This window comes from Paraburkholderia sp. BGA-UO-ETr-F12 (genome assembly GCF_059567945.1).
On the sequence record NZ_JCAQOZ010000005.1, the window covers coordinates 115,004 to 171,950 of the forward strand.

Annotated in this window: 51 protein-coding genes, 1 tRNA gene and 1 pseudogene (1 of these 53 only partly in view); 34 read left to right on the forward strand and 19 right to left on the reverse strand. The window is 64.0% G+C overall.

Going from position 1 to position 56,947, the window contains the following annotated elements:
• On the reverse strand, positions 1-211 hold the 5' portion of the coding sequence (locus AC57B6_RS01290; RefSeq protein ID WP_046568173.1) for an RluA family pseudouridine synthase. It extends 824 nt beyond the left edge of the window; only the first 211 of its 1,035 coding nucleotides appear in the window; it begins with the start codon at positions 209-211; the stop codon falls past the left edge of the window.
• Positions 212-946: 735 nt separating this feature from the next.
• On the opposite strand from AC57B6_RS01290, the gene AC57B6_RS01295 reads away from it, so the two are divergent.
• The 6 genes from AC57B6_RS01295 to AC57B6_RS01320 all read left to right on the forward strand — a co-directional run bounded on the left by AC57B6_RS01295 (position 947) and on the right by AC57B6_RS01320 (position 8,425).
• Positions 947-4,237, forward strand: coding sequence for an Rne/Rng family ribonuclease (locus tag AC57B6_RS01295; protein WP_474632895.1), 3,291 nt, complete (start codon positions 947-949; stop codon positions 4,235-4,237).
• 230 nt (positions 4,238-4,467) lie between these two features.
• Positions 4,468-5,577 carry a GTP 3',8-cyclase MoaA gene (moaA, locus tag AC57B6_RS01300; protein WP_491563143.1) on the forward strand — a complete coding sequence of 370 codons (1,110 nt, stop codon included), beginning with the start codon at positions 4,468-4,470 and terminating at the stop codon, positions 5,575-5,577.
• A gap of 14 nt (positions 5,578-5,591) precedes the next feature.
• Positions 5,592-6,206, forward strand: coding sequence for a molybdenum cofactor guanylyltransferase MobA (gene mobA, locus AC57B6_RS01305; RefSeq protein ID WP_183796563.1), 615 nt, complete (start codon positions 5,592-5,594; stop codon positions 6,204-6,206).
• A 77-nt stretch (positions 6,207-6,283) separates the two neighbouring features.
• Positions 6,284-7,585, forward strand: a complete 1,302-nt coding sequence (gene moeA / locus AC57B6_RS01310) for a molybdopterin molybdotransferase MoeA (protein ID WP_183796562.1) — start codon at positions 6,284-6,286, stop codon at positions 7,583-7,585.
• 76 nt (positions 7,586-7,661) lie between these two features.
• On the forward strand, positions 7,662-7,937 hold the full coding sequence (locus AC57B6_RS01315) for a hypothetical protein (protein ID WP_028199219.1): 276 nt from the start codon (positions 7,662-7,664) through the stop codon (positions 7,935-7,937).
• On the forward strand, positions 7,937-8,425 hold the full coding sequence (locus AC57B6_RS01320; protein WP_106351606.1) for a GNAT family N-acetyltransferase: 489 nt from the start codon (positions 7,937-7,939) through the stop codon (positions 8,423-8,425). Before AC57B6_RS01315 ends, AC57B6_RS01320 begins: the two co-directional genes overlap by 1 nt.
• A gap of 75 nt (positions 8,426-8,500) precedes the next feature.
• On the opposite strand, the gene AC57B6_RS01325 is transcribed toward AC57B6_RS01320, so the two are convergent.
• The 5 genes from AC57B6_RS01325 to pncB form a co-directional block, all read right to left on the reverse strand.
• A complete protein-coding gene (locus AC57B6_RS01325) occupies positions 8,501-9,949 on the reverse strand; it encodes a DNA recombination protein RmuC (RefSeq protein ID WP_252888288.1) in 1,449 nt (482 codons plus the stop codon).
• The gene (locus AC57B6_RS01330) at positions 9,946-10,935 is read right to left on the reverse strand and encodes a 2-hydroxyacid dehydrogenase (protein WP_496420571.1); all 990 of its coding nucleotides are present in this window, start codon (positions 10,933-10,935) and stop codon (positions 9,946-9,948) included. Before AC57B6_RS01330 ends, AC57B6_RS01325 begins: the two co-directional genes overlap by 4 nt.
• Positions 10,936-11,001: 66 nt before the next feature.
• A complete protein-coding gene (locus AC57B6_RS01335) occupies positions 11,002-12,429 on the reverse strand; it encodes a sodium:proton antiporter (protein WP_496420572.1) in 1,428 nt (475 codons plus the stop codon).
• Positions 12,430-12,495: 66 nt separating this feature from the next.
• Complete coding sequence (locus AC57B6_RS01340) at positions 12,496-13,158, reverse strand: LutC/YkgG family protein (protein ID WP_496420573.1); 663 nt, start codon at positions 13,156-13,158, stop codon at positions 12,496-12,498.
• Between the two features lie 170 nt (positions 13,159-13,328).
• Positions 13,329-14,528 carry a nicotinate phosphoribosyltransferase gene (gene pncB, locus AC57B6_RS01345; RefSeq protein WP_028199225.1) on the reverse strand — a complete coding sequence of 400 codons (1,200 nt, stop codon included), beginning with the start codon at positions 14,526-14,528 and terminating at the stop codon, positions 13,329-13,331.
• 280 nt (positions 14,529-14,808) lie between these two features.
• Here pncB and fdxA point away from each other — a divergent pair, with 280 nt between their 5' ends.
• The 7 genes and pseudogenes from fdxA (at position 14,809) to AC57B6_RS01380 (ending at position 19,451) form a co-directional block, all read left to right on the forward strand.
• Entirely contained in the window at positions 14,809-15,132 is a 324-nt protein-coding gene (fdxA, locus tag AC57B6_RS01350; protein ID WP_028199226.1) for a ferredoxin FdxA, read from the forward strand.
• A gap of 117 nt (positions 15,133-15,249) precedes the next feature.
• Positions 15,250-15,325, forward strand: a tRNA-Asn gene (locus AC57B6_RS01355).
• A 256-nt stretch (positions 15,326-15,581) separates the two neighbouring features.
• A complete protein-coding gene (locus AC57B6_RS01360) occupies positions 15,582-16,058 on the forward strand; it encodes a CreA family protein (RefSeq protein ID WP_028199227.1) in 477 nt (158 codons plus the stop codon).
• Between the two features lie 193 nt (positions 16,059-16,251).
• The gene (locus AC57B6_RS01365) at positions 16,252-17,079 is read left to right on the forward strand and encodes a helix-turn-helix transcriptional regulator (protein WP_028199228.1); all 828 of its coding nucleotides are present in this window, start codon (positions 16,252-16,254) and stop codon (positions 17,077-17,079) included.
• Between the two features lie 185 nt (positions 17,080-17,264).
• A pseudogene (locus tag AC57B6_RS01370) lies at positions 17,265-18,017 on the forward strand (AzlC family ABC transporter permease); the annotation flags it as partial.
• A 95-nt stretch (positions 18,018-18,112) separates the two neighbouring features.
• Complete coding sequence (locus tag AC57B6_RS01375; protein ID WP_028199229.1) at positions 18,113-18,436, forward strand: AzlD domain-containing protein; 324 nt, start codon at positions 18,113-18,115, stop codon at positions 18,434-18,436.
• Positions 18,437-18,677: 241 nt separating this feature from the next.
• A complete protein-coding gene (locus AC57B6_RS01380) occupies positions 18,678-19,451 on the forward strand; it encodes a DUF4088 family protein (protein ID WP_028199230.1) in 774 nt (257 codons plus the stop codon).
• 17 nt (positions 19,452-19,468) lie between these two features.
• Here AC57B6_RS01380 and AC57B6_RS01385 read toward each other — a convergent pair whose 3' ends face one another.
• The 3 genes from AC57B6_RS01385 to AC57B6_RS01395 form a co-directional block, all read right to left on the reverse strand.
• The gene (locus AC57B6_RS01385) at positions 19,469-21,697 is read right to left on the reverse strand and encodes an ATP-dependent helicase (protein WP_496420574.1); all 2,229 of its coding nucleotides are present in this window, start codon (positions 21,695-21,697) and stop codon (positions 19,469-19,471) included.
• A gap of 195 nt (positions 21,698-21,892) precedes the next feature.
• On the reverse strand, positions 21,893-22,156 hold the full coding sequence (locus AC57B6_RS01390) for a hypothetical protein (RefSeq protein WP_028199232.1): 264 nt from the start codon (positions 22,154-22,156) through the stop codon (positions 21,893-21,895).
• Positions 22,157-22,268: 112 nt separating this feature from the next.
• Positions 22,269-22,724: a hypothetical protein gene (locus AC57B6_RS01395; RefSeq protein ID WP_030101288.1), complete on the reverse strand. Its 456-nt coding sequence runs from the start codon at positions 22,722-22,724 to the stop codon at positions 22,269-22,271.
• A gap of 313 nt (positions 22,725-23,037) precedes the next feature.
• On the opposite strand from AC57B6_RS01395, the gene AC57B6_RS01400 reads away from it, so the two are divergent.
• The 5 genes from AC57B6_RS01400 to fumC all read left to right on the forward strand — a co-directional run bounded on the left by AC57B6_RS01400 (position 23,038) and on the right by fumC (position 29,703).
• Positions 23,038-23,256, forward strand: coding sequence for an RNA-binding S4 domain-containing protein (locus AC57B6_RS01400; protein ID WP_011489423.1), 219 nt, complete (start codon positions 23,038-23,040; stop codon positions 23,254-23,256).
• A gap of 267 nt (positions 23,257-23,523) precedes the next feature.
• The gene (locus AC57B6_RS01405; RefSeq protein ID WP_178369398.1) at positions 23,524-24,936 is read left to right on the forward strand and encodes an MATE family efflux transporter; all 1,413 of its coding nucleotides are present in this window, start codon (positions 23,524-23,526) and stop codon (positions 24,934-24,936) included.
• Positions 24,937-25,262: 326 nt separating this feature from the next.
• Entirely contained in the window at positions 25,263-26,222 is a 960-nt protein-coding gene (gene panS / locus AC57B6_RS01410) for a ketopantoate/pantoate/pantothenate transporter PanS (RefSeq protein ID WP_028199235.1), read from the forward strand.
• Positions 26,223-26,721: 499 nt separating this feature from the next.
• Positions 26,722-28,272 carry a phospholipase D family protein gene (locus AC57B6_RS01415; protein WP_244207395.1) on the forward strand — a complete coding sequence of 517 codons (1,551 nt, stop codon included), beginning with the start codon at positions 26,722-26,724 and terminating at the stop codon, positions 28,270-28,272.
• 30 nt (positions 28,273-28,302) lie between these two features.
• Positions 28,303-29,703 (forward strand): class II fumarate hydratase, encoded by a 1,401-nt coding sequence (gene fumC / locus AC57B6_RS01420; RefSeq protein WP_496420575.1) that lies wholly within the window; start codon positions 28,303-28,305, stop codon positions 29,701-29,703.
• Positions 29,704-29,806: 103 nt separating this feature from the next.
• Here the strand turns inward: fumC and AC57B6_RS01425 are convergent, their stop codons facing one another.
• The 4 genes from AC57B6_RS01425 to AC57B6_RS01440 form a co-directional block, all read right to left on the reverse strand.
• Entirely contained in the window at positions 29,807-30,313 is a 507-nt protein-coding gene (locus tag AC57B6_RS01425; protein WP_028199238.1) for an acyl-CoA thioesterase, read from the reverse strand.
• A 129-nt stretch (positions 30,314-30,442) separates the two neighbouring features.
• Positions 30,443-31,498, reverse strand: coding sequence for a GlxA family transcriptional regulator (locus AC57B6_RS01430; RefSeq protein ID WP_496420576.1), 1,056 nt, complete (start codon positions 31,496-31,498; stop codon positions 30,443-30,445).
• On the reverse strand, positions 31,498-32,796 hold the full coding sequence (locus tag AC57B6_RS01435; RefSeq protein WP_496420577.1) for an MFS transporter: 1,299 nt from the start codon (positions 32,794-32,796) through the stop codon (positions 31,498-31,500). The genes AC57B6_RS01430 and AC57B6_RS01435 overlap by 1 nt, the downstream gene beginning before the upstream one ends.
• A gap of 136 nt (positions 32,797-32,932) precedes the next feature.
• Complete coding sequence (locus AC57B6_RS01440) at positions 32,933-33,076, reverse strand: hypothetical protein (RefSeq protein ID WP_167346786.1); 144 nt, start codon at positions 33,074-33,076, stop codon at positions 32,933-32,935.
• 236 nt (positions 33,077-33,312) lie between these two features.
• Here AC57B6_RS01440 and AC57B6_RS01445 point away from each other — a divergent pair, with 236 nt between their 5' ends.
• Positions 33,313-34,026, forward strand: a complete 714-nt coding sequence (locus tag AC57B6_RS01445; RefSeq protein WP_106351618.1) for an ArsR/SmtB family transcription factor — start codon at positions 33,313-33,315, stop codon at positions 34,024-34,026.
• A gap of 182 nt (positions 34,027-34,208) precedes the next feature.
• On the forward strand, positions 34,209-36,662 hold the full coding sequence (locus AC57B6_RS01450; protein ID WP_496420578.1) for a DUF6600 domain-containing protein: 2,454 nt from the start codon (positions 34,209-34,211) through the stop codon (positions 36,660-36,662).
• A gap of 125 nt (positions 36,663-36,787) precedes the next feature.
• On the opposite strand, the gene AC57B6_RS01455 is transcribed toward AC57B6_RS01450, so the two are convergent.
• Positions 36,788-37,759: a thymidylate synthase gene (locus AC57B6_RS01455; RefSeq protein WP_496420579.1), complete on the reverse strand. Its 972-nt coding sequence runs from the start codon at positions 37,757-37,759 to the stop codon at positions 36,788-36,790.
• A 140-nt stretch (positions 37,760-37,899) separates the two neighbouring features.
• Positions 37,900-39,294 (reverse strand): sigma-54 dependent transcriptional regulator, encoded by a 1,395-nt coding sequence (locus AC57B6_RS01460; RefSeq protein ID WP_030101279.1) that lies wholly within the window; start codon positions 39,292-39,294, stop codon positions 37,900-37,902.
• A gap of 535 nt (positions 39,295-39,829) precedes the next feature.
• Between AC57B6_RS01460 and AC57B6_RS01465 the strand changes: the two genes are divergently transcribed.
• From AC57B6_RS01465 to AC57B6_RS01505, 9 genes are all read left to right on the forward strand, one after another.
• The gene (locus AC57B6_RS01465) at positions 39,830-40,396 is read left to right on the forward strand and encodes a hypothetical protein (protein WP_496420580.1); all 567 of its coding nucleotides are present in this window, start codon (positions 39,830-39,832) and stop codon (positions 40,394-40,396) included.
• A gap of 62 nt (positions 40,397-40,458) precedes the next feature.
• Positions 40,459-40,950 carry a FapA family amyloid fibril periplasmic chaperone gene (locus AC57B6_RS01470; protein ID WP_496420581.1) on the forward strand — a complete coding sequence of 164 codons (492 nt, stop codon included), beginning with the start codon at positions 40,459-40,461 and terminating at the stop codon, positions 40,948-40,950.
• 62 nt (positions 40,951-41,012) lie between these two features.
• Positions 41,013-41,597 (forward strand): FapB/FapC family functional amyloid domain-containing protein, encoded by a 585-nt coding sequence (locus AC57B6_RS01475; protein WP_030101277.1) that lies wholly within the window; start codon positions 41,013-41,015, stop codon positions 41,595-41,597.
• Positions 41,598-41,626: 29 nt separating this feature from the next.
• The gene (locus AC57B6_RS01480; RefSeq protein WP_028199248.1) at positions 41,627-43,030 is read left to right on the forward strand and encodes a FapB/FapC family functional amyloid domain-containing protein; all 1,404 of its coding nucleotides are present in this window, start codon (positions 41,627-41,629) and stop codon (positions 43,028-43,030) included.
• A 94-nt stretch (positions 43,031-43,124) separates the two neighbouring features.
• Positions 43,125-43,835: a C39 family peptidase gene (locus AC57B6_RS01485; RefSeq protein ID WP_030101276.1), complete on the forward strand. Its 711-nt coding sequence runs from the start codon at positions 43,125-43,127 to the stop codon at positions 43,833-43,835.
• 6 nt (positions 43,836-43,841) lie between these two features.
• Positions 43,842-44,642, forward strand: coding sequence for a peptidase C39 (locus tag AC57B6_RS01490; RefSeq protein ID WP_496420582.1), 801 nt, complete (start codon positions 43,842-43,844; stop codon positions 44,640-44,642).
• 111 nt (positions 44,643-44,753) lie between these two features.
• Positions 44,754-46,193: a hypothetical protein gene (locus tag AC57B6_RS01495; protein WP_030101274.1), complete on the forward strand. Its 1,440-nt coding sequence runs from the start codon at positions 44,754-44,756 to the stop codon at positions 46,191-46,193.
• A gap of 186 nt (positions 46,194-46,379) precedes the next feature.
• Positions 46,380-47,828, forward strand: a complete 1,449-nt coding sequence (locus tag AC57B6_RS01500; protein WP_260324163.1) for a sigma-54-dependent transcriptional regulator — start codon at positions 46,380-46,382, stop codon at positions 47,826-47,828.
• A 101-nt stretch (positions 47,829-47,929) separates the two neighbouring features.
• Positions 47,930-48,430 carry a dihydrofolate reductase gene (locus AC57B6_RS01505; protein ID WP_028199253.1) on the forward strand — a complete coding sequence of 167 codons (501 nt, stop codon included), beginning with the start codon at positions 47,930-47,932 and terminating at the stop codon, positions 48,428-48,430.
• Positions 48,431-48,607: 177 nt separating this feature from the next.
• On the opposite strand, the gene pmbA is transcribed toward AC57B6_RS01505, so the two are convergent.
• Positions 48,608-49,978 carry a metalloprotease PmbA gene (gene pmbA, locus AC57B6_RS01510; RefSeq protein ID WP_029674218.1) on the reverse strand — a complete coding sequence of 457 codons (1,371 nt, stop codon included), beginning with the start codon at positions 49,976-49,978 and terminating at the stop codon, positions 48,608-48,610.
• 361 nt (positions 49,979-50,339) lie between these two features.
• Between pmbA and yjgA the strand changes: the two genes are divergently transcribed.
• Positions 50,340-50,942: a ribosome biogenesis factor YjgA gene (gene yjgA, locus AC57B6_RS01515; RefSeq protein WP_496420593.1), complete on the forward strand. Its 603-nt coding sequence runs from the start codon at positions 50,340-50,342 to the stop codon at positions 50,940-50,942.
• Positions 50,932-51,567: a molybdopterin adenylyltransferase gene (mog, locus tag AC57B6_RS01520; protein ID WP_496420583.1), complete on the forward strand. Its 636-nt coding sequence runs from the start codon at positions 50,932-50,934 to the stop codon at positions 51,565-51,567. The genes yjgA and mog overlap by 11 nt, the downstream gene beginning before the upstream one ends.
• 96 nt (positions 51,568-51,663) lie before the next feature.
• Here the strand turns inward: mog and orn are convergent, their stop codons facing one another.
• A complete protein-coding gene (gene orn, locus AC57B6_RS01525; RefSeq protein WP_183796545.1) occupies positions 51,664-52,272 on the reverse strand; it encodes an oligoribonuclease in 609 nt (202 codons plus the stop codon).
• Positions 52,273-52,451: 179 nt separating this feature from the next.
• Between orn and AC57B6_RS01530 the strand changes: the two genes are divergently transcribed.
• Genes AC57B6_RS01530 through AC57B6_RS01540 form a run of 3 tightly spaced genes read left to right on the forward strand, consistent with a single transcriptional unit; the run spans position 52,452 to position 55,002 of the window.
• Positions 52,452-53,711 (forward strand): M48 family metallopeptidase, encoded by a 1,260-nt coding sequence (locus AC57B6_RS01530; protein WP_496420584.1) that lies wholly within the window; start codon positions 52,452-52,454, stop codon positions 53,709-53,711.
• Entirely contained in the window at positions 53,708-54,649 is a 942-nt protein-coding gene (gene rsgA / locus AC57B6_RS01535) for a ribosome small subunit-dependent GTPase A (RefSeq protein WP_028199259.1), read from the forward strand. Before AC57B6_RS01530 ends, rsgA begins: the two co-directional genes overlap by 4 nt.
• A 32-nt stretch (positions 54,650-54,681) precedes the next feature.
• Complete coding sequence (locus AC57B6_RS01540; protein ID WP_046568119.1) at positions 54,682-55,002, forward strand: putative signal transducing protein; 321 nt, start codon at positions 54,682-54,684, stop codon at positions 55,000-55,002.
• A 105-nt stretch (positions 55,003-55,107) separates the two neighbouring features.
• On the opposite strand, the gene AC57B6_RS01545 is transcribed toward AC57B6_RS01540, so the two are convergent.
• Both AC57B6_RS01545 and AC57B6_RS01550 read right to left on the reverse strand, forming a co-directional pair.
• Positions 55,108-56,046, reverse strand: a complete 939-nt coding sequence (locus tag AC57B6_RS01545) for a CobD/CbiB family protein (protein WP_028199261.1) — start codon at positions 56,044-56,046, stop codon at positions 55,108-55,110.
• A gap of 114 nt (positions 56,047-56,160) precedes the next feature.
• Positions 56,161-56,877, reverse strand: coding sequence for a CoA pyrophosphatase (locus tag AC57B6_RS01550; protein ID WP_028199262.1), 717 nt, complete (start codon positions 56,875-56,877; stop codon positions 56,161-56,163).
• Positions 56,878-56,947: the final 70 nt, after the last annotated feature.

The window sequence follows — 56,947 nt, forward strand, 5'->3', positions numbered from 1 at the left end:
GTTCGAGGCGGTACTGCGCGTCTATCCGGCCCTTATTCACCCGCACTTCCCCGCTGCGCAGGATGCGGTAAATATGGCTCTTTGGCACGCCCTTACAGACGCGCAGGAGGAAGTTATCAATGCGCTGGCCGGCCGCACTGTCGTCGATCTCGATCATCGAGACCTGGTCGCTTGCGACCGATTTCTGGGATATTTTGCCTAACTCTTTCATTATGAATATAATTTGCCCAGCAGTCTGCGGCGGCCGGCGCAGTGTCCGGAATTCGGGCGGATTGCGCAGGCGCAAGCGATAAACCGTTATTTTACTTGCGCCGGGGTCTGGTTGCTCACCCTGAAAATGAGATGCAACATGTTGCACGCACGAGGTCAGTACCCGGCAGGGACGGCGCCCACAGGCGCGTTCGGTCAAGGTCAGCTTCGACGGTAACGGAATTTTGGTAAAAAAGAATTTAACTTTCAGCTTCGGTATCGGGCGGTCTGACGCCCTGCTGTAAGAAGCTGCGAGTTGCGAAAATACGGCGTGCGCCCGAGGCGTCTTGTAGAAAGTACAAGACATGGCGACGTCAAAATGAGGCGAGACACCCCCAGCGAGAAAAGACGCGCCGACTGCGCGAACTTCCCGCTGCGGCATGACCGCAGCCTTCGACCCTCCGGTCACGCGCCCAGTTGGCGCACCGGCGCGAGTGGACGCAAGGCTTATGAAGGTCTGCTGGCAGAACCCGCGGCGTGTCGGGTCGTTATTTGAAGCCGTGTTCGCATGTGCCCTGCGGCACCGTGCCCATTTTTTAATGGGGCCGGGCCCTCTCAGGCAATTCTCCCGCCATTTTTCCCGCTCCAGCGTGCTTGTGAAAACACAATAAGGCGCGGCATGCCGCTGCCCGCCTGGCTCTCGCGACTGACAACCGCGCAGCCAGGCGGTCTGGCTAAGCCGCTCTGGAGCCGTTCAATGAAACGAATGTTGTTCAACGCGACGCAGCAGGAAGAACTGCGCGTTGCCATCGTCGATGGGCAAAAACTCATCGATATCGACATCGAAACCGCCGGGCGCGAACAGCGCAAAGGCAATATTTACAAGGGCATCATCACCCGCATCGAGCCTTCGCTCGAAGCGTGTTTCGTCAACTACGGCGAAGACCGCCACGGCTTTTTGCCGTTCAAGGAAGTCGCCCGCCAGTACTTCCGCGACGGCGTCGACATGCGCTCCGCGCGCATCCAGGACGCCCTGAAAGAAGGTCAGGAACTGATCGTTCAGGTCGAAAAGGAAGAGCGCGGCAACAAGGGCGCGGCCCTCACCACCTTCATCTCGCTCGCCGGCCGGTATCTGGTTTTGATGCCGAACAACCCGCGCGGCGGCGGTGTGTCGCGCCGGATCGAAGGCGACGACCGTCAGGAACTGCGCGAAACCATGGCGCAGCTGCAATTGCCCGAAGGCATGAGCATCATCGCGCGCACGGCCGGGATTGGCCGCAGCGCCGAAGAGCTGCAGTGGGACCTGAACTACCTGATGCAACTGTGGCGCGCCATCGAGGCTGCGTCGCAAAGCGGTTCGAGCGGCCAGCCGATGCTGATCTATCTCGAATCGAGCCTTGTGATTCGCGCGATTCGCGATTATTTCCAGCCGGATATCGGCGAAATTCTGATCGACACCACCGAAATCCATGACCAGGCCCGCGCCTTCATGGATATCGTGATGCCGGACAATGTCAGCAAGGTGAAGCGGTACCACGACGACGTGCCGCTGTTCTCGCGCTTCCAGATCGAACACCAGATCGAAACCGCGTATTCGCGCACGGTGCCGCTGCCCTCGGGCGGCGCTATCGTGATCGACCACACGGAAGCACTGGTCGCGATCGACGTGAACTCGGCGCGCGCCACCAAGGGCGCGGACATCGAGGAAACCGCCGCGCGCACCAACCTCGAAGCCGCCGACGAAGTAGCCCGCCAGTTGCGTCTGCGCGACCTGGGCGGCCTGATCGTGATCGACTTCATCGACATGGAATCGGCCAAGAGCCAGCGCGAAGTCGAGCAACGCCTGAAAGACGCGTTGAAGCACGACCGTGCGCGCGTCCAGATGGGCAAGATCTCGCGTTTCGGCCTGATGGAACTGTCGCGTCAACGTCTGCGCCCGGCCTTGTCGGAAGGCAGCCACGTGACCTGCCCACGCTGTAACGGCACGGGGCACATCCGCGATACCGAATCGTCCGCGCTGCAAGTGCTGCGGATCATTCAGGAAGAAGCGATGAAGGAAAACACCGCGGCGATCCATTGCCAGGTGCCGGTCGAAGTAACCGCCTTCCTGTTGAATGAAAAGCGCGCGGAAATCAACAAGATCGAGTCGCGTTTCAAGGTCAACGTCGTTCTGATTCCGAACAAGCACCTCGACACGCCGCATTACAAGCTCGAGCGACTGCGTCACGACGACGCGCGCCTCGACGAGCCGCGCGCTTCGTGGAAGATGGCCGAAGAAGCGGCCCGCGAACTGGAATCGGAAACCGGTTACAGCAAGCGCGCTGAAGAAGTGAAGCCGAAGCAGGAAGCCGCGGTCAAGGGCATCACGCCCGAGAAGCCGGCCCCGAGCGCGCCGGTCCGCCCGGCAACCCCGGCCCCGGTCGCTGTTACTCCGGCCAGCGGCGGCTTTATCGGCTGGCTGAAGAATCTGTTCGGCATGCAGCCGGCCGCGCCGGCGCCTGTCGCACCGGCTCCGACCGAAAAGCAGGCGCGTCCGCAGCGCGGCGAACGCACGGAGCGCGGTGAGCGCACCGGCGAACGCGGCGGCGATCGCAACCGCAATCGCCGTGGCGGCGCAGGCGCACGCGATGCAGCGGGTCGTGGCGAAGGCGCAAGTGGCGGTCGTCAGGCTCAGGGCCAGCAGCCGTCGCAGCGTCGCGAGGAACGCGAACCGCGTGAAGGTCGTGAGACTCGCGAAGGGCGTGAACCGCGCGAGGCTCGTGAATCGCGTGAGCCGCGTGCCAACCGTGAGCAGCGCGAGCCGCGTGAGGCCCGTGAAGGCCGCGAACCGCGCGAGGCTCGTGAGCCGCGTGAAGGTCGTGAGCCGCGCGAAAATCGTGGCGCCGACCGTGCGGAAACTGTCGACGGTGCACCCCGTGCGGAACGCGGCGAGCGCCGTGAGCGCGGCGAACGTGCTGAACGTGGCGAACGGCGCAAACAGCAGCCCGAAGCAGCAGAGGCACTGACGCAAAACGACGCGCAAACAGCGGACGAGCTGGCGCAAAACCAGACCGCTTTGGGCGAGAACGGTGCGGCGGTCGATCAGGAAGCGGTGGCGCGCGAAGGTGAAGAGCGCCGTCGCCGCCGTCGCGGCCGCCGTGGTGGCCGTCGTGAGCGCGAAGAAGACGTGAACGGCAACCTGGCTGCGGACGTTGCGGAAGGCGAAAGCGATACCGCCAACGTGGCCGACGAAGCACCGGTACGCACCGCGCATCAGCCGGTCGAACACAAGGCTGAAGTCAACGAAGCAAACGACGTCAAGCCGGTGGAAGTGGTTGTCGCTGCTGTGGCGACGCAAACCGCTGTCGTCAGCGAACTGCATGCAGTAGCCGAAACGCCCGCTCTGGCGGTCGAGCAGGCGGCGAAGACGGAAACGGTTGTGCCGGTCGCGCAAGCGCCGGAAGTACCGGAAGCACCGGTGGCGCAAGCCGCTGCCGCGCCGGTCGAAGCCACGCAAGTTGCGCCGGCTGTCAGCGAGACGGTTTCGCTCGTCGAACCGGTCGCTCATGCCGAAACTGTGGCTGAACCCGCAGTCGAGACTCGCGTCGAAGCCCCCGCTGAGGCGCGGATCGAAACACCGGCAGTAGCCCCGGTTGTCGAAACGCAAGCCGCACCGGCTCCGGTAGAAACCGCAGCCCCCGTGGCCGTGGTCGAAGCACCGGCCGCCGAACCGGCGCCGCAAGCCGAGATCGTCGCAGCACAACCGGCCGCCGCGGCCGTTGCTCCGGCAGTTGAAGCGATCGCCGCGCCGGCGCCAGTCGAAGCAGCGCCCGCCGCAGCCGCACCGCAAGCAGCGCGCAGCGCCGCTGTGTCGGCGGAAACCCTGAAGCCGGTGCTGGAACAAGCCGGTCTCGTCTGGGTGAACACCGACGCCGACAAGCTGCGGGCCGCGCAGGAAGCGGCAGCGCAGGCAGCCAGGCCGGTTCGCGTAGGTCGCGAGCGTAAGGCATTGCCGCCGCTCGAAACCGCGCCGATGCAAATGGTGGAAACCGGTAAGCATCCGCAGTAAGCGAGCCGCCCCCACGCAAAAAGCCCGCCGTCACCGGCGGGCTTTTTGTTTTATGGCGTCGCGCGCCGTCCGGATTACAAGTTGCATGTCACTCCTCATATACCCGAACGGCATCCGGAGGCCGGGAGCGAGCAGGGACATTTCCGCTAGAATGAAGATCTGGGTGTCAATCGCAGCACTGGTTAAAGCCCCTTAGCAAGCCCAAAACGAAGCATCAAACGAAGCAATTCATGTCCCGACGCATCATCCCTGTTGCCGATCTCAGCGCGGTGCCGGTCATATCCGGCCCAGTGCAGGCGCCCAACGGCGTGCTGCACGACACGCTGGCGCGCCCGTTGCGCGATCTGCGCATCTCGGTAACGGATCGCTGCAACTTCCGCTGCGTCTACTGCATGCCACGCGCGGTGTTCGACAAGGACTATGCGTTTTTGCCGCACAGCGCCCTGCTCAGCTTCGAAGAAATCGAACGGTTGGCGCGGCTCTTCGTCGCACACGGCGTCGAGAAAATCCGCCTTACGGGTGGCGAGCCGCTTCTGCGCAAAAATCTGGAACACCTGATCGAACGGCTCGCGCAACTCACCACGCCGCAAGGCCGCCCCCTCGACTTGACGCTGACCACTAACGGCTCGCTGCTGGAGCGCAAGGCGCGCAGCCTGAAAGACGCCGGCCTGACCCGTGTGACAGTGAGCCTCGACGCGCTCGACGACACGCTGTTTCGCCGCATGAACGATGCCGACTTCGCGGTCGCCGACGTGCTGGACGGAATCGCCGCGGCCGACGCGGTGGGGCTCGCGCCGGTCAAGGTCAACATGGTCGTCAAACGCGGCACCAACGACGGCGAGATCGTGCCGATGGCGCGCCACTTCAAAGGCTCGGGTGCGGTACTGCGCTTTATCGAGTATATGGACGTGGGTACGTCGAACGGCTGGAACATGACCGAAGTGCTGCCTTCCGCCGATGTCGTCACGCGCATCGCCGAGCATTTCCCGCTCGCGCCGCTCGAGGCGCACAGCGCAGCAGAGACCGCCCAGCGCTGGGGCTATGTGGACGGCGGCGGCGAGATCGGTGTGATTTCGAGTGTGACACGCGCGTTTTGCGGCAGTTGCACGCGCGCACGTCTATCGACGGAGGGCAAGCTGTACCTGTGCCTGTTCGCGTCGTCGGGTCACGACCTGCGCGCATTGCTGCGCAGCGGGGCGAGCGACGCCGATATCGCCACCGCCGTCGCCGAGATCTGGCAAGACCGCCGCGACCGCTATTCGCAGTTACGTGGCAGCGGCGCCGCCGCATCGCGCGAGCAGGACGGCCGTCGGGTCGAAATGTCGTATATCGGCGGCTAAGACAGCCCGCATCCATGAGTCCGACCAGCAAACATATCACCGGCCTGGTCCTCGCGGGTGGGCGCGGCATGCGCATGGGGGGCGTCGACAAGGGGCTCCAGACGCTGCACGGCGAACCGCTTGCCGCCCATGTGCTGAAGCGGCTCGCGCCGCAGACCGGCGCCCTGCTGATCAGCGCCAATCGTCATCCCGATGTCTACAGCACGCTCGGTGCGCCGTTCGGCGCCAGGGTGCTGGCCGATACCCTGCCCGGTTTCCCCGGACCGCTGGCCGGGCTGCTCGCAGGCTTGCGCGCAGCCGGCACGGCCTACATGCTGAGCGCGCCCTGCGACACGCCCGGGCTGCCCGCGGAACTCGCCGAACGCCTCGCACAGGCACTCGCGTCGAATCACGCCGATATCGCCACCGTCACGACGACCGACGCCGCCGGCCAGGTCTCGCTCCACCCTGTCTTCGCGTTGCTGCGCACGGGTCTCGCAGACGATCTTGCGGCCTTTCTGGATGCCGGTGAGCGCAAGGTGCGCGCGTGGTACGCGCGCCACAAGACGGTCGAAGTCGCCTTTGCCGACGAGCGCGCGTTTTACAATATCAATTCGTTACAAGAACTCGCCGACCTCCAGCGCTGTTGAGGCCCCGGTTGAAATCCTGCTCCGGCCGCACGGCAACAGCCAGCCACACCCGCCCCGGTCGCGACGCTCAGCCCTCCATGACCACGCTTAACGAATTTTCCCGCTGCGTCGCGCAGTACGATCCTCACGCGCTACCTGTTTCGGCCGCCCAGGCGATCGTCCGTCAATGGGCCGCGCCCGTCACGGCGGTCGAACGCGTGCCCTTGCGCGATGCGCTCGACCGGGTACTCGCCGCCGACATCGTCTCGCCAATCGACGTCCCGTCGCACGACAATTCGGCAATGGACGGCTACGCGTTCAATCGCGCCGCATTGGCGACGGGCGACTCCATCGTCGCTTTGACGATCGTCGGCAAAGCACTGGCCGGCCATCCGTTCGCGGGCCGCGTCGGCGCGACACAATGCGTGCGCATCATGACGGGTGCCTGCATGCCGTCTGACTGCGACACCGTCGTGCCACAGGAGCTTGTCGAGCGCAGTGCCGATTCCCAGTCGGTCCGATTTGCGGCCAACGCCGTGCAGGCCGGCGCGAACCGGCGCCTGGCGGGCGAAGACGTCGCTCGCGGCCATGCCGCGCTGCGCGCCGGCCGCATCATGCGTGCGTCGGATCTCGGTTTGCTGGCGTCGCTCGGCATCGGCGAAATCTACGTGCGGCGGCGCTTGCGCGTCGCATTTTTCTCCACCGGCGACGAACTGCGTTCACTCGGCGAGCCGCTCGACCCGGGTTCGGTGTACGACAGCAATCGCTACACGCTATTTGCGATGCTGCGGCGCCTGAACATGGATACGCTCGATCTCGGTGTAGTGCGCGACGAACCCGCCGCGCTCGAAGCCGCGTTGCGCAGTGCCGCAGCCAGCGCCGACGTAGTATTGACCTCGGGCGGCGTCTCGGTCGGCGAGGCGGATTTCACGAGGCAATTGCTGCAGACGTTCGGCGACGTCGCATTCTGGAGTCTCGCGATGCGTCCGGGCCGGCCGCTCGCCTTCGGCCGCGTCTGGTCGGGCGACCATCCGGGTCTCGGGCTGCCCGCGCTGTTCTTTGGCTTGCCGGGCAATCCGGTGGCCGTGATGGTGACGTTCTACCAGATCGTGCGCGAAGCGCTGCTGCTGATGTCCGGCGCGACGCCGCCGGCACTGCCGCTGCTGCGGGCCGCCAGCCGCCAGCTCATCCGCAAGCGCGCCGGGCGCACCGAATACCAGCGCGGCGTCGCCGGACAGGACGCGCACGGCCAATGGCATGTCACGCCAACCGGCTCGCAAAGCTCAGGCGTGCTGAGTTCGATGAGCGAAGCCAATTGTTTCATCGTTCTCGGGCACGATGAATCCGACATTGCCGAGGGCGAGCATGTCGATATCATGCTGTTCGACGGTCTCATCTGATGCCTGAGGAAACGCCGCCGTGGCGGCTTCTTTGCAGCCCTACCCATTACCACTAAGACACACGGGTTTGACTTACATGAAAAAACAGATCTCGTTCATTGCACCGGGACAAACCGCCAAAGCGCTTATCCTCGTGTACCTGACATTCTCGGTGCCGATCGTGCTGCTTGGCGTGCTGGTGGCGTTCATCCGCTACGGCTCGGTCGAATTGAGCACGGTGTTCAGCGCGCTGCTGCTGAACGCGATTCTTGGCTTCGTTCTGCTGTGGATCGCCTGCCACGCGTACAACTGGGTGGCCTCGCGCTTCGGCGGCATCGAAATCCAGCTGACCGACGCGCCGGAAGAGGCGTAATGAGCGCGACGATCCGCGCCGCGACGCCTGAAGATACGGGCGCTATCTTCGCGTTGACGTACGAGTTGGCCGAATTCGAAAGCCTCACGCACGTATTCACCGCGACTGAAGACGGTTTGCGTGACGCCCTGTTCGGCGCGCGGCCCTCCATCGAAGCGCTGGTGGCGGAAAACGAAGGACGCATCGTCGGCTACGCGCTGTTCTTCCACAATTACTCGAGCTTCGCCGGCAAGCGCGGGCTGTATCTCGAAGATGTCTATGTTCAACCGGGTCAGCGCGGTAGCGGGCTAGGCGCCGCGATACTCGCGCGGCTGGCGGCGCTGGCAGTCGAGCGTAAATGCGCGCGCTTCGAATGGACCGTGCTCGACTGGAACAAGCAGGCCATTGGCTTCTACGAAAAACTGGGCGCCAAGGTCATGCCGGACTGGCGCGTTGTGCGCTTAACAGGCGAGGCACTGGAACGACTGGCCGCAGACGCTGCTTCCTGAGCTCGCGCTGGCTCGGCATCCGGGTCCGGCTCTCGTTTCGTGTCGAAAAAGGTCAGTCCCGAAAACGGTGCGGCTCTACTGCTCGTCCGGATCCACACCCGTTAGCGCGTCACCGAGCAACCCGCTCGCCTCTTCCCCGGGCAATGCCTCGACGTCACGCAGCTTGCGGCCCATCACGCGGGCGCGTGTTTCAGCGGCCTCGATCGAACGCGTGACAGTTTCAAGCTGCGCCTTGGTCCTCGCCAGCACGTCGCCGAATTTGCCGAACTCCGTCTTAACCGCGCCGAGCACCTGCCACACCTCGCTAGAACGCTTCTCGATAGCCAGCGTGCGGAATCCCATCTGCAAACTATTGAGCAGCGCAGTGAGCGTGGTCGGGCCGGCAATCGTCACGCGGTAGTCGCGTTGCAGCAGGTCCGTCAGACCGGGCCGGCGCAGGACTTCCGCGTACAGCCCTTCGGTCGGCAGGAACAGCAGTGCGAAATCCGTGGTGTGCGGCGGCGACACATACTTTTCCGCGATCGTGCGCGCCTCCGCCCGTATCCGCGCTTCGAGCGCGCGCGACGCCTCCTCCACGGCAACGGGGTCGGCGCGTTCCTGTGCTTCGATCAGCCGCTCGTAGTCTTCGCGCGGGAACTTGGCGTCGATCGGCAGCCAGACCGGCGTGGCAGGAGCACCCGTCTCGGCACGGCCCGGCAGTTTGATTGCGAACTCGACGCGATCGGCGCTCTTCGGCACCGTCACGACGTTCTTCGCATATTGATCAGCCGTGAGCAATTGTTCGAGCAATGCCTCAAGCTGCACTTCGCCCCAGGTGCCGCGCGTCTTGACGTTGGTGAGCACCTTCTTCAGATCGCCGACGCCCGCGGCCAGCGTCTGCATCTCGCCCAGACCGCGATGTACCTGTTCAAGCCGGTCCGACACCAGCTTGAACGATTCTCCCAGGCGTTGTTCGAGCGTGGCATGCAATTTTTCGTCGACCGTGCGGCGCATTTCTTCGAGCCTGGTCGAATTGTTCGCCTCGATGTCTTTCAGACGCTGCTCGATGGTCGCGCGCACCTCCGCGAAGCGGCGATCGTTCGCCTCGGTGAGTTGGCCCAGTTGCAAGGCCAGCGTTTCGCCGAACTGCTTGAGCGTGCGTCCCTGCTCATCGCGCGCCTGCTGCGCCTGCTGTTGCAAGCTATGACGCACTGCATCGAGTTGCTGCGCGAAGCCGTCGATCTTGCCGGCCTGCACCGTCGTCATGCTGCTGAATTGCGATGCCAGCGTTTGCTGAAACTGCGCGAAGCCACTGCTCTGCTCGGTACGGGAAACGCGCGCGGTTTCGGTGATGTCATTACGCAATTGCCGCTCGAGCCGCTCATAGGCATGCGACTGCGCATCCGCTGCCGCGTCGATACGCTCGCCGAGAATCTCGAACTGCTCGCTTGCGTCGGCGCGACTGCTGCCGCGCATCAGCAATGCCAACGCGATGACCAAGGCGACCGCCAGCACAGCAACGGCCACCACCAGAATCATTGTCATGAACGCGCCTTGCCGATGACCTCGGGGTTGATCGGATTCGGCGGCCTGCCGGCGCGCGGCCCCTCACCCAAGGCCGCGATCAGATTGTCCGCGGCGAGGTTCGCCATGGCGCGGCGCGTGGCTTCGGTTGCGCTGGCGATGTGCGGCGTCAACACGACGTTGGGCACGGTCAGCAAATCCGGATTCAGATTCGGCTCGCCTTCGTAGACATCGAGACCCGCTGCGGCGATCTGCTTTGAGCGCAGCGCTTCCACCAGTGCCGCATCGTCGACGATACCGCCGCGTGCGATGTTGGTCAGCGTTGCAGTCCGCTTCATCTGCGCGAGTTCGGCCGCGCCGATCGTGTGATGATTTTCCTTCGTGTACGGCAACACCAGCACCACGTGATCGGCGCGTTTCAGCAGGTCTTGCTTGGACACGTATTCGGCGTTCAACTCCGCCTCGATCTCTGCTGCGACGCGCGAACGGTTGTGATAGATCACCTGCATATTGAAGCCCTTCGCGCGGCGCGCCAGCGCCTGCCCGATCCGGCCCATGCCGATCACACCCAATGTGGAACCGTACAGATCCGTGCCGAGAAAGCCGTCATAGGCCCACTTCTGCCACTTGCCGGCGCGCAGCCAGTGCTCCGATTCGGCAATGCGGCGCGCCGCGGCCATCGTCAGCGCCCAGCCAAAATCCGCGGTCGATTCGTTCAGTACGTCCGGCGTATTGGTGCCGAGCACGTTGGCCGCATTAAAGGCGGCCATATCGAAGTTGTTATAGCCCACCGCCATGTTCGACACCACACGCAGGCGCGGCGCCGCGGCGAGCGCCGCCGCGCCGACCGGATCGCCTGCGGTCAGCGCGCCGTCTTTGTCCGCGAGACGGCGTGTCAGTTCCTCGGCGGACAACACCTCGCCCTGATTCCAGTCGACGTCGAAATACTGTTTGAGCCGTTCGATCACATCGGGAAAGATCGGACGGGCAACGAGGATCTTCTGCATTGCAATTCTCCGAATAGCGCGCCGGGCTCAATGGCCCCGGCGTCAAAATAAGCGGGAAACGAGGTGTCAAAAAAACAGCCAGCCGGTGACGAGAAACACGGGCACGAGCACCACGACCGACCAGCCGAGATACGCGAAAAAGCTCGGCATCCGAATGCCGCGCGACTCCGCGATCGCTTTCACCATGAAATTCGGCGCATTGCCGATATACGTGTTGGCGCCCATGAACACCGCCCCGGCCGAGATCGCCGCGAGCGTGGTGGCGCCGGTGGTCATCAGCGTCTGCGCGTCGCCGCCGGCCAGGTTGAAGAACACCAGGTAGGTCGGCGCATTGTCGAGAAACGACGATAGCAGGCCGGTCGCCCAGAAGTACATCAGGTCGTGCGGCTGCCCGGCCGGATTGACCAGATGGACGATGCCGGCAAACGCACCCGCTTCGCCGGCCCGCAGGATCGTGATGACCGGCGCGATCGTCACGAAAATACCGGCGAACAGCTTGGCGACTTCTTCGATCGGCGCCCAGTTGAAGTCATTGCCCGTGCGTGCGGCGCGCGGCGTCAACGCGAGCGAGAGCAGAGTGACGCCGATCAGCGCGACATCGCGCACGGCATTCTGCAAAGCGACATGCGTACCGAAGACATCGAACACGACCTCCGATTTCCACAGCCCGCTCATCAAAACCAGCACAATCACGGCAACAAGCAGCACGAAGTTGATCTTGCCGTCGATACCCAACGGCGGCGAATCCGGCGTCGGATCGAGAAAGCGCGAACGCTGTTCTTCATGCCGATGAAAATAGTACGAATCCAGTGCATAGAACGCGGTCAGCAGCACAACGCAGACGAACAGCATCGGCAACGCCAGATGCGTGGTGGTCCAGAAAAAACTGACACCCTGCAGAAAGCCGAGAAAGAGCGGCGGGTCGCCGAGTGGCGACAAGGAGCCACCCGCGTTCGCGACCAGAAAGATGAAGAACACCACGACGTGAACGACATGCTTGCGGTTGTCGTTGGCGCGCAGCAAAGGGCGAATCAGCAGCATCGCCGCGCCGGTCGTTCCCATGATGCTGGCCAGCAAGGTGCCCAGCGCGAGGATGGCGGTATTCAGCCGCGGCGTGCCATGCAGATTGCCGCGCACGCAGATGCCGCCCGCGACGGTGTAGAGCGCCGTCAGCAATACGATGAACGGAATGTATTCTTCGAGCAATGCATGGACCAGCGTGCCGAATGCAATGCCGGTGCCGAAGGTCAGCGCAAACGGCGCCAGGAACAGCAGCGCCCACGCTGCTGCGATCTTGCCGAAATGGTGATGCCAGAATGCCGGCGCGACCAGCGGGAACACCGCGATCGACAACAACACGCCCGCAAACGGCAAACCCCACAGCGCCGACAACGTCGCGCCGTCGAGCGTGGCTGCCGCGGCCAGTTGCGGCCACATTGCCAATGTCAGTGCAGCGGCAAGCACCATGCTCGCGCCTACGGCATGTCGTTTCATATCGTTGAAGTCCTTGTTATAACGGCGGCGGCTCGCGCCGTGAAGATACGCCGACGTGCACTACGCTCAGGCGCCGCGTACGACGATCGCATGGACCCGGTAAGGTCCATGCGCGCCAAGCACGATAGTCTGTTCGATATCGCCGGTACGCGAGGGCCCGGAGACGAAATTGACCGCACGCGGAAGTTCGCCGCGTTCGCTGCGGATCAGCGCGAAGGCCTCTTCATGCCCAGAGACGATGCGCGAAGCCGGCACGATCGCAATATGCGTTTGCGGCAGCAAGCCAGCCGATGCGTAGGTTTGCGGTCCGGACAGCAGCACAAGGGTGCCCGTCTCCGCGGTCGCGCAGAAGCAGCCGGTGAGCCCGACCACGTCGCCGTCCTCGGGCTTGCGGAATTCGACGCTGAGGCCGGCTTCGGCCCATTGCAAATCTTGTAGTGTTTGCCAGGCGATCGCCTGCAGCGGCAATGCGTGTTCGGTGAGGTAGCGATGCGCGGCTGAAGGCACCTCGCTCAGCGCTTCGACCGTATCGATCGTGGTCGCCATTTTTTGCGCTTCTTCAATGAAACGCGTGGCCAGATCGGCCGGCATCTCAGGGCGCGGACCTTGGGGATGGCGCGCCAGATAATCAGCGGCCGCCTCGCGCTCGGAAGCGGACGGCTCAGGCTCGCGCCCTTGCGCCGCGCGGATGCGCGCCAGGATGTTACGGCGGGCAATCGATGTATCCATATGCGAAATCCTCGTGTCGACAGCCGTGCGATATGGCGAGGATTATACCGGCCACCCTGCGCGCGAACACCCTGGCCGAACGGCCAGGCGCCGCGTATCAGGCCCGCCGCAAACGCGATCTCCGCGAGGTATCGGCCCATGAGTCGCCCATGGACCAGGCTGACGCAGCGTTACTTCGCAGCGCCATCTTCCTCGGGTTGCGCAATGCCGAACACCTGGCGCAGATACGCCAGATAAGCCTTGTCCTCGCACATGTTCTTGCCCGGCGAATCCGACAGCTTCGCCACCGGCTGGCCATTGCAGCGAACCATCTTGATGACGATCTGCAACGGGTTATAGCCGAGATCGTTGGTCAGATTGGTTCCTACACCGAATGCCAGCTTGCAGCGGCCACGGAAACGCTCGTACAGTTGCAGCACCTTCGGAATGTCGAGTGCGTCGGAAAACACCAGGATCTTGGTGCGCGGGTCGCAGCGGTTCGCCTCGTAGTGTTTGAGCAGGCGCTCGCCCCAGTCGAACGGGTCGCCGGAATCGTGGCGCGCGCCGTCGAACAGCTTGCAGAAGTACATGTCGAAGTCGCGCAGGAACGCCTCCATGCCGTACACGTCCGACAGGGCGATACCCAGGTCGCCGCGATATTCCTTTGCCCACATCTCGAAGCCGTAGATCTGCGAATCGCGCAGCCGCGGACCGAGCGCCTGGCACGCCTGCAGGTATTCATGCGCCATCGTGCCGAGCGGCGTGAGGCTGTGCTTCATTGCATAGAAGACGTTGCTGGTGCCGGCGAACTGCTCACCCAGGCCGTCTTTCAGCGTGAGGATCACTTCCTCGTGCCATTGTTTCGAGAAGCGGCGGCGTGTGCCGTAGTCGGCGATCTTGCAGTCGGCGAATTCCGGGCGCGCGCCCAGCAGTTTCATCTTCTCGACGAGACGGTCGCGCCCTTCGCTGTAGTCAGGCTTTTGCTGGGTGTTGCGGAAATAGACCTCGTTTACGATCGCCAGCATCGGGATCTCGAACAGGATCGTGTGCAGCCACGGCCCCTTGATCTCGATGTCGATTTCGCCATTGCCCTTCGGCGACGGCTCGATCGAAATGTATTTCTCGTTCAGATGGAACAGCGCGAGAAACTCGATGAAGTCGCCCTTGATGAAGCGCATGCGCCGCAGGTAATCGAGTTCGTCGTCGGCGAAGCGCAGATCGCACAGCTTGCGCACTTCTTCGCGAATCTCGCCGATGTACGGCACGAGGTCGACATTCGGCGTGCGGCAGCGAAACCGGTACTCGACATTCGCCGCGGGAAAGTGATGCAACACCACTTGCATCATCGTGAACTTGTACAGATCGGTGTCGAGCAGCGAAGTAATAATCATGATGGCGCGAACTGGACTGCAGGAAAAACGGAAGGCTTGGCTCGACCAGACACGTCAACCCATGCGCGTGCGGCGCGCCCCGTGCGCACCGGTCTGACGGCATGTTACCCGAATGCGCCCGGATTCAGCGTGCCGCCGGGCGGCTGTGCCGGACGCCATAAACTAATCACAAAAACGTATAAAAGCCGTTGTGCGATGCCATATGCGGCTCTTGACGTTACGTTACAATAGCGCTTTTGGCGTTTCGCCTCCCCTGATTCCGCATGCAGGAGCTGCCTGAATGACTCACGTTGTGACCGAAAGCTGCATCAAGTGCCGCTATACCGACTGCGTCGATGTGTGCCCGGTGGACTGCTTTCGCGAAGGTCCCAACTTCCTCGCGATCGACCCCGATGAATGCATCGACTGCGCCGTGTGCGTGGCCGAGTGCCCGGTGAATGCCATCTATGCCGAAGAAGACGTGCCGAGCGACCAGCAGAACTTCATCGAGCTGAATGCCGATCTGGCGAAGAACTGGCCGAGCATCACCAAGACCAAGGCACCGCTGCCGGAAGCTGATGAATTCAAGGACGTGAAGGAAAAGCTGGCACTGCTCGCACGCTGAGCGGCGCGGCCCGCCTGCCGCCTTGCCGGATTCGACCCGAATCGAGATGAACGCAAGGTATTGACAGGTGCCTAAGCTGCCCCTACAATTTCGCTTCTCTGCTGTTTGTTGTTCTGTTCCTCGATAGCTCAGTCGGTAGAGCGCCGGACTGTTAATCCGTAGGTCCCTGGTTCGAGCCCAGGTCGAGGAGCCAAAAAATTTAGAAGGCCCGCATTCGTGCGGGCCTTTTTGTTTTGGCTGCACGTTCTGACCACACCTCCCGGCGCTGCCTGCTTCAACCCCGGATCAGGTGGCTGAACTCGGGGGTCGGCCGTTTTTTTCCAGTTGGAAAATAGCGCACGATCCAGGGCATTTGCACCGGCCCTCTGAGACCCACGCCGTTATACGATGCTGCTTTGTCGGCGCAACGCCCTCTTGCGCTCAATCCCTCCATCTTTCCCGGCCAGCTCATGAAATCGACCTTGTTGCGCATCGCGCTTGCAGCCACCGCCGCCCTGCTGCTGTCCCCGGCACACAGCGAAGAAGTGGGCAGCGTCAATACCAACTTCCGTGTCACGGGCTCCGACCGCGTGGTCGTCGAAGCCTATGACGACCCGCTGGTCCAGGGCGTGACCTGTTACGTGTCGCGGGCGCGCACCGGTGGCGTCAAGGGTACGCTCGGCATCGCCGAAGATCCGACCGAAGCGTCGATCGCCTGCCGTCAGGTCAGCGAGATTCACTTCACGGGGCCGGTGAAAAAGCAGGCCGACGTGTTCTCCGTGAGCATGTCGCTGATCTTCAAATCGCTGCATGTGGTGCGCGTGGTCGACACGAAGCGCAACACGCTCGTGTACATGACCTATAGCGACCGCGTCGTCAGCGGCAGCGCGAAAAACAGCGTGACCGCCGTGGCGATGCCGGCCGGCACGACGATCCCGGTCAAGTAAGCCCCGGAGCCTACGGTAAAACTCACGGCGTAAAGGCCTGGGCCGCATGCGTGACGGCGCCCGCGGCGGCCATGCCGCGCTAAACTAAGGGGTCCAGCCGACCGGCCTGCCGGCCACCGGTATGCCGGCCACCGGTATGCCGGCCACCGGAACGCCGGCCGCCGGCAGGTTTGCCGGACCACGGACCTTCACCATGACCGCCCATCACTTCCAGGACTCCGCCCGCTACTGGCGCACGCCGCTTCTGCCCGGCGCGGATCTGCTCACGGCCGAATATCACGATCACGAGTTCACGCCGCATTGGCACGATGCGTACACGATTCCGGTGATTGTCGCGGGCGCGGAGTGCTATCGGTATCTGGGTTCGGACTATGTCGCCGAAGCGGGCAGCGTGCCGATCATCAATCCCGGCGAGTTGCATACAGGGTCAAAGGCTATCGAAGCAGGCTGGCGGTATCGCGTGATGTACGCGCCCGTGCCCTTCATCCACGACCTCGCCGGCCAGGTGGCCGGCAAACCGCAGGCCTTGCCCTGGTTTGCACCGGGCGTGATCCGCGACCCCGATCTGGCGCATCGGCTGGCGCGCGCGCACCGTTTGCTGGAGGCCGGCGACGACCCGCTCGCCGCCGAAGCCGCGATGCTCGACGCGCTGTCCACCTTGCTGGTCCGCTACGCCCAAACACGCCCGAGGCCGTCGCGCCCCGCCGCCGACGACGCCCGTGTTGCGACAATGCAGGAGCGCCTGACAGGCGACCTCGCCGAGCCGGTTACGCTCGCCGAAGTCGCACAGGCCGCGGGGCTGTCGTCCTTTCACGCGGCTCGTCTTTTCACGCAGACCACCGGCTTGCCGCCGCATGCATGGCGCAATCAGGTGCGCTTGCAACGCGCGCTCGCACCGCTACGGGCCGGCGTCTCCGTCACGGAGGTCGCCGCGGCCTCCGGTTTCACGGATCAGAGCCATTTCACGCGCCATTTCCGGCGCATGTTCGGCGTGCCGCCAGGACGCTGGCAAGGAAACTGATGCGACGCGCCCGTGGGCACCCGCCCCCCGCAGCGCCCCGGCATTCATGCCCCATCCGCGCAATTGCCGCCAACGCAGCCTGAGCGCCGCAAGCACACGATCCGCGCCGCCTCATCTCCCACCGCAAGAACGTACAAGCGCCAGCCGCCACCGCTCGCTATGCTTGCCCAATCAAGGAGGCAAGATTGACCCATTCCAACCCCGGCCGGCCCTCGGGCACAGGCCACCTGAAAGAATTCACCGCCGGCGCGCGCGACATTATCCCGATGATGGTCGGCGCGGCGCCCTTCGGCGTGATTTTTGGCACCCTCGTCGCATCCGGCCCGCTGCATCTATGGCACGGGCAACTGATGTCGCTCGTCGTATTCGCCGGCTCGGCGCAATTCATCGCGCTCGGCCTGATCGCCGGCCACGCCAGCTTTGCGGTGATCTGGGCGACCACGCTCGTCGTCAACCTGCGTCACGTGCTGTACAGCGCGACGCTCGCGCCGCACGTCGCGCATCTGTCCGCGCGCTGGCGCTGGGCGCTCGGCGCGCTGCTCACCGACGAAGTCTTCGCGGTCGCGTGGGAGCATTACCGGCATCGGGAGCCCGGCACCGTCGGCCCGCACTATTTCTTTGGCGCGGGTCTGGCCATGTACCTGAACTGGCAGATCTGGACCGTCGCCGGCCTGCTGTTCGGCGCGGCCTTTCCAGGACTGCAGTCGCTCGGGCTCGACTTCGCGATGGTCGCGACCTTCATTGCGATCGTCGTGCCGCAACTCGTCGCGCTGCGCTATATCGCGGCGGCGGCCACCGCGGGTACGCTGGCTTTCTTCTGGCAAGCCTGGCCGTACAAGCTCGGCCTGCTTGGCGCGGTGTTCGCGGGTGTGGCAATCGGTGTCCTGCTGTCGGCGCCACGATTTGGGCGAGGCGCGCAGGGCAATCGTGAATCGTCCGAGGACGCCTCACGCGATAACTCTCAGGCAGCTCGACGGGAAACCCCGCGGGAAACCCCACGCCAAACCTCGCAGGAAACCATGGAGGCGTCGCGATGAACTACGTCGTTCTGATCCTCGGCATGGCCGCGATTACGTGGGTGATCCGCGCCGCCGTCTTCGTGCTCGGCGACCGGCTGGTCTTTCCGCCGCTCATGCGCACCGCGCTCGGTTTCGTCCCCGTTACCGTGCTGACCGCGATCATCGTCCCGATGGCAGTCTCGCCGCACGGCACCCAGGCCGAATTGACCTGGCGCAATCCGCAACTGGTCGGAGCCCTGGCGGCCATTGCGGTGAGCGCGCTGACGCGGCGGCCACTGCTGACCATCGCGGTTGGCCTGACGGTCTTTTTTGTCTGGCAAGGCGTCGTGCTGAAATAGGCGTGCCCCGCGCGCTCTGGCGACGCTTCCCTCTAAAGCCGTCGCCAGAACGTCGCCTACCCTTAAGTTTCCCTTAATTCCGCCGATATGCAGTCGAGGTCCGCTCATCGGGATACCCCCGCTGGTTACGCGGCAATAGGCAGGAATCAACCGCGCCGGCATTCGGCGTCGCGTCTCACGGGGCCCGGATGCGTTCGGGCGATGCGACGAGGCCGCGCGGCAGGACCAAACGGGATAACACATGGGTCAAATCACCCTCACGCTCAAAGACGAGACCATTGCGACGCTGCGCAAGGATTTCGATGCGTTTCTGCGGGTTTCGCTGAAGCTCGATCCGCAGTTCGCGACGCCGTCGTTTGAGGATTTTTTGCGCGCCAAGCTACTCGACAACATGGTGCCGCTGACAGAACACGCAGTTCAGCGGATGTTGCAAGGCGGCCAGTACGCGTGGGCGAAACGCACGCTGGACAAGGAATTCCCGGACGTCGTGGCGATTCTGATGCGGCAGGCGGGGGAATTCGGTTTCGGCTTTGCAGCCCGCTCGGAATGGACGCCTGAAGAGCTCGCCAAGCACTGCCGCGACTGGGCCGCGGCCATCGTCAAGGAAGCGGAAGGCGACGCTGCGCTGATCGATCCGCTCGCGGCCCAGATCAAAAGCGCGGCGCAGGACATCCAGGCGCTCGAGGAAATCATGCAGACGCCGGCCTGGCGTCTGGTGGAATCGCTGCGTCAACGCGTCTATGAAGCCAAGGTGGCGTGCGAAACGAACGTGGGCAGCACGGCGCGCGAAAAGCTCGGTGAGTTGCGCGGACTACTGCGTCTGGGAATTTCGCACGGCTCGTTCCAGAAGCAGGAAGCGCAGCAGATCATGGAGTACCTGCGCCTGCTGAAGCCGGAGATTTTCATCGAAGAACCGTACGACGTGTTCTCACGCCTCGCCGCATGGTTGCGCAATTTCTTTGTGCCGCCGCGCCCGGTGCCGCAACAGCAGCAACAACAGCGGCAGTCGCGGTAATCGCAGTAAAAGCCGGCTCAGTCCCACATCTTCCTGAGCCTCGCGCCAATTTCGATCTTCGCCTGCGCCGCCGCGGCCAGCCCCGCTGCCGTCGGCGCGCTCGGCACCGGCACGCGCGGCCACGCATAGGCGTCGAATAAAGGCATCAGATGCGCCGGAATGAACCGGGTGCGCGACGCCCATACGTGACGGTCGCCCAGATGGGTCTGGTTGTGCACGTAAAAGCGCTGCGGCACGACGATATGCAGGTCCTCCTTCGCGCGCGTCATCGCCACGTATAGCAGGCGGCGCTCCTCGTCGATTTCCTCTTCGCTGCCGGTGCCGAGATCGGACGGAATGCAGCCATCCACGCCATTCAGGACGAACACGTTGCGCCACTCCTGCCCCTTCGCCGAATGAATCGTGGACAGGATCAGGTAGTCCTCGTCGATTAGCGGTACGCCGGATTCGTCGCTGGTGGCGTCGGGCGGATCGAGCGTCAACTCGGTCAGAAAACGCTCGCGCGACGGGTACGTGCCCGCGATGCTTTCCATCTGCAGCACGTCCGCATGACGGACCGCCGCGTCTTCGTGATTGCGTTCGAGATGCGGCTCGTACCAGCGCCGCACCATTTCGAACTCGGCCGGCCACGGCGTCTCACGCCCATACACGCTCGACATCAGCTTGACGAACGGATGCCAGTCTTCCCGCGCCCGGGCGGGCGGCGCAAAGGCAGCCAGCGCACCACCTGCGCTCCGGGTGAAATCGGCCGGATTGCCGGCGCCTGCCCGCGCCGCGACCTCGTCCAGCACCTTCGCGGCGGTCGTGGGACCGACGCCCGGCAGCAATTGCACGACCCGAAAACCCGCGACGCGGTCGCGTGGATTCTCCGCCCAGCGCAGCACGGCGAGCACATCCTTGACATGCACCGAGTCGAGAAACTTCAGGCCGCCGAACTTCACGAACGGAATGTTGCGACGGGTCAATTCGATCTCGAGCGCCGCGCTGTGATGAGCCGCGCGAAACAGCACCGCCTGGGACTTGAGCTTCATGCCTTGCTCGCGCGCTTCGAGCACCTGCTCGACGATGTAGCGCGCCTGATCTGCTTCGTCGGCGACCGTCACCAGACGCGGGCGCTGCGCCGAGGCCTTGTCGGTCCACAGATTCTTAGTGTAGCGCTCGCTGGCCAGCTCGATCACCGCATTCGACGCCGCCAGAATCGGCTCGGTCGAGCGGTAATTGCGCTCAAGCGTAATCTGCGTCGCGGGTGGATCGAAGTGCGCCGGAAAATCGAGAATATTGCGCACGGTCGCGCCGCGAAACGAATAGATCGACTGGGCGTCGTCGCCGACCACGGTCAGGCCACGGCCATCGGGTTTTAGCGCGAGCAGGATCGACGCCTGCAGGCGATTGGTGTCCTGATACTCGTCGACCAGCACGTGATCGAAGCGGGCCGACAGATCGGCCGCGATGGCCGGTTCGGCGGCCATATGCGACCAGTAGAGCAGCAGATCGTCATAGTCGAGCACGCTCTGCTTCTGCTTGGCTTCGGTGTACGAGGCGAACAGCCTGCGCAGATCGGCCTCCCATTCGCGGCACCAGGGGAAGGCGCTGTCGAGCACGTCGGCGAGCGACGCGCCGGTGTTCACCACGCGCGAGTAGATCGCGAAGCAGGTGCCCTTGGCCGGAAAGCGCCGCTCTTTCGCGGACAAACCGAGCTCGTGGCGCACCAGATTCATCAGGTCGGCGGAATCCTCACGGTCGTTGATCGTGAAGGCGGGCGCGAGGCCGATCAGGTCCGCGTATTCGCGCAAGAGCCGCGCGCCGACGCTATGGAAGGTTCCGGACCACGTCAGCCCTTGCGCCAACGCAGCCCGCGTGCCGAGCGCCGCGCCGGCGATGCGCGTGACGCGGCGGGTCATTTCGAGCGCAGCGCGGCGTGAGAAGGTCAGCAGCAGAATACGGCGCGGATCGGCGCCCTTCACCACCAGATTGGCGACCCGATGCGCCAGCGTATTGGTCTTGCCGGAACCCGCCCCCGCTATCACCAGCAGCGCGCCGGGCGGTGCGTTAGGACTGTCAGCGCCATATTCGACGGCTTCGCGTTGCGCGTCGTTGAGTTTGGCCAGCCAGTCCGCGGTATCAGAATGAGGATGAGGATGGGTACCGGAATCGGCATCGACCGGTGACGAAGATTCAGCAACGGAGAGCACGATGGATTCGGGCCTGAGAGGGAGTGGACGCGGCGACGCATACTGTATATCCATACAACCTGCTGAGACAAGCGACCCTTTTTTTACAACTCCGCCAGGCTCCGCGAGGTCTTGCGAAATGAGCGCCGCGCCCCGTCGGCCAAGCAAAGCAGACATAAAAAAAGGCCCGGGCGCACACACGCTCCGGGCCATTCTGGCGACGATACCGGGCAACGCGTTCGCGACGCGTTGCCTTCCATCGAAGTAGTCTTACTGCTTCTTCGCGTCCTTCAGACTGGCGTCGGCGTTCGCCTTGTCAGCGTCGGCCTGCGCATCGGTCTTTTGCTTGTCGGCCTTGGCTTGCGCCACCGAGGCCTTCTTGTCAGCCTTCGCCTGTTCCTTGGCCGCTTTCTTGTCGGCGTGGGTCACCGGCGCGGCGGCCGGGTCGCTCGCCTGCGCGAACGCGACTGACGACAGGCAACCGGCAATCAGCGCGGCGTAAATCCGGTTCTTCATCGGCTGGGTGATGTTCATGCGATACCTCCGTACAACGGGAATGCAGGTCAAGCAGGCAGCTTGCACAGCCCGCTTCACTCCGTGGAAAACCGGGTGAAGCGGGCCGGACAGGACGTGTCAGAACTCGGGCTTAGTGCTTCACGTCGGCGCCGTCGTCCTGAGCGGCAGCCTGGCCTTGCATGTTCATCTTCATTTCGTTGTTGGCGGCCTGCTTGTCAGCCTTCTGGTTGATCTTGGCGTCGCGCACCTGCTCCTTGTACTGCGACTTGGCAGCCTTTTCCTGCTGCTTCAACTCAGTCTTGGACGCCTTCTTCGACGCCTTGTATTCGGCATTGGCCTGCGCGTTTGCCTCACGCTTCTGGACCAGCGGATCGGTCGAGCCCGATGCCGTCAGACGCGTCGGCGCCGGCGTGACCGGCTGCACACCCTGCGCGGCCGGTGCGGCGGGCGCGTCAACGGCGCCCTGAGCCTGGACTTGTGCCTGGCCATTCATCCCCGCGGCCGGTTGCGCGGTCTGCGCGAAAGCAGCGGTAGCAGCAAAAGCAGTCAGGGCGGTACCGATCAGGAGCGTACGAATCTGAGTCATGGCGAAATCCTCTCTAAAATTGTTGTGACACGGGCGCCGTATTCGGTGCTACATACGGATGAGCGATTCATGTCTCTCGCCCGGTCTATTCGCTGCTGGAAAAATTCAGCAGGCTTTCCTACAGACACGCACTTTACGAGTGAAGTTCGTTATGTACGACCAGTGTTACGGAACGTTTCATTTTCTGACAAAAGTACAACATCACATAACAACTGCTTGCAATTGCCAGTGCGAGGTCCAAACCCACCGGACTTTCATTCAAGACCAGCTTCTGGCTTATGATGCGAACCCTTTGCTTCAACGCGCAAACGCCATGCCCAACCTCGATTTCACACTGACCGGCGACTACGTCGAACTGCACAATCTTCTGAAGATAACGGGGCTCGCCGACAGTGGCGGGTCCGCAAAAATGATGGTCGCGGACGGCGCGGTGACCGTCGACGGTCGGGTCGAAACGCGTAAAACCTGCAAAATCCGCGCGGGCCAGGTCGTGCTGCTGGGCGATACGCGAATTGCGGTGCATGAGGCCTGACGCCCCCGGAGTCTGAAAACCAGTCCGAGAACTCGGAAGACCGCACGCACCAAAATCGTGCTTCCTCCATCGACATCCCCGTGCTGAAGCAATAAGCTGTCGGTTTCGACAGACAAACAATCGGCTGACAGCCGCCCTACGCCCCGGTGAGCCGCCCACGCGCCACCCCGCCGGCGGCACGCAAGCCGCGGGAGTCGCAGCGCCGTGCGGCTCCGTGCGGCTTACACCGCCGCCACGCTGTCACCCCCTTCCGCCTCCAGGCGCTCCATGACTCAATCCGGCTTCACCCGGGTGGCCGCCCGGCCGCCGACCTTATCCCGCCACGCCGCCGATACCGCCCGGCTGGCGGCGCCGCTCGCCATCGCCCAACTGTCGCAGATGGCGATGGGCGTCACCGATACGATCCTGCTCGGCTCGCTCGGCCCCGACGCGCTGGCAGCCGGCGGTCTCGGCGCCAATCTGTTCTTCGTCGTGGTCACATTGCTGCAAGGCGTGCTGACCTCCGTCAGCGTGAGCGTGTCGCATGCGCGCGGCGCGCAGGACGAAGGCCGCGTGCCGCACATCTACTGGACCGGTTTCGTCTTATCCGTCCTGCTGTCGGTGCCGGCGTTCTTCCTGCTGTCGTTCGCCACGCCGATCCTGCTGGCGTTCGGCGAACCCGCACTGCTTGCCCACAACGTCGGCGAATACGCGGCGGTGCTGCGCTGGGGCTCGCTCGGCAGCCTGATCGGCGTCGGCCTGATGCGCTCGTTCCTGCCGGCCATCGGTGCGGCCAAACGGCTCCTGTGGGTGTCGCTCGTCAGTGTGTTCGTCAATGGTTTTCTCAATTACGGGCTGATTCACGGCGTCTACGGCTTGCCTCGCCTCGGCTTTCTCGGTTCGGCGGCGGCCACCTCGATCACCGTCTGGCTGAGCGCGCTCGTGCTGATGGCCTTGCTGCATCTGCGGCCCCGCTACAGACACTTTGTCGTCGCCACCCGGCCGAACGTGCCGTTGATGGGCGAGCTATTCGGCATCGGCTGGCCGGTCGCGATTACCTACGGCGTCGAGTCGACCCTGTTCCTCGCCACCGGCCTGATGGTCGGCCTGCTCGGCGAGTCGCAACTGGCCGCGCATCAGATCGCGTTGAACGTCGCGTCCGTCGCCTTCATGGTGCCGCTCGCGATCGGCCAGGCGGCCAATGTGCGGGTCGGCTACTGGTCCGGCGCGGGGCAGCCGCTCGCCGCGCGCCACGCGGGTTTCGTCGCGCTCGCGCTCGGCGTCGGTTTCATGACGCTGTCCGGCATCGTGCTGATCGCGGCGCCGCATTGGATCGTGGGCCTGTATCTGCATCTCGACGACCCGGCCAACGCGGCCACGGTCACGCTGGCGAGTTCGCTGCTCGGCGTGGCCGCGATCTTCCAGATCGTCGACGGCATGCAGACGGTCGGCTCAGGCTGCCTGCGCGGCCTGAAGGACACGCGCGTGCCGATGATCGCCGCGACGTTCGGGTACTGGGTGATCGGCTTTCCGACCGGCTATGTGCTGGCCTTTCACTTCGGGCTGGGCGCGCGCGGTTTGTGGTGGGGCCTCGCAGCCGGACTCGCCAGCGTGGCGCTGCTCATGACCTTGCGCTTTCACAAGCTGAGCTTGCGGCGCGTGCCGGTCGCGCCAGACGCGCCGCCGGCCACCTCGGCCTGAATTCGGCATGAATTCGGCATGAGGTCCGCCTGCGCCTCACGCGAGCGGCTCTGAACCACGCAACGCCCGGATGGTTGCGCCCGCAACCATCGTTTCCCGGAAAAACCGCCGTCAACGGTAAAATGCGTGCTCCGGCGACACTGCGCGCACCCGCGCAACGCCACTCGCGCGCCTCACGAAGGCCTGCGTCACCCGACGGCTCGACACCTGACGTCGGGGCATGCCGCTCCTTGCGAACAGCACCTCGAACATGCACCGCTTCTTGCGGCGTGCCGTTCGGCCGACCTTCAATACTCGCCATAAAACATAACCAGGGACCACCCGTCATGCTTGCCCGCGTCACCCGTTTATTTCCGCTTTGGGCCGTGCTCGTCTCGATCGCCGCGTACTCCTCGCCGGCCTCCTTCACCAGCATTGCGCCGCATGTCACCACGCTGCTGACGATCATCATGCTGGCCATGGGCGTCACGCTCTCGGTGGCCGATTTCCAGCGCGTCTTCACGCGCCCCGCGCCGGTGATCGCCGGCATCGTGCTGCATTACCTCGTGATGCCGCTCGCTGCATGGGTTATCGCCAAGGCACTGCGCATGCCGCCCGATCTGACCGCCGGCATGGTGCTGGTGGGTAGCGTGGCGAGCGGCACGGCGTCGAACGTCATGATCTATCTGGCACGCGGCGACGTGGCGCTGTCGGTAACGATCAGCGCATTGTCGACACTGGTCGGCGTATTCGCGACGCCGCTGCTCACGCGCCTTTATGTGGACGCGTCGATTGCCGTCGACGTGCACGGCATGCTGATGAGCATCCTGCAGATCGTCGCGTTGCCGATCGTGGTCGGACTCGTCGTCAACCAGTTGTTCAACAAGGCGGTGCGCAAGGTCGAACCGATCCTGCCGCTGATCTCGATGGTGGCGATTCTGCTGATCATCGGCGCGGTGGTTGGCGGCACGCAGAAGAGCATCGCGTCGGTGGGTCTCGTGGTGATGCTGGGCGTCGTGCTGCACAACGGCATCGGCTTGCTCGGCGGTTACTGGGGCGGCCGCTTGCTCGGCTTCGACGAAGCCGTCTGCCGCACGCTCGCTATCGAAGTGGGCATGCAGAATTCAGGGCTCGCGGCGACGCTCGGCAAGCTGTATTTCACGCCGATCGCGGCGTTGCCGGGCGCGTTGTTTTCCGTATGGCATAACCTCTCGGGCTCGCTGCTCGCGGGCTATTGGGCGGGACGTCCCGCGAAAGGCTCGACGCATCCGGATGGCCAGCGCGCGTTGAACGCCGAACGAGGATAAGCACCCGCACGCGACCGGCAAGTTACCACCCGGCGTCTGCCAGACGCCGCGGCGCTCGGGCCACTGGCCTTAGCCGGATTTATCTGGCCTTGGCTGGATTTGCCTGGCTTTAGCTGGCGGTATGTGTCCTCACGCTCACAGCGCGCCGACAAATACCGCCAGACGCCGTCAGGCGGGCAAACAGACCAAGGACCCGCTTTACGGTCAATTCCAGCAACGAAAGCCCGCCCGCCTGATTCCCCTTAGAATGCATTCCTCGGCAGCGCGATCAAGCCGCACGCGCTGCCGCCATGAGAGGCCTGCAAACGGGAGAAACAGCGTGTCGTGGCATCAAGACAAAAATCAGAACGCACTGCACCACAAGTCCGCTTTGAGCACGTCCCCGAGGACGTCCTCCGCCCTCAACGAAGCGCCGCGCCGGGCAGATAGTCCCGGTAGCGAATCGCGGGATGGGTGGACAACGATACGTTTCTTCCTGTTGTGCTGCGCGGCGGCATGTTTGACCGCTTGCGCCACCAAGCCTCCCGCCACCGCATTCGAGCGCCCCGTCACCCACGCACTGCCGGTCACCGAGCCAACACCGCTTCGCACGGCCCTCGCGCCGCTCGAAGCGGCGCATCCGAACGAGTCCGGTTTCCGGATCTTGCCGAGCGGCACCGACGCCTTGCAGATGCGCATTGCCCTCGCGCGCGCGGCGACGAAAACGCTCGACATGCAGTACTACATCGCCAATGAGGACACCACCGGCAAGCTGCTGCTCGGCGCCGCACTCTACGCGGCCGATCACGGCGTGCGGGTGCGCATGCTGGTCGACGATCTGAACTTCAAGGACATCGACCGCACGATGGCGGGTCTGAACTCGCATCCCAACATTGCGATCCGCGTCTTCAATCCGTTCGGCAGCGCGCAGGAGGGCGTGTTCCAACGCACCACCAACCTGTTCACGCAGATCGATCATTTCACGCGCCGCATGCACAACAAGTCGATGATCACCGACAACCAGCTGGCGATCGTCGGCGGCCGCAACCTCGGCGACGAATATTTCAGCGCCAGCGAAACGCTGCAGTTTCGCGACCTCGATGTACTCGCCGCCGGCCCGATTACCGCCGACGTCTCCGCGAGTTTCGACGACTACTGGAACAGCAGCGTCGCCTATCCGCTGCAGGTGTTGAACAAACAGAAGTTCAGCGCGCAAGAGCTCGACCAGACACGCGACGACTTACGTCAGCACTGGCGCACCAACGCCGACCCCTACAACGCGAAGCCGCTGAACGCCACACCGCTCGCCTCGCAGATTGCCCAGAATCAACTCGGCCTGACGTGGGCTCCCGCGGAATTCAAGGCGGACCTGCCGGAGAAAATCGAACATCCGTCGCCGGACTACGTCAGCCCGCCGATGCAGCGCCTCGCCGAACTGATGCGCGACGCGCAGAAAGACTTTCTGATCATTTCGCCCTACTTCGTACCGCACGAGAGCGGCGTCAAGGCGGCCGGCGAACTGACGCATCGTGGCGTGCGCATCGCCGTGCTGACCAACTCGCTCGCCGCAACCGACGCGGTGGCCGTGCAAGCGGGCTACAGTCCGTTTCGCGTGCCGCTGCTGCAACAGGGCGTGGAATTGTACGAATTCAAACCGCAGCAGAATACGCCTCGCGCCCGCTTCACCGGATCTCACTCGCGCGCCAGCCTGCATGCCAAGACCTACGTGATCGACCGCAAGATTCTGGTGATCGGCTCGATGAATCTCGATCCGCGCTCAGCCAATCTGAACACTGAGCAGACGCTGGTCATCCATAGCCCGGCGCTTGCCGAACAGGTCGCGCAAATCTTCGAGCGCGCCATCGCACCCGACGCGAGCTACCGCGTCACGCTCGCCGATCCGGCTCAGCTCGCCTATCTGCGCTCGATCGGCGCGCCCCTTTCGCCTCTGGTCTGGACCGACGTCGAAGACGGCACACGCCGTACCTATATCTTCGATCCGCAAGCGGGTTTTTACCGGAACGCGCTAACCGGTCTATTCTCCTTATTGCCGGTTAACGCACAACTTTGATCGCACCACTTTGAGAAGCGGAGTTGAACCATGACTGAAGACGTACGAATGGAGCGCGACACGTTCGGCGAAATCGCCGTACCGAACGCCCGTCTATGGGGTGCGCAGACCCAGCGCTCGCTGCAGAATTTCCGCATTTCGTCGGAGAAACAATCGCCCGAACTGATCACCGCGCTGGCCGTCATCAAACGCGCGGCCGCGGAAGTCAATCTGGGTCTGGGCGTGCTCGACGAGAGCAAGGCGAAGGCGATCATGCAAGCGGCCGACGAGATCATCGACGGCAAGCATCCGGAGGAATTTCCGCTCGCGGTCTGGCAAACCGGCTCCGGCACGCAGACCAACATGAACCTCAACGAGGTGATCGCGAATCGCGCGAGCGAACTGCTCGGCGGCGAGCGCGGCGAAGCGCGCAAAGTGCATCCGAACGACGACGTGAATCGTGGCCAGTCGTCGAACGACGTCTTTCCGACGGCGATGCACGTGGCCGCAGCCTACGCGATCGTCAAGCATCTGCTGCCCGCGCTGAAAACGCTGCGCGATACGCTCGACAGCAAGGCCAAAGCCTTCGCCGATGTCGTCAAGATCGGCCGCACGCACCTGCAGGACGCCACACCGCTGACGCTCGGCCAGGAGTTCTCCGGCTACGTCGCGCAACTCGATCATGGCATGCGCCACGTGGAGTCGGCGCTGCCGCATCTGTACGAACTCGCGCAGGGCGGCACGGCGGTCGGCACGGGCCTGAACGCGCATCCGCAATTCGCGGACAAAGTGGCCGCCGCGATCGGCAAGCTGACCGGTTTGCCGTTCGTCTCGGCGCCGAACAAATTCGAAGTCATGGCAGCGGCCGATGCGCTGGTGTTCGCGCATGGCGCTTTGAAGACGGTGGCGGCCAGCCTGAACAAGATCGCCAACGACATCCGCTGGCTCGCGAGCGGCCCGCGCTGCGGGCTCGGCGAACTGTCGATTCCGGAAAACGAACCCGGCAGCTCGATCATGCCGGGCAAGGTCAATCCGACCCAATCCGAAGCCCTGACAATGCTGTGCTCACAGGTGTTCGGCAACGACGTCGCGGTGAATATCGGCGGCGCGAGCGGCAACTTCGAGTTGAACGTGTTCCGGCCGATGATCGCGCACAACGTGCTGCAATCGATCCGTTTGCTCGCCGACGGCGCGCACAGCTTCAACGACAACTGCGCGGTGGGCATCGAGCCGAATCGCGAGCGTATCGATACGCTGCTCAACGAATCGCTGATGCTCGTGACGGCGCTCAATCCGCACATCGGCTACGACAAGGCCGCGCAGATCGCGAAGAAAGCGCATAAGGAAGGCACCACGCTGAAGTCGGCGGCGCTCGCGCTCGGCTATGTCACCGGGCAGCAGTTCGACGAATGGGTACGGCCGAAGGATATGGTCGGGCATTCGGCCAAATGACCGGCTACGTCACCGGGCAGCCTTGGGGCCTGGTGACCGCTTTGCCGACGCGGGTTGTACAGCAGGCCGCGAATGCAACGATCGCGCGGCCTGCAGACGCGGCTTAAACCTTTCCCTGCGCCACTTCTTCCGGCTTCAGCTCGACGATCGCGTCGAGCGCTTCCTTGACGTCCATCGCGTACTTGGCGAGGCGCTTCTGCTCATCCGTTTCCGGCACGAATGCCGGCACCGGCACCGGATGGCCGTTCTCGTTGACGGCCACCATCACCACCAGACAGTCCGTGGTTTGCAACAGCTCGCCGCCCTTCGGATCGCCCGCCTGCACCGACACGTGGATGTGCATGCTGGTGCGGCCCGTCGCCACGACCCGCGCGCGCAGCTCGACCAGGTTGCCGACCAGAATCGGCCGGCGAAAGCGGATATTGCCGACGCTGACCGTCACGCAGTAGCGCCCCGACCATACCGCCGAGCACGCATAGGCGGTTTCGTCGATCCACTTCATCAACGCGCCGCCATGCACCTTGCCGCCGAAGTTGACCGAACTGGGTTCGGCAAGAAAGCGGAAGGTGGTTTCGGAACGGTCCAGCGGCGCTAAGGCAGGGGTGCTCATCTTGACTCCGGTCAATCGGATGCATTAAAGGAGGCGATTATACGAGCGCAATATTGACTCCGTCGCGAGTCGGACCGGGTTATCTTGCGGAATTCGTACCGGGGTGGCCGCCATGCTTTCGTCGGGCTTTCATTCGCGCCGTGGCGCGACCGCCGATTCGAAACGCTCCCGATACTCGAGCGGCAGCACGCCGAAACGCCTCACAAATGCGCGCCGCAAGTTCTGCTCGCTGCCGAAGCCGCAATCGAGCGCAATCCGCTTGAGCGGCCGCTGCGATTCGGCGAGCACCCGTGCGGCTTCCTCGAGCCGCAGTGCCGCGACGGTTTTGGCCGGCGTGCGGCCGACCTCGTCGACGTAGCGCCGCGCGAAAGTCCGCGGGCTCATCCGCGCGCGCTCGGCGAGGCGCTCGACCGACAGATCGTCGCGTAAATTGGCCGCCATCCAGCTATGCAGCGCCTCGAATGGTCCGCGCGCCGACGCCTGGGCCGCCAACGCGGCGCTGAATTGCGATTGCCCGCCGGGCCGCTTCATGAACACCACCAACCGCCGCGCCGCCTGCATCGCGACTGCGTGGCCGACATCCTCTTCGATCAGCGCGAGCGCCAGATCGATACCCGCCGTGACGCCCGCCGATGTCCAGACCACGCTCTCACCTTCCCCGCGCCCCGCGTCGCGGATGAAAATCGGGTCGGCGTCGACCTGCACGTTCGGGAAACGGCGCGCCAGAAGCGGCGCGTCGCGCCAGTGAGTGGTCGCGCGACGGCCGTCGAGCAGGCCCGCGGCCGCCAGATAGAAAGCGCCCGTGCAGACCGAGCACACACGCCGCGCCTGCGGCGCACGGCGCTGGATCCACGCGACGAGTTCGGGCTGCAAGGCGCAGGCTTCGTCGATCGGCACGCCCGGGACGATCAGCGTGTCGATCGGCTGGTCGTCGAGCGAATCGAGCCGTTCCGTGACGACCGGCAGGCCCGGGAAGGTTTGCAGCACGCCACCGTCGATCGACGCCACGGTCGTGCGATAGGCAACCGGTCCGGCGGGCTTGCCGACTGAGTTCGCGGTGCCGCCCGCAGCGCCTGCCGCAGCCGCCATGGTCAACTCGGCACGCCAGAACGCTTCGAGCGGGCCGCAGGCATCGAGCAACACGAGTTCAGGCGCCACCGCGAAAACGATATGACGTGCAACCATCAGGAAACCCCTTTTGCGAGTTGCCGCTTGCTCGACCACGCATAGCCCAGCGTGGCCAACGCCGCGATTCCGAGCAACGGAAAAATCGCGGCGTTGATCGTCGCCCAGCCGAAGCGCGCCAGCAATTGCCCGGCGAACAGCGAGCCCAGCGCGGAAAACGCAAAGGTCGTGAACTCGCTGGTGGCCTGCGTCTTCGCGCGCTCGGACGGCCGGTACGATTGCGCGAGCAAGGTCGATCCGCCGACGAACATGAAATTCCAACCCACGCCGAGACACGCGAGCGCCGCATAGAAGTGCGGTAGATCGGTGGAGCGCAACGCCAGCACACCGCACATCGCCGACAGCACGATCCCCGCGCCGTTCACCGGCAGCACGCCGAAGCGCTGGATCAGCCGCGCGGAAAACAGCGATGGCGCGAACATGCCGACCAGATGCCATTGAATGATCCCGGCGCCGTCGCCGATCGTGTGGCCGCACGCGACCGCCGCAATCGGCGTCGCGGTCATCACGAACATCATCACGGCGTAGCCGAGCGCGTTGTTGGCGAGTGCCGCGGCAAAAATCGGTTGCCGGACGATTTCGCCGAGCGGCCGGGCCGCGTCTTGAGTCACGGCCGCGCTCGCGTGCGGTGCGGCGTCGCGATACAGCAGCGCCAGCATGGCGATCGATACGAGCCCGAAGCCCGTGACCAGCGCATAGGAGCCCGCAAATGCGACCGGCGCGAGCCAGTCCTTGCTCCACGCGGCGAGGAGCGGCCCGCAGACAGCGGCCACCACGCCGCCGGTGAGCACCGTTGAAATCGCCCGGCTCTTGCCTTCGATGCCGACGGCATCCGCGGCCGCCAGCCGGTAATACTGCGCGAACGCCTGAAACACACCGACTGTGGCCGTACCGGTACAGAACGCCCAGAAACTGTGGTGAAAGATCGCCCATACGGAGACGGCCCCGCCCAGTGCACCGACGCCCGCGCCGAGCACGAAGCCCGCGCGCCGGCCGATGCGCGCCATCAGGAACGAAGCAAAGATCGTGGTCAACGCGGCAGCGACGGTGATCAGCGAAAACGGCAGCGTCGCGAACGCCTTGTCGTCGGCAAGCGTGTAGCCGACCAGACCGGTCAAAGTCAGATCGATTGAGACAGACGAGGTATAGAGCGCCTGGCAGATCGCCAGCACGCGCGCCGCGCGCCGGCCGTTGGGGTCGGAATGGCCGGAGCCGGTTTGACTGGCGGTAAAGCGGGCAGTGGTGGAAGGGGCGGAAGAAGCAGTGGAAGAAGCAGTGGAAGAAGCAGCGGGCGGCATCGGTAAGCCTCGGGTCGGCGAAAATGGCGATGCCCAGATCGTCACATGGCTGGCGATGGCAGGAATGACAATGATGCATCAATTCCAGCCAGTCGCTGCACTCGTCCGTCCAAAAGCGGCCGCAGCCGCCTCCGGACTACTTGTGGACCGTAATGCCTTCGTCGATCGTGCCGTACATCGTGATGCTGCCGGTACCCGCGCCCGAGCTCGAACCCGATCCGCCCTGCGCACACGCGCTGAACAGTAAAACCGCCGCGGTGGCGGCAAGAAGAAATTTCATGACAGCGCGTTCCTGCAAGGACAGGCTTCGATTTTAGCCTGGCCGCCCGAGACGGTTCAGAAGCCGCCTTGAAGCAACCTTGAAGCAGCCGTGCACACGCTGCCTGGCCTTGATCGACGCCAGGTTTTCGTAGCCACTACATTCGACAATTCACGCTAAGCTGAAACACCGAATGCAGCAACCCTATAGAGTGAACTGCATGGCGCCCTCCCCGCGCCGCCAACCGGAGACGCCCGATGCCCGCGAACCTCGCAGACGAGCAAAACCATTTTCCAGGCTTGAGCCGTATCGGCGCGCTGCTCGCCGACCCCGGCCGCGCCGCAATGCTGTGGGCGCTGATGGACGGCAGCGCCCGCCCGGCCGGCGAACTGACGATGATCGCCGGGCTCTCGCCGTCGGCGGCCAGCGCTCATCTGGCGCGCCTGACTGACGGCGGCCTGCTCGCGCTCGAAGTGCGCGGCCGGCATCGTTACTTCCGGATCGCCTCGCCGGATATCGCCGCGTCGATAGAAGCACTCGCCAACGTCGCACAGGTTAGCGCGCCGCAACGGGCGGCGCCGCGTCCGGCGCGCACCGTGCCGGTCGACATGCGCTACGCCCGCACCTGCTACGACCACATGGCGGGAGAACTGTCGGTGCGGGTGTTCGAGCGGATGGTCGAGGGCGGTCTGCTGACACTGCACGGTTCGTCGCTTGAAGCCACCGCTGACGGCGCCGCCCGCTTCGCCGATTGGGGCATCGACCTGTCCGCCCAGAAGAGCCGCCGGCGGCGCTTCGCCTGTACCTGTCCTGACTGGAGCGAACGGCGTCCCCACCTGGGTGGCGCGCTCGGCGCGGCACTGCTCGATTCATGGTCGACGCATGGCTGGGTCGAGCGCACGGAGCGCCCGAGAATCCTGCGAATCACACCCGCGGGCCGCCGTCATTTCGACGCGTTCCTCGCCACCTGAGTCGCGCCTAACCGATTGATGTAATTACAAAATTTGTTCTATCAGCTTACGAAATGCCTTATCGAGACCTTTTGTTACACGCTCGCGAAAGAGCCTTACAAAACTGGGGGCCTTGAAACAATCCGTACGGGTAGAGTGGTTCTCACGGTTACGGCACAATGCCGCGTCCGTCGGAGAAAACCATGAGAACAGTCACCACACCTCAACACTCGAAACGCCGGACGACCGGCTACACGCTGATCGCTGCCGCGGCATTTCTGTTCGCCGCGCAGGCCACCTTCGCACAGGAAGCCGAACAGGCACCGCCGGGCGCCGCAACGCAAAATACCGATCCGCCGGGGCGCGTGGCGCGTCTGAACTACACGGCCGGCGCCGTGACCACCGAGCCGGCCGGCGCAAGCGACTGGTCGTACGCGCAAATCAACCGCCCGCTCACCACGGGCGACCAATTGTGGAACGACCAGAACGCGCGCTCCGAACTGCATATTGGCTCGACCGCGGTGCGCCTCGACCAGTCCACCAGCCTCGACATCCTCAATCTCGACGACAACAGCGCCCAGTTGAAAGTCGCGCAGGGCACGTTATCGGCGCGGGTGCGCGAACTCGCGCCCGGCTCCTCGTATGAAATCGACACGCCGAATCTGGCGCTCGGCCTGAACGGCCCTGGCGACTATCGCGTCGACGTCGCACCGGACGGCAGCAGCACCACCGTCACCGTACGCAGCGGCAGCGCGACGGTGTATGGCGACAGCGGCCAGGTGCCGGTCGCGGCGGGCCAGCAGGTCCGCTTTGCCGGCACCAACCTGCAACAGGTCGCCGACAACGGCGCGCCCGGTCTCGACCCGTTCGACCAATGGGCGGCAAGCCGCGACGCAGCGGAAGACCGCTCGGTGTCGGCGCGCTACGTCTCGCGCGACATCCCCGGTTATCAGGATCTCGACGCCAACGGCACGTGGCAGAGCAGCCCGCAGTACGGTGAAGTGTGGGTGCCGCGCGCCACGCCGGCCGGCTGGGCGCCGTATCACGACGGCCATTGGGTATGGCAGGCACCGTGGGGCTGGACCTGGGTAGACGACGCGCCTTGGGGTTTCGCACCCTATCACTATGGCCGCTGGGCCTATGTCGACAACTCGTGGGCGTGGGTGCCCGGGCCGATGGTAGTCAGCGCGCCGCCGGTCTACGCACCGGCACTGGTCGCGTTCGTGGGCGGCGGTGGCGGTGGCGGCGGAGTCAACTGGGGAGTCAGTCTGGCGATCGGCGGCGCTGTCGCGGCCGGTGTCGCGTGGTTCCCGCTCGGCCCCGGCGAGCCGTGGCACCCGAACTGGGGTGGCCACGACCACTGGAGCCCGGGTTACTACAACCGCGTCAACAACACGACGGTCGTCAACAACTACAACCGCAACATCAACGTGACGAATGTGAATGTGACCAACATTCACAACACGTACATCAACTATCGCGCGCCGGGTGGCGTGACCGCGGTACCGGCGACGGCTTTCGTGCACGGTCAGCCGGTTGGCCGCTTCGCGCAGAAGGTCGATCCGCAACAGTGGCGCAACGCGCAGATCAATCCGGGCGGTCCGGGGATCGCGCCGGTGAAGCAAAGCTTCGGGCCGGGCCTGCGTAACGCGAACTATCGTCCGCCGGCCGCCGTGACGGCGCGGCCGGTCGTCGCCACGCGCAGCCCGGCCGTACCGGCCGCGTACCACGACACGCTCGCGCAGCGCTTTGCGCAGAGCGGCGGACGGGTGCCGGGCGCGGGTGAGCCGATCGTGCGAACCTCGGTGCCGGCGCACATGGTGGGCGCTCCAGGAGCCGTGCCGGTGCAAAACGTGCGGGTCGTGCAATCGCACATGGCCGGGCGGACACCGGGTGCAGCGCCGGGTGCGCCTAATGGCATGCAACAGGGCATGCAACAGGCCGGCCAGCGGGCCGGCGCAGCGCCGAACGCTCAACCGCAGCGTGGCGGCGAACCACAAGCCCGGCCGGGCACGCCGCCGCAAATGGCCAATCTGCACGAGCAACCCGGCGAAGCAGCACGTCCGTCGAATGGCGTGCCGCGGCCGCCGCAAGCTAACAGCGCCAACCCGAACGCCTACGCTCAGCAGCACGGTGCGCCGGGGCAAGCGGGTCAGCAACCGGGTGCGGAGGCACGGCGCGAGCCGGCCTGGACGCAGCCGCATGCGCCAATGGCCCAGCAGGCGCAGCAACATGGCGCCCCGCAGGAGCAGGCACGTCAGCCGGAGGGCCGTCCTGAGCCGCAGCAACAGGCCCAGCGTCAGCCGGAAGCGCAACCGCCGCGTGCGCCCGAAGTGCACGCCCAGCCGCAGCAGCAACCGCGTGAGGAATATCGTCCGCAGCCGCAACAGGCACAGCAGCCGCGTCCCGAGCCACGTCCGCAACAGGTGCAGCAGCCGCGCCCTGAACCTCGTCCGCAACAGGTGCAGCAACCACGTCCTGAGCCACGTCCGCAGCAGGTGCAGCAGCCGCGCCCGGAGCCGCATCCCCAGCAGGTGCAGCAGCCACGCCCGGAGCCGCGTCCGCAGCAGGTGCAGCAGCCGCGCCCGGAGCCGCATCCCCAGCATGAGGAGCAGCATTCGAGCGGCGCTAATCGCGACGAGCATCACAAAGGCTAAAGATGACGCGCGCGGCTAGATGCGCGCGCAACGCGACCGTCAGAAGGCGGTAATAAAAAACCCCAGCGACTTACCTCGCAGGGGTTTTTCTTTGAGCAGACTGCAAGCCGGCGCTCGGGCCGTACTCAAACCGCCATGGGCGCCGTAAGCGGCTCGTGATGGCGGTAGCCGACCAGCGAGAAATCCGACGGTTCGATTTTCTCGAGCCACTCCGGCTCGTACACGCCGGTTTTCGCATAGTCCGGAACGCGGTCCGAGATCGCGAAGGCCGGGCTTTCGTACGGCTCGCGCGTGAGCTGTTGTTGCAGCATATCGAGCTGGTTCTCGTAGATATGCGCGTCGCCGATGAAGTAGGTGAACCAGCGCGGCGTGTAGCCCGTCAGGCGGCCAACCAGATGCAGCAAAGCCGCGCCTTCGGTCAGATTGAACGGCGTGCCGAGCCCGACATCGTTGCTGCGAATGTACAGGCACAGCGAAATTTCACGGCGCGCGACATTCGGCACGAACTGATAAAGCAGGTGGCAAGCCGGCAGCGCGATCTGATCCAGCACGGCGGGGTTCCAGGCATGAAACAGAATTCGCCGGTCGGCGGGATTCTGCATGATCGTGTCGAGACACTGCCGCAACTGATCGATTGCTTTGTACAGCAGCACCTTGCGGCCGCCGTCCTCGTCGAACTCCGTCACCACCCGGAAGCCACGCGCGGTGGCATCGGCCAGTTGCGCGTCGGCGCCGGCGTCCAGCACCTTGTAAGCCGGCCATTGGCGCCACTGCACGCCGTACACATCGCCGAGGTCGTCCGGGCCCTGACGATACGGATTAGCGAGCCATTGCGGATTCTGGTTGGCATTCGCGTCCCACACCTTGCAGCCCAGATCGCGAAAATCCGCGGCGCTGCGCGACGCGCGCAGGAACCCGACCAGTTCGCCAACTGCCGATTTGAACGCCAGCTTCTTCGTGGTGACGGCGGGAAAGCCCTGCTGGAGGTCGAAGCGCAACATGGCACCCGGCATGCTGATCGTGCGAATGCCGGTGCGGTTCTCCTGCCACGTACCGGTGTCGAGAATCGTGCGGACGAGGTCGAGATATTGTTTCATGCGGGTTCCTTCGACGCAGCGCGCCCTTCGGTCGGGAACATGCGCCACGGAGAGTGAGCGGAAAACCCGATTTTAACAAGCGCAGCCGCACGGCGCCCGATTGGGGCGCGCGGCGAAGAAAATATCGGCGGGAAAGCCTGCTAGAGATGCGGCACCGAGGCCGGCAACTCGCCATGCGGGGCAGCCAGCGGTTCGCCTTCCATATGGCGCATGCCGTGAGAGCACAACAGACGATACAGCGTCACGCGCGAAATGCCGAGTTCCTGGGCGGCGTCGCCGAGACGGCCGCGATGGCGCAGGAGCGCAAGCTCGATTGCCTGACGCTCGGCCGCCTCGCGCGCCTGGGCGAGCGACACCGGCACGATCTCCACGTATTCGGCCAACTCGAGATCGCGTGCCGTGATCGCGCGCCCTTCCGACATCACGATCGCGCGCCGCACGCGATTGATCAACTCGCGTACGTTGCCGGGCCAGCCGTAGTTATGCAGCGCCGCGATGGCGTCGGGCGCGAAACCGCGCAGACGGCGGCTTGCATCTTTCTTGAAACGTTCCAGCATGTGCCGCGCAAGCAGTTCGATATCCTTACCACGCGCGCGCAACGGCGGTTCGTCGATTTGCAGCACGCACAGGCGGTGATACAGATCGGAGCGGAACCGCCCCTCGATCATCGCCGCCGTCATATCCACGTGCGTGGCCGAGATGATGCGCACGTCGACGTCGATCGAACCGTGACCGCCCAGCCGCTCCACTTTGCGTTCCTGCAGAAAACGCAGCAGGCTCGCCTGGCTTTCGAGCGGGAGATCGCCGATTTCATCGAGGAACAGCGTGCCGCCGTTGGCCGCTTCCACCCGGCCGATCTTGCGCTGACTGGCGCCCGTGAACGCGCCGCGTTCATAACCGAATAATTCGGATTGCAACAGATGTGGCGGAATCGCGCCGCAGTTGATCGGCACAAAAGGCGCATTGCGGCGCGCCGAGCGTTCATGGATCGCGACCGCGGTCAGCTCCTTGCCCGTGCCAGATTCGCCCGAGATAAATACCGGCGCGTCGGTCATCGCCACCTTGCGAATCGAACGGAACAGCGCGAGCATCGCGTCGCACGAACCGACCATTTCGCCTTCCGCGCCTTGCGAGCCGTCGTTCGATGCCGGCTCTCCGAGCGAGATCATGCCGTACGCATGCCCCACCGAATCGACGATCCTGTCGCCCGAGTAAGGCACCGTTACATAGTCGAAACAGTAGTCCCGCACAAGCCGGCGCAAGGCCGCATCCTGCAGTTGCCCGGGTGTGGTGGCCGCAACCCAGCCAACATTAGGAATGGTCAGACAGGACTCGAAAGCGGCGATTTCGTGGGGCTGAAATTCGCTGGACAGGTCGAGCAGGCCGCCCGCCGCCATGCCGGCGCGAACCGCACGGCGCACGTCGCGCGCCGATCCCACGACTTCGACATGCCAGCCGCGCTGATTGAAGCGTGTATTCAGTTCCGCGCTCGGATCGCGTGAAACGTAAATCAGTTGCCGCGTTGCGGGTTCCATTATTCAGATCCTCTCGTCAACGAACGTTAAGGATGACGTACGCACCTGAACCGCGGTTCAGACACGCTGACTCATTCGGGATTCGCGAAATAGCAAAACCCGAACGGTCATTCCATTCCGTGCGGACAGCTGATCCCCAAGAAAGCGGCGTGTGTGTTTGAGACGGCCCGTTAGCGGGCTTTTTTAAATCTGAAGCTGTTTTCGAGAGCTTACTATACACGCGCCGCTTGGAAAACAATTATGCGAATTTAATCGGGGACTCCTTTCTCAGCAAGGCCGGGCGGGCGATCCAATCTTATTCAACTTACGAATAAAAGCATTGTGGAAGCGCTTTTCCTGGCGTTCACCCAAGGTAGTTCATACCGTCCGATTTAACGAATTGCAGGTATTTTCTGCCTGCCGTTTCAGCACTGAAACGTTTTTGTCCGATTTCCCGGTTCTTTCTCCGCGGTATGCGGGCCGCCTCCAGACGCATCAATGGATTGCGACTCATGGCACACGTTTCGCTAAATGCTGTGCACCAAGGAGACACATCATGCGACTCGCTTTCCGCATCGACCTGAACAGCATGGCACCTTGCGCCGCACTGTGCGCCGCCGCGATGGTCCTGATCGTGCTGCCCGCCGGTGTCGACGCACAGGAATTCACCCTGCCTCAATCCGCCACGGTGGCCGAAACCGCCGATACCGGTTCCGCCACCCTCGCGAGCACGACGCTCGCAGCGGTGGCAACGCCGGATATGGCGGCCATCCACACGGCGAGCGCCGCTTCGATGGACAACGCGGTGGCGGACCACAAGGCAGCCGACATGATCGACAGCGCCACGTCGCGCAGCGATCTGGCCGGCAACGCGCTGAGCATTACCGCCGACACCGCGTCCGTGAGCGATCTCGTGCTGGACGACCAGGCGCTATCCAGTCAGCGCGGCGGCTTCAGCGGCATGTTGATGGTCGCGGCGACCCCGCAAATGATGCGCAGCTTCAACAGCGGCGGCAACCGCGTGACGCTGTGGGACGAAATTGCTCCGCCGTCCCAGTTGCCGGTGCCCGTCGACGTCGCCCGTTCTGCGCAAGGCAACGTCACAAGCTATCAGAGAAATTAGCGCGGCGATCCATTCGCTGCCCAAGACCGCACCGGCCGATCGTCCGCCAGCAAGGAGCTGACATGAACGCCTCAACCCAGATGCCGAGCAGCAGCCGCCCACATGCGGCCCTGCTGTCCGCGCTGCTCGGCGTGCTCGCCGCGGGTGCCGTCACGAGTGCCGCCGCGCAGCAGGCGACCGAGCCAGGCAACCTGATCATCGAGCGTGACATCACCCCGCGCGATGCGTTCGTGCCGGTGCCGAAGAGCCAGGATCCGATTTCGGTACAGGTTCAAACCTTCCCGCGCGCGGCGTTCGACGGCGCGATCGGCGCGATGGCGAGCGACCTCGACCTGAACGGCGCGCACGGCACCAGCGGCGTCGCCAGCAACGGCTTCATGCCGGCGCTTGTCGGCGCCAACGGCATCCAGCACATGCTCGCGGGGGCCGGCAATACCGTCCCGGTTGGCGCGGGCGCCAGCTTCGGCGGCGCCGGCGGAATCGGCAGCTCGATCGCCCAGTCGGTCAACGGTGCCCTCGCACCCCTCGGCGCTGCGTTGGGAGCCATGAAATGAAAACCACATACGCACCGGCAGCGAAGCCCTTTGCGTCACGCAAGCAGCCGCGCTGGCCCTTGATGGTCTGCGCTCTCCTCGGCCTTGCGAGCGTAGCGGCATACGCTCAAACGCCGTCCGCGCTCGTCGACGTGCAGTCGGTGATCGGCAACGGTGCGCTCAACGGTGCGACTGGGGTCGTCGCCATCAACGAGGCGGCGGGTCTGGACAACGTGCAGGCAAATCAGGGCGTGCTCGCCAACGGGCAAACCCCTTTCAATCTGATCGGCAGTTCGCAGAGCGCGTCCACCAACGCCAAAACAACGGCCGCGAAAAGCACGATCAGCAATAACGCTTTTTCAAACACCTCTGGCCTTATCGAAGTGAATCAGTCGGCGGGTGTAGGGAATCTTCAGCGGAACAGCGCCATGATCGGCACTGGGCCGGTTGAAGCGGAGATCGTAGCGGATGGGGTGCTATCCGCTACGACCGCCAAGGGAGGCGGGCTGGGAAAGTCCGGCAATAACCACGACGCGCGCGAGGTGTCCATCGGTGCGGACGCGTTCAAGAACGTCAGTGGAATCGTCCAGATCAACCAGACTGCCGGCTCAGGTAACGTCAGTTCAAACAGTTTTGTGCTCCGTCCCCCGGCGGGCACCTTTTTCTAACGAGCCACACTCTTTATCGGAGCGTCATCATGAAGCGCACACTCATTGCAGCGGCTGTCCTGTCGACGATGGCAGCAAGCTCGGCTTACGCCGAATGCACGGCCGGCTGCGACCCGGCTGAGCTCTTTACGGCAACCAACGTCTATACCGACATCGGTGAATTCGGCTTCATCACGCTGCGTGGCAAGGTCAACGTGAACAGCAGTTCCGGCGCCACGGTCAACAACACGCAAAACGTGAACGTCGGCGGCGTGGACATGAAGACGCCGCCGCAGAGCTATGTCTCCGGCCACGTGACCACGACCGTCAACACGACGGATAGCTGGGACCACGCAAGCGGCGGCGGCAGCGGCTGGGGCGTGAGCCAGTCGTATAGCAACAACGCCTGGGCTTACAACAAGAGCAACACGCAAACCAACACGGCCTCGTCGAGCGCTGCGTTCATTGCGGGCGGCGGCTTCGCAACCGGTTTCGAAACATCGGTCAGAGGGTACAACTATGCGAACACGCACGCTTCCGCCAATGGTTTCCTCGCGGCGGGCTTCATCGCCGGTCTCGGCGGCGGCCCCGGCGTGATCTTCGGCGGTCTCGCGGCAGGCTTTGCCGGCGCGCTGAACACCCACGAGTCGAGCAATTTCGGCGCGGGGCTCCAGGCACAGGCAGCCGGCTACGGCGTCGCGTACGGCGGCTATGCGGCAGCCAGCCAGAGCACGGCGACGCAAACCCGCAGCGGCTATGGCGACGAAGTACATGCCAGCTTCTCCGAAGGCAGCCACGCCTATGGATGGACCCATAACTACGATGACAACCGGGGCTCCGTCACGGTCACGGGCAGCATCACCCAGCACATCAACACCGAAACGCCGACCACGATGTCCGCCGGCATCGGCAACAATGCGCTGGATACGGCAAGCGGCAACATTGGCGTCAACATCGCCACCGGCATCGACAACGCGCAGTCCAACGACGCCGCGCTGTCGAACATGGATGTCGGCCCCGTGTTCGGCACCGCGCAGATCTACTCGACTCAATCGTCGAGCGGCTCGGCCAAAGTGGGTGACTTCAACTTCGTCGCTTCCGTCGGCGCGGGCGCGCTGGCCAATGCAACCGGCAACATCGGCGTGAACGTGGCCTCGGGTGTGGGCAACGTGCAAAACAATAGCCTGGCAGCTTCGGCTACGACCGACAGCAGCAGCAGCGGGATGGGCGGCTGGAATCATCATCGCGGCAGCATGCAAGGTGGCGAAGTCATCGCCAGCGACCAGAACTGCCAGACCGCGGACGCAGCCGTTAATGGCCAGTTCACCGGCTCGTCGATGCTCGGCGCAGGCGCACTGGCCAACGCGACCGGCAACATCGGTGTGAATATCGCGTCGGGTGTAGGCAACCTGCAACACAACGGCCTTGCAGTCGCCAGCGTGTCGCATCAGTAATCAGCAGTCCGTAATCAGTAGTTAAAGCTGTATAGCAGGAAGACAACCGGTCAGCCTTCGGGCTGACCGGTGTCTCCCCTGGGGGGGATAGACCATGTTCGGGGTGAGCAGGGCAACGCATGGCTTTTTTGCGGCGCTCTTCGCAGGACTCGTGCTGTCACAGGCGGCTCATGCGCAGAGTGCCCTTTCCATGAACGCCGCAGCCGGTGTGCCGTTCGACGTGAACGTGCGCTCGATTCGCGAGCTGCGCTACAACCATATCGTTTCGCAGCGTTACGACTACAGCTGCGGCTCGGCCGCTCTGGCCACGTTGCTGAAGTACGGCTACGGCATCGACATTCCCGAAACCGAAATGATCCGCCGCATGATGGTGTTTTCGACACCGGAGGTGGTGGTCAAGAACGGCTTCTCGATGCTCGACATGAAGAAGTTCGTCGAAACGATCGGCCTGCGCGGCCGAGGTTTCCGTGTCACCGCCGAAGCGCTCTATCACCTGCAGATTCCCGTGCTCGTCCTGATGAACAGCGACGGCTACGAGCACTTCGTGATCGTCAAGCACGCCGAAGACCGTCGCGTTTTCATTGCCGACCCCGCCCTCGGCAACCGCATCGTCATGGAAGACGACTTCGTCAAGAAGTGGAACGGCCTCGTGTTCGCGGTCGTCGGCAAGCCATTCAAGGAGGATTCTCCGCTCTTGCAAGGCAACGAGTCGCTCGCGCTCAAACTGCGCGAACGCGCGCTGGAAAACGGCACGGCTGCGACTCCCTTTGTTGAATACGGTTTGATCAAGGCAGAGTTGTTCTGACCCATCATGGACCGAAACTTAATCGCTATTGGCTGCGCGTTGTGTTTCACGACGTGCGGCCTTACACCAGTCGCGCAGGCCGCCGAGCAGGCGCCGACGGTGTTTGAAGACGTCGGCGCCCTCAAGCTGCAAGCCGTCGACGACACCGTCCTCGCCAGCCAGACCGGCAAAGGCATTGTCGGGGACATCATCTCGGGCGTCGTCATCAACCTGCTGTCGCAATGGCAGCTGCCGAACGGCGCCACCGCTGTCGCCTCAGGCGCGCTCTCCATCGTCACCAACGCCCTCAACACGCCGAACGTGCAGTTCAATTCATCGGCCTCCGTGACCAGCCCGAACGGGCCATCGGGTAGCGGAGCCAACCACAACGCCAGCGCGAGCGGCGGGCAGAACGTCAGCGTCAACGGCGTCTCGCAGATCGCTCAGGTGGCCGGCAACGGCAACCTCGGCACCAACCAGGCGCTGATCGATTTCGACGCCTCGCCGGCCAGTCTGAGCGGCGGTACCTATAACAACGCAAGCTCGGCAACCGCCAGCAATGCGAACGGCTCGATAAAGGCCTCCGTCAGTCTCGCCAACGGCGGAATTTCGATCGCGCTGCAAACGCCGGCCGGTATCGCCACTCAAAGCATCTCGCCGAGCAACGCGCAACAAGCAGGGATGATCGCCCAACTCTTGCAGATCGCAGGCAATAACCAGCAAGTCGCCAACCAGTTGCAACTGCATTTGCAGACACAACAGATGTCGGCCTCGATGCTGCGCCAGTTGGGTGTCCTACAAGCCCTGCAAAACACCGTAAGGAGATAACGCGGGCCGCCACCCGCCGAGGACCAAGACCAAGTATCACAGCAGCACCAAAACGGCCGCGCGAAGCATAGGAGACATGCGACGCACGGTCAGAATACCGGGGGAACAAAAATGATCAGATTCTCAAGGACCGGCACGCCACGCATGGCGTTAGCGGCCATACCGGCCGCAGTCATGCTGTTCGCGTTATCGCAGGGGGCCAGCGCGCAGGCGCTCGCCGATCAATCGGTTGAAGACCGGCTGAACACGCTCATGCGCGTCGTCAGCGAGCAGCAAAAGCAGATCATCTCACTCGAACGGCAGGTCACGAATCTCGAGATGGCGCAGCGCGGCCGCGGCGCACCGGGCTACGGCACGCCGACCGGCGACGCCGCGGTCGCCGAGCAACCCGGCGCGGACGGCCTGCCTGTGCCGCTGCCGCCGCTGGCCCAGATAAACCCCGGCACACCCGCACCCGGCAGCGCGACGGGCACCGCGACAGGCGTGCCGGTCAATCCGCCGGTGCCGGACAACAGCGGCGGAGGCAGCCTGCCTGCCGCGACCGACGGCAGCGGCGCGGTCGGCCAGACCCAGAAAGCCGCGCAACCGGTGCGCACGCAAGCCGAAGACGCGGTGGTGCAGAACCAGCAGCACACGCCGCTGTTCGAGCACAAGCTCACCATGGACTGGGGCATCAGCGATACCTACTACGACCGCCGCCAGTTGCAACTGTCCGGCTTCCTCGCGCTCGATGCGATTTTCCTCGGCAACATCAACCTCGGCGAAACCAAGTCGCACCAGGTGATGGCCGACCTCGACACGCGCTACGGTCTGACCGACCGCATCAGCGTCGACGTCGACGTGCCCTACGTCTACCGGCACAGCAATTTCATCGTCGGCGGGGCCGGCGGGGCCGCCAATACGGTCTCGGACGCCTCGGCGAATTCGAGCAACATCGGCGACGTCAACCTCGGGATCTACTACCAGATCCTGAAGGAAACCAACAGCCTGCCGGACCTGGTCGGCAGCCTGCGCATCAAGGCGCCGACCGGTACGTCGCCGTTTGGCATCAAGCTGCAACAGGTCGATGCCAACAACACCAACCTCGTCGCGCCCACCAAGCTGCCCACCGGCACCGGCTTCTGGAACATCACGGCGGGCCTCTCGGTGTTGAAGACCTACGATCCGGTCGTGCTGTTCGGCAGCGTTTCGTACACCTACAACATTGCCCGCTCGTTCTCGGACATCTCGTCGGTGATCGGTCAGACCGAACCGGCGACGGTCAAGATCGGCGACGTCGTGCAGTTCGGCGGCGGCGTCGCGCTCGCGTTCTCGGACAAGGATTCGGCCAGCATCTCGTACACGATGGCGCTGGAACCCGAATCGCAAACCAAGGCGCCAGGCGGAACCTATTCGAAGGTGCCGGGCAGCGAAACCACGGCGGCCGCCCTGACCTTCGGCCTGAATCACGTAGTGAACAAGCACTTGACGATCAACGGTTCGGTGTCGGTGGGCCTCACGCCCGACACGCCGAACTTCGTGATCGGTGTGCGCTTTCCCTACACTTTTTGACGTGCCAACGATACGAGGCTGATCGTGCGCGAATCACCCCATCTGAGCAGCGTTACACCGCCCTCCGGCGCTCATCTGTCGATTGCCCGGGCGCCGGAAGGTCCTGTGACACGAACAGCGGGCGTCCTCGGGGGGCGCCCATCGGAAGTCTCTTTGGTGCGTCCTCAGGAGGCTGTCGTGGAGCGCTTGCATGAGCCCTCTTCCGCCGCAAAAGGAGGCGGTCTGCCGCACGCGCAGATCGAGCGGACCCTGCTCTATGTCGCGCGCACGCCGGACGAGACGCTGAGCGCCCATCTGCAGAGCCGCGGCTGGCACGTGCTGGTGGCCCGCTCGGCTCACGAGGTTACGCGCCTGCTCAAGCCCGACGTGCTGTGCGCCGGCATCGCCGACCTCGCAAGCTTTGCGCCGCGCGACCTGGGCGGCCTCGAGGCGAGCCTGCGTCAACAGCAGATTGGCTGGATTGCGCTCGTCACGCCGGAGCGCCTCGCCGACCCGGGCGTGCGCCGCTTGATCCGCCACTACTGCTTCGACTACGTCAAGACGCCGGTAGCCAACGCCACGATCGACTATCTCGTCAGTCACGCATTCGGCATGGTGACCTTGTGCGATGCCGATGAGATCCCGCCTGCCGCGCCCACTGCGGCCGACGACGAAGACGAAATGGTCGGCACCTGCGAAGCGATGCAGCAACTGTTCCGCACCATTCGCAAAGTCGCCAATACCGACGCCAGCGTGTTTATCTCGGGTGAATCCGGCACCGGCAAGGAACTCACCGCGCTGGCGATCCACGAACGCTCGCCGCGCCGCAAGGCGCCGTTCATCGCCATCAACTGCGGGGCGATTCCGCATCATCTGCTGCAGTCCGAACTATTCGGCTACGAACGTGGTGCGTTCACCGGCGCGAACCAGCGCAAGATCGGCCGGGTCGAGGCCGCGGACGGCGGCACCTTGCTGCTCGACGAAATCGGCGATCTGCCGATGGAAAGTCAGGCCAGCCTGCTGCGCTTTCTGCAGGAAGGTAAGATCGAGCGGCTCGGCGGCCGCGAATCGATCCAGGTGGACGTGCGCATTATCTCGGCAACCCATGTGGACCTCGAAATCGCGATGCGCGAAGGACGGTTCCGCGCCGACCTGTTTCACCGTCTGTGCGTGCTGCGGGTCGACGAGCCGCCGCTGCGCGCTCGCGGCAAGGACATCGAGATTCTTGCGCATCACATCATGCACAAGTTCAAGACCGACAGCGCGCGCAAGATCCGCGGCTTTACGCCGTCTGCGATCGAGGCGATGTACAACTACAGTTGGCCTGGCAACGTGCGCGAACTGATCAACCGGGTGCGCCGCGCGATCGTGATGGCGGAAAACAAGCTGATTTCCGCCGACGACCTCGACCTCGCGCAATTCACCGGACAACAGACCATGAGCCTCTCGCAGGCACGCGAAGCCGCCGAGAAGCGCGCGATCGAAGCAGCGCTGCTGCGGCATCGCCACCGGCTGAACGAGGCGGCGATCGATCTGAACATTTCGCGCGTCACGCTATATCGGCTGATGGGTCAGCACGGCTTGCGGGATCCCAGCGCGGCCGACGAGAAAGCGGCGCTTGAGGCGCTCGGCGCCGATGAGCCCGCGCACGAATGAGCGGGACGCGTAGCAGGGAGCGCCTGGCCGGGGGCACCCGACCGGGGCGCGCCCTTTCACCTCAGGTAGAATCATCCTGGTTACGTTCCCCTTTCCATTCGATGACGACGCTCACCCTGATCGTCGCTCGCGCCAATAACGGCGTGATCGGCCGCGACAACCAGTTGCCCTGGCGACTTCCCGAAGACCTCGCGTTCTTCAAGCGCACCACGATGGGCGCGCCCATCATCATGGGCCGCAAGACGCATGAATCGATCGGCCGGCCGTTGCCGGGACGCCGCAACATTGTCGTGACACGGGACGCCACGCGGCGCTTTCAGGGCTGCGACGCAGCCACCACGCTCGCAGACGCGCTCAAGCTCGCCGCCCAGGACCAGGCGCCGGAAGCGTTTCTGATCGGCGGCGCGCAACTGTATGCGGAAGGCTTGCGTCAGGCGGACAAGCTGATCGTCACCGAAATCTCCGCGGATTTCGAAGGCGACGCCACCTTCCCGGAGCTCGATGAAAACGAATGGGAAGAGGTCGCGCATGAAACCCATCGCGCGGATGCACCGAACGACTTCGATTACGCCTTCGTGACCTATAAGCGTAAGGGCGCGTGAAGGCCACGCGCCGCGCCTGATTGACTGACTGACTAACTGACGGTTCTTGCATCTGACGCCGGGATTCGCGCATTCATCTTTCGCCTTGCGCCGCCCGAAACGCATAAAAAAACGCCACGCATGCAACTGCGTGGCGTTTCTTTTTTCAGCGCTTTTCTCAGCGCTGTTGCCGACCGCTTACTGACCCGCGATCGTCATCCGTTCGATCAGCACCGAGCCCGTTTCCTTGGTGCCGCGCGTGATCGTATCCGCACCGATCGCGACGATATGGCGGAACATCTCCTGCAGCGTGCTCGCCACGGTGATTTCCTCGACCGGATACTGGATCTTGCCGTTCTCGACCCAGAAGCCCGACGCGCCGCGCGAATAATCGCCCGTCACGTAATTCACGCCCTGCCCCATCAGTTCGGTCAGCAGCAGGCCCGTGCCGAGCTTCTTCAGCATTGCCTCGAAGTCGTCTTCCGGACGTGTCTTCGAGCTGCGCAGCGACAGATTGTGCGAGCCGCCGGCGTTGCCGGTGGTCTGCATGCCGAGCTTGCGCGCCGAGTAGGTGGACAGGAAATAGCCTTCCACCACTCCGTCCTTCACCACGGAGCGCTGTTTGGTGCGCACGCCTTCTTCGTCGAACGGCGCGCTGCCCATGGCCCGCGCAACGTGCGGATCTTCGACCACCTGAATGTGCGGCGCGAACACCGGCTTGCCGAGGCTATCGACGAGGAATGAGGTCTTGCGGTACAACGCGCCGCCGCTGGTGGCCTGAACGAACGCGCCGAGAATGCCGGCGGCGAGCGGCGCTTCGAACAGCACCGGCACCTTGCGCGTATCGAGCCCGCGCGCACCGATGCGCGACAAGGCCCGCTGCGCCGCGTAACGGCCTACTGCTTCCGGGTCGGCGAGGTCGGACGCGCTGCGGGTCGACGTGTACCAGTCGTCGCGCTGCATATTGCGGCCACTGCCGGCGATCGGCGCGCAGGCGATGTAGTGACGCGAGTACGGATAGCCCGCGAGAAAGCCGCGCGAGGTGGCCAGCACGAATTGCGAGTGCTGCGCCGAGACGCTCGCGCCCTCCGAATTCTTGATCTGCGGATCGGTGGCGAACGCGGCGTCTTCCGAGCGGCGGGCGATTTCCACCGCTTCGTCGGCCGTCAGATTCCACGGGTGATACAGATCGAGATCGCGTGGTGCGGTTTCGAGCAGGTCGGCTTCGGCGAGACCCGCGCAATCGTCTTCAGCCGTGAAGCGGGCGATGTTGTACGCCGCCGCGACCGTGTCCTTCAGAGCCTGCGACGAAAAGTCCGAAGTGCTCGCATTGCCGCGCTTGTTGCCGATGAACACCGTCACACCGACCATCTTGTCGCGATTGTGTTCGATCGTCTCGACTTCGCCGCGCCGCACGGAGACGGACAGGCCGTCGCCTTCGGAAATCTCGGTTGCCGCGTCGGTTCCGCCGAGCGACTTCGCGTGACGAAGGATGTCCGAGGCGATTTCCTTCAGTTCATCCTGGGTATGCGGAAAAAAGCGCTGCTTGACGTCCATGTCTGCTGCCATTGTCGTTGCCGTCCTGTTCGGGGCCGAGCGGCCCTGTGTGTTCGCCCATGCCGCACGCATGCGCTCGCATTTTTACGGGCGCTGTTCACGTGCTCATCTGCCTGCTCGTTTGCGTAATCACGCATCCCGCGATCATAGCAAGGTACGCGAAGCTGCACCTGGCATTCGCTGAGCCTTGCGTCGCCTTGGCGCGATCGCGGCGGCGTCGTGACGCAGTTGTGACACCCGACGCGGCCCAGTTCCGGTTTCGTCCCGCATCACCGGCATTGCCGGCCTCGCCGTGCTTGCGAAAAACCCCGCCAGACGCCTTGTGCACGGCAGCACGGCGGGTTCGAAGGGCGCGGCACGCTACAATATCGGTATGACACGCAAAACCCGCATTCAACCCATCGAATCCGCCGAGCCGGAAGTCGACGAGAACGGCTACGACCGTCCCAGCAAGTCCCAGCTCAAGCGCGAAATGCACGAGCTGCAGGAACTGGGCTCGGCGCTGATCGCCCTGCCCAAGGACGCGCTCAAGCGCATGCCGATGCCCGAAAAGCTCGACGACGCCGTGCGCGAGGCGCGCCGCATCACCGACCACGAAGGCAAGCGCCGCCAGGTGCAGTACGTCGGGCGCGTGATGCGCTCGCTGCTGGAAGAGGAAACCGCCGCGCTGCGCACCGCGCTCGACACCTATAACGGCGTCAACAAGGCGGAAACGGCCAAACTGCACTGGATCGAGCGCACCCGCGAGAAACTGCTCGCCGACGACGCCGCGCTGACCGAATTCATCCGCCAGCACCCGAACGCCGATCCGCAGCAGGGTCGCACGCTGATTCGCAACGCCCGCAAGGAGGCGCAGCAAAGCAAGCCGCCGCGCTACTTCCGCGAGCTGTTCCAGTGGATCAAGAATGCCGACGGGCCGGCTGCCGACACCGATTCCGATGCTGAAGACGCTCTGGAAGACGACGATGACGCGTAAGGCAGTACGCCAACATCCGGATGAAGTCGTGATCGGCCTCGTGTCGATCAGCGACCGTGCATCCACCGGCGTGTACGAGGACAAAGGCATTCCGGCGCTGCAGGAATGGCTCGGCGCCGCGTTGAGCTCGCCGTTTCAGGTGGTCACGCGCCTGATTCAGGACGACGCGGCCACGATCTCCGCCACGCTGGTCGAACTGGTAGACGAAACCGGTTGCGATCTGGTGCTGACTACCGGTGGCACCGGCCCGTCGCGCCGGGACGTGACGCCGGAAGCGACTCTCGCGGTCGCGACGAAGGAAATGCCGGGTTTCGGCGAGCAGATGCGGCAAATCAGCCTGAATTTCGTGCCGACCGCCATTCTGTCGCGTCAGGTGGCGGTAATTCGCGAAACTGCGGAACACGCGGCGCTGATCATCAATCTGCCTGGCCAGCCGAAGTCGATCAAGGAAACGCTGGAAGGTCTACGCGACGCCGAAGCAGGCGGCGCGGTGAAGGTGCCGGGCATTTTCGCCGCGGTGCCCTATTGCATCGACCTGATCGGCGGCCCGTATGTGGAAACGAATGCCGACGTGGTGAAGGCGTTCCGGCCGAAAAACGCAGCGCGCGCGCCCCGGCAGCATTGAGGCCGAAGTTGCGGCGGCGGCCGCGTATTGCTGTGCGCACTGCCGGAGCCGCGCCGGCGTGACTTGCGCCGCCACGCCCCCCGAGCCGCAGCGGTATTACTCCGCAGCCGCTGCGTCCGGTGCCGCCGGGATCAGGAAGTGCTCGCGGTAGTACTTCAGCTCGTCGATCGATTCGTGGATGTCGGCCAGCGCCGTATGCATCGCGCGTTTTTGGAAACCCTTATAGATCGCGGGCTGCCAGCGGCGGCACAGTTCCTTCAGGGTGCTGACGTCGAGATTGCGGTAATGGAAGAAGCGCTCCAGATCCGGCATCCAGCGCGCCATGAAACGGCGGTCCTGGCAGATCGAATTGCCGCACATCGGCGACTTGCCCGGCGGCACATAAGCGCCAAGAAACTCGCGAATCTGCTCGGTGGCGTCGGCTTCGCTCACCGTCGACGCCTTCACCCGGTCGATCAGGCCCGAACGGCCGTGTGTGTTCTGGTTCCACTGATCCATTTTGGCGAGCGTCTCGTCGCTCTGATGAATCGCCAGCACCGGCCCTTCGACCAACCGGTCGAGCGTCGAATTCGTCACCACCACCGCGATTTCGATGATGCGGTCGGTGTCCGGTTCGAGCCCGGTCATTTCCATGTCCAGCCAGACGAGATTCATGTCGCTGCGCACGAGCGACGGCGGTTCGGTGGATGCGAGGATGTCAGTCATGAGGGCAACCCTGAGGGCCCGGCAAATCGCTTCGCAGGAAGCAGAATGGCCGCGCCGATTGTTCGTATGAGATTGGTTTGTGCCGGCCTCGGCCGGTTTTGTCCAGTTTTGGACTTAGCCCCCCGCCACGAAGCGGGAAGAAACATATAATTCTCGCATAGTTACCACGGAATCCCCGGATGCCCACCCTGTACTTCACTGTCCTGTTCGTCGTCGCCGTCGTGGCGATGGTCGGCACCAAACTGTGGCTCGCGTCGCGGCAGATCCGCTTCGTCGCCGGCCATCGCGAGCAGGTGCCGAGCCAGTTCGCCGGCACCATCGCGCTCACCGCGCACCAGCGCGCCGCCGACTACACCATCGAACGCACACGGCTGGCGATGATCGAGGTCGTCGTCGGCGCTGCCGTCCTGATCGGGCTGACGCTGCTGGGCGGCGTTCAGGCACTCGATCTGGCGATCTCCGCCTGGCTGGGCCGCGGCTACGTCGGCCAGATCGTACTGGTCGCGGCGGTGATCGCGATCACCGGCGTGATCGATCTGCCGTTCGAGTACTACCGGCAATTCGTGGTCGAACAGCGCTTCGGCTTCAACCGGATGAGCAAGGGCATTTTCTTCCTCGACCGGCTCAAGGGCCTGCTGCTCGGCGCCGCATTCGGCCTGCCGCTGCTGTTCGTCGTACTGTGGCTGATGAACCAGGCCGGCAGCCTCTGGTGGCTGTGGACGTGGATCGTCTGGGTCGCATTCCAGATGCTCGTGCTGGTGCTGTATCCGTCGTTTATCGCACCGCTATTCAACAAGTTCGAACCGCTCAAGGACGAGGCGCTGAAAAGCCGCATCGAAGCGCTGATGCAGCGCTGCGGTTTCGCCGCGAAGGGCCTGTTCGTGATGGACGGCAGCCGCCGTTCGGCACATGGCAACGCCTACTTCACCGGCTTCGGCGCGGCCAAGCGGATCGTGTTCTTCGATACGCTGATCGCGCGCCTGTCGGGCAGCGAGATCGAAGCGGTGCTCGCGCACGAACTTGGCCACTTCAAGCGCCGTCACGTGATCAAGCGGATGGTCGTCACGTTCGCGATCAGTCTGGTGATGCTCGCCCTGCTCGGCTGGCTGACGCAATGCGTGTGGTTCTACGAAGGGCTGGGCGTGCGGCCGTCGCTGATCGGCGGCAATAGCGGACTCGCGCTGGTGCTGTTCTTCCTCGCGTTGCCGGTATTCCTGTTCTTTGTCACGCCGCTCGGCAGCCTTAGCTCACGCAAGCACGAGTTCGAAGCCGACGCGTTCGCCGCCACGCAAACCGATGCGCAAGACCTCGTCAACGCGCTCGTCAAGTTATACGAGGACAACGCGTCGACCCTGACGCCCGATCCGATCTATACCGCGTTCTATTACTCGCATCCGCCGGCGTCGCAGCGGATCGACCGCCTGCTGCGGCACGCATGAGCGGCCGCTCCCCGAAAGCGCCGCGCGCGCCGTCCAGCACACGCGTAGGTGGGCTCGTGATTGCCGCGCATGGGCGCCACTACCTGGTCGCGCCGGAAGACGGCGGCCCGATGCTCCAGTGCTTCCCGCGCGGCAAGCGCAGCGAGGTGGCGGTCGGCGATCGCGTGATTTACGAGCCGACTTCGGCGGACCAGGGCGTGATCGTCGAGATCGGCGAACGTCGCAATCTGCTGTATCGCTCGGATCAGTACAAGTCGAAGCTGTTTGCCGCGAATCTCGATCAGTTGCTGATCGTGCTCGCGACCGAGCCGCATTTCAGCGAAGACCTGCTCGGCCGCGCGCTGGTCGCTGCCGAAGCGAACGAACTGAAGCCGTTGATCGTGCTGAACAAGATCGACGTGACCGGTGCGCTGGAGGGCGCGCGCAAACGGCTTGAACCGTACCGCGCGCTCGGCTACACGGTGGTCGAAGTGTCGATCAAGACGCAGCCTGATAACGCGCGACCTGCTTTGCTGGAACATCTGCAAGGTCATTCGACGCTGCTGCTCGGCCAGTCGGGCATGGGTAAATCCACGTTGGTGAATCTGCTGATTCCAGATGCGGAAGTCGCCACCCGTGAGATCTCGACCGCGCTGAACAGCGGCCGGCATACCACCACCTTCACGCGGCTCTACCCTTTGCCCGGTGCCGACGGCGGCGCGTTGATCGATTCGCCGGGTTTCCAGGAATTCGGTCTGCATCACCTCACCGAAGGCCGGCTCGAACGCGCGTTTCCCGAATTCCGGCCGTTGCTGCCGAACTGCCGCTTCTACAACTGCCATCATTTGCAGGAGCCGGGTTGCGCAATTCTCGAAGCGGTTGCCGATGGCCGGATCCGGCGCGAACGGCATGCTCTGTATGCGCAACTGGTGCATGAAGCCAGTCAGATCGTGCGCTAACGCGCGCGTCGCTTTCAACCCTCGGATTCACGATGAAACTGATGCGCGCGCCGAATCTGATCATCGGACAGCATTGGGTCAATGTGCTGGAGACGGCGGGCATCGCTTGCGAGTTGCACAACCGTTACCTGAACGGCGCGCTCGGCGATATTCCGGCGGATCAGTGCGCGCCGGAGTTGTGGCTTGTCGACGAACGCGACGAGGCAATGGCGCGACGGCTGATCGATGCAGCGGCGCATGGACCAGCGCCAGGTTCGCCTTCATGGCAATGCCATCAGTGTGGGGAGACGCTCGAAGCGCAGTTCACGGTGTGCTGGCAGTGCGGAACGGCGCGGGATCCGCTGGATGGGTGACGCAGTCGGGTTCGGGGGGCAGGTAGTGAGGCCACTGTGGTGAGCGCAAAAAAGCCGGGTAAGAACCCGGCTTTTTCTATTGCATCGCGTTAGCGACGCGCCGATTCACGCGAGCCATACCGCGATCGTGAGCATCAACAACAAAATCATCCATAGCACCACCGCGCGCCACACGAGGCCCACTGCCGATTGCAGCGTGCGCGGCGTGCAGTCGTCACCGACCTGCATCGGGCCACCGTCGCCCGTGGCGAGCGCGTCGAGGCTCGACTGCTCAGCGAGCGGCCCACTCAAACGCGCGCCAAGCGCCCCACTGCCCGCAGCCAGCAGCACACCGTCATTCGCATCCGGCCACTGGCGCGCGTGATTGCGCCAGGCATAAATCGCGTCCTCGAAATTGCCGACAATCGCGAAACCCAGCGACGTTAGCCGCGCCGGCACCCAGTCGATCACAAAAAAGGCCCGCTGCGCAAAACTCGAGAAGGCGACCGTGCGATCATCGACTGGCCGTGCCCATGCGCGCGCCAGATACTCGGCGATCCGATACAGCACCGCGCCCGCCGGCCCGACCGGAATCAGGAACCAGAAGAAAACCCCAAACACGTGCCGATGCGAGGCCACCACCGCGTGAATCAGCGTATGGCGCACGATCTCGCTGACGGGCATGTCGACAGTGTCGAGCCCGGTCCATTCATTCAGGATTTCACGCGCGCGCGGCACATCGTCGTTGTTCAACGCGAGGTGAATGTCGGTGAAGTAATGGCTGAACTGCCGGAAGCCAAGCGTGAAGTACAGCACGGCGACATTCCACAGGAAGGCCAGTGCAAAGTGAATGTGGTAGAGCACGTAATAGACAAGCGCGACAGCCAGCGTCCACGGCACCACTACCACGAGCCACGCGAGCAGGCCATGCCTGGGCTTGCCGGCATCGAATCCGTGCGCCGCCGACTCCGCATGGTATTGAAGCAGCGCGGACACCGGATTGTTCGGCGACAGCGCGCGCACCTGTTCAATGATCAGAGCCAGCAATACGGAGAAAAAAGTCATGCGATGCGCCGTGCTTTTCGAGTTTTACGATTGTTTTATAACGATAGCACAGGGTCGGATGCGACTGAGCGCAGACGTTGACAAACACCCAACAACTGCACAGACCGCCGTGGCTTACGCCGCGAGAAAGCGATAGAAGTTGCGCAGCATCGCCGCCGTTGCGCCCCAAATGAAATAATGGCCGCCCGGTTGACCCTCACGATCTTCCGTCTGCGCCGACGCAGCCCGCGGATAGGGCATCGCGAAAAAGCGCCGCTCGCCGCCTTCGTAACGAAACACGCGTTCCTCGTGATGCGCGGGGTCCATCAGAAATGCGAGCGGGACTTCGAAGACGTCGGCTACTTCAAGTGCATCCATTTTCAACGTGAAAGGCGGATGCACAAGACCGATCACCGGCGTCACGCGAAACCCGGTGCCCGTCAGATAGTCGGGCAACGCACCGAGAATTTCAACGCGCGACGGATCGAGACCGACTTCTTCCTGCGCCTCGCGCAAGGCCGTGGCAGTCGCGTCGGCGTCGAACGGCTCATGGCGACCGCCGGGGAAGCTCACCTGGCCGGCGTGGTCGTTCAGATGGTCGGCACGTTGCGTCAGGAGCACAGTGAGACCGTTGTCGCGCACGACCAACGGCACCAGCACGGCGGCCACGCGCGGATCGACGTGCTTATCGCGCCAGGGCGCTTCGATAATCGGTTCAGGCGTCCAACTGAGACGCTGCTCGAACCGCCCGCGCAGACCATCGGGCGTCAGGCGCCCGGCAACCACCGGCGGCAGATCGGCACCCGTCGCTTCGACAGGCAGAGTTTCAGGCTCAAAGGCGGGGCGGATCAACGGGTCTCTCGGAATGAGCGGATAGGGGACATGCCGCTATTTTGACCTGGCAAACAAAAAAGCACCCGCG

What these genes read in the sequence shown, in the direction of transcription:
- rsgA (WP_028199259.1), top strand. Translation starts at nt 53,708, where the DNA reads ATGAGCGGCCGCTCCCCGAAAGCGCCGCGCGCGCCGTCCAGCACACGC.
- AC57B6_RS01430 (WP_496420576.1), bottom strand. Translation starts at nt 31,498, where the DNA reads ATGGTTGCACGTCATATCGTTTTCGCGGTGGCGCCTGAACTCGTGTTG.
- AC57B6_RS01315 (WP_028199219.1), top strand. Translation starts at nt 7,662, where the DNA reads ATGAAAAAACAGATCTCGTTCATTGCACCGGGACAAACCGCCAAAGCG.
- AC57B6_RS01440 (WP_167346786.1), bottom strand. Translation starts at nt 33,076, where the DNA reads ATGAAATTTCTTCTTGCCGCCACCGCGGCGGTTTTACTGTTCAGCGCG.
- AC57B6_RS01475 (WP_030101277.1), top strand. Translation starts at nt 41,013, where the DNA reads ATGGTCTGCGCTCTCCTCGGCCTTGCGAGCGTAGCGGCATACGCTCAA.
- AC57B6_RS01495 (WP_030101274.1), top strand. Translation starts at nt 44,754, where the DNA reads ATGATCAGATTCTCAAGGACCGGCACGCCACGCATGGCGTTAGCGGCC.
- AC57B6_RS01490 (WP_496420582.1), top strand. Translation starts at nt 43,842, where the DNA reads ATGGACCGAAACTTAATCGCTATTGGCTGCGCGTTGTGTTTCACGACG.
- AC57B6_RS01390 (WP_028199232.1), bottom strand. Translation starts at nt 22,156, where the DNA reads ATGAACATCACCCAGCCGATGAAGAACCGGATTTACGCCGCGCTGATT.
- AC57B6_RS01505 (WP_028199253.1), top strand. Translation starts at nt 47,930, where the DNA reads ATGACGACGCTCACCCTGATCGTCGCTCGCGCCAATAACGGCGTGATC.
- AC57B6_RS01325 (WP_252888288.1), bottom strand. Translation starts at nt 9,949, where the DNA reads ATGACAATGATTCTGGTGGTGGCCGTTGCTGTGCTGGCGGTCGCCTTG.
- orn (WP_183796545.1), bottom strand. Translation starts at nt 52,272, where the DNA reads ATGACTGACATCCTCGCATCCACCGAACCGCCGTCGCTCGTGCGCAGC.
- pmbA (WP_029674218.1), bottom strand. Translation starts at nt 49,978, where the DNA reads ATGGCAGCAGACATGGACGTCAAGCAGCGCTTTTTTCCGCATACCCAG.
- AC57B6_RS01455 (WP_496420579.1), bottom strand. Translation starts at nt 37,759, where the DNA reads ATGAAACAATATCTCGACCTCGTCCGCACGATTCTCGACACCGGTACG.
- AC57B6_RS01545 (WP_028199261.1), bottom strand. Translation starts at nt 56,046, where the DNA reads ATGACTTTTTTCTCCGTATTGCTGGCTCTGATCATTGAACAGGTGCGC.
- AC57B6_RS01365 (WP_028199228.1), top strand. Translation starts at nt 16,252, where the DNA reads ATGACCGCCCATCACTTCCAGGACTCCGCCCGCTACTGGCGCACGCCG.
- AC57B6_RS01470 (WP_496420581.1), top strand. Translation starts at nt 40,459, where the DNA reads ATGAACGCCTCAACCCAGATGCCGAGCAGCAGCCGCCCACATGCGGCC.
- panS (WP_028199235.1), top strand. Translation starts at nt 25,263, where the DNA reads ATGCTTGCCCGCGTCACCCGTTTATTTCCGCTTTGGGCCGTGCTCGTC.
- AC57B6_RS01485 (WP_030101276.1), top strand. Translation starts at nt 43,125, where the DNA reads ATGTTCGGGGTGAGCAGGGCAACGCATGGCTTTTTTGCGGCGCTCTTC.
- AC57B6_RS01465 (WP_496420580.1), top strand. Translation starts at nt 39,830, where the DNA reads ATGCGACTCGCTTTCCGCATCGACCTGAACAGCATGGCACCTTGCGCC.
- mobA (WP_183796563.1), top strand. Translation starts at nt 5,592, where the DNA reads ATGAGTCCGACCAGCAAACATATCACCGGCCTGGTCCTCGCGGGTGGG.
- moeA (WP_183796562.1), top strand. Translation starts at nt 6,284, where the DNA reads ATGACCACGCTTAACGAATTTTCCCGCTGCGTCGCGCAGTACGATCCT.
- AC57B6_RS01400 (WP_011489423.1), top strand. Translation starts at nt 23,038, where the DNA reads ATGCCCAACCTCGATTTCACACTGACCGGCGACTACGTCGAACTGCAC.
- AC57B6_RS01445 (WP_106351618.1), top strand. Translation starts at nt 33,313, where the DNA reads ATGCCCGCGAACCTCGCAGACGAGCAAAACCATTTTCCAGGCTTGAGC.
- AC57B6_RS01540 (WP_046568119.1), top strand. Translation starts at nt 54,682, where the DNA reads ATGAAACTGATGCGCGCGCCGAATCTGATCATCGGACAGCATTGGGTC.
- AC57B6_RS01405 (WP_178369398.1), top strand. Translation starts at nt 23,524, where the DNA reads ATGACTCAATCCGGCTTCACCCGGGTGGCCGCCCGGCCGCCGACCTTA.
- AC57B6_RS01385 (WP_496420574.1), bottom strand. Translation starts at nt 21,697, where the DNA reads ATGGATATACAGTATGCGTCGCCGCGTCCACTCCCTCTCAGGCCCGAA.
- AC57B6_RS01530 (WP_496420584.1), top strand. Translation starts at nt 52,452, where the DNA reads ATGCCCACCCTGTACTTCACTGTCCTGTTCGTCGTCGCCGTCGTGGCG.
- AC57B6_RS01450 (WP_496420578.1), top strand. Translation starts at nt 34,209, where the DNA reads ATGAGAACAGTCACCACACCTCAACACTCGAAACGCCGGACGACCGGC.
- AC57B6_RS01335 (WP_496420572.1), bottom strand. Translation starts at nt 12,429, where the DNA reads ATGAAACGACATGCCGTAGGCGCGAGCATGGTGCTTGCCGCTGCACTG.
- fdxA (WP_028199226.1), top strand. Translation starts at nt 14,809, where the DNA reads ATGACTCACGTTGTGACCGAAAGCTGCATCAAGTGCCGCTATACCGAC.
- AC57B6_RS01395 (WP_030101288.1), bottom strand. Translation starts at nt 22,724, where the DNA reads ATGACTCAGATTCGTACGCTCCTGATCGGTACCGCCCTGACTGCTTTT.
- pncB (WP_028199225.1), bottom strand. Translation starts at nt 14,528, where the DNA reads ATGATTATTACTTCGCTGCTCGACACCGATCTGTACAAGTTCACGATG.
- AC57B6_RS01460 (WP_030101279.1), bottom strand. Translation starts at nt 39,294, where the DNA reads ATGGAACCCGCAACGCGGCAACTGATTTACGTTTCACGCGATCCGAGC.
- AC57B6_RS01295 (WP_474632895.1), top strand. Translation starts at nt 947, where the DNA reads ATGAAACGAATGTTGTTCAACGCGACGCAGCAGGAAGAACTGCGCGTT.
- moaA (WP_491563143.1), top strand. Translation starts at nt 4,468, where the DNA reads ATGTCCCGACGCATCATCCCTGTTGCCGATCTCAGCGCGGTGCCGGTC.
- AC57B6_RS01375 (WP_028199229.1), top strand. Translation starts at nt 18,113, where the DNA reads ATGAACTACGTCGTTCTGATCCTCGGCATGGCCGCGATTACGTGGGTG.
- AC57B6_RS01320 (WP_106351606.1), top strand. Translation starts at nt 7,937, where the DNA reads ATGAGCGCGACGATCCGCGCCGCGACGCCTGAAGATACGGGCGCTATC.
- fumC (WP_496420575.1), top strand. Translation starts at nt 28,303, where the DNA reads ATGACTGAAGACGTACGAATGGAGCGCGACACGTTCGGCGAAATCGCC.
- AC57B6_RS01480 (WP_028199248.1), top strand. Translation starts at nt 41,627, where the DNA reads ATGAAGCGCACACTCATTGCAGCGGCTGTCCTGTCGACGATGGCAGCA.
- AC57B6_RS01340 (WP_496420573.1), bottom strand. Translation starts at nt 13,158, where the DNA reads ATGGATACATCGATTGCCCGCCGTAACATCCTGGCGCGCATCCGCGCG.
- AC57B6_RS01380 (WP_028199230.1), top strand. Translation starts at nt 18,678, where the DNA reads ATGGGTCAAATCACCCTCACGCTCAAAGACGAGACCATTGCGACGCTG.
- yjgA (WP_496420593.1), top strand. Translation starts at nt 50,340, where the DNA reads ATGACACGCAAAACCCGCATTCAACCCATCGAATCCGCCGAGCCGGAA.
- AC57B6_RS01435 (WP_496420577.1), bottom strand. Translation starts at nt 32,796, where the DNA reads ATGCCGCCCGCTGCTTCTTCCACTGCTTCTTCCACTGCTTCTTCCGCC.
- AC57B6_RS01330 (WP_496420571.1), bottom strand. Translation starts at nt 10,935, where the DNA reads ATGCAGAAGATCCTCGTTGCCCGTCCGATCTTTCCCGATGTGATCGAA.
- AC57B6_RS01360 (WP_028199227.1), top strand. Translation starts at nt 15,582, where the DNA reads ATGAAATCGACCTTGTTGCGCATCGCGCTTGCAGCCACCGCCGCCCTG.
- mog (WP_496420583.1), top strand. Translation starts at nt 50,932, where the DNA reads ATGACGCGTAAGGCAGTACGCCAACATCCGGATGAAGTCGTGATCGGC.
- AC57B6_RS01425 (WP_028199238.1), bottom strand. Translation starts at nt 30,313, where the DNA reads ATGAGCACCCCTGCCTTAGCGCCGCTGGACCGTTCCGAAACCACCTTC.